Here is a 43101-nt window from a genome sequence, read left to right as displayed (position 1 = left end):
ATAGCCAAACCAGGCGTGCGCATCACCTACCGCACGCAAGGCCCTAACACCCTTTCCATTACCGATGACGCCACCACGATTGCCAACATGCGCGGCGTCTTAGAATCCACCAACACCGACCTGCTTCAAGCAGCCAACGACGTCTTCTTCAAAGAAGGCACCGGTTCCAAACCCGCGGTGCGCACCCAAGTCATCGTCACCCTGAACGAGCTCGACCAGATCATAAACGGCGACGGGGACGAAATAGAGCTCAACTTGACTAACGGTGGGCGCATGACCGGGGCGGAATTCCTCACCCACAAATTCGCCGAAATAGGCTATGCCACCATCGTCCACCCCATTGAAGGACCCATCAACACCTGGCGGCTAGAGCGTGGAGCAAACTTCAAACAACGCCTTACCCTGCACGCTGAATTCCACACATGTGCAAGACCAGGCTGTAACAAGCCCGCTGATTACTGCCAAGTCCATCACCTCATCCCCTGGCAGGCAGGCGGCTACACCAACATCAAGAACCTGACCTTCCTGTGCGCCTACCACAACGGTATTAACGATGATGACCCGCAAAGGCCTACCGGCCGCGGCTACATGTACCGGCTCAACACCGGGGTCAGCTTCATCCCACCCTGGGGCACACCAATCACCGCAATGCCCGAATACCAAGAAGCACTAGCCAGACTCAACGCCGAACAAGCAGGACAACCACCAGAGGAACCACCCGACTGCAGCTAACACCCACAACCACCACACGCAGCAACAGCAGAAAGGACACCGCCAGCCACCGATCCCGCCAACCCAAAGATGGTTGACGGGCAGATCGGTGATCCTTGATAACACTTCAAATACCGGCAGGAACAACGTGCATTTAAGCCCTTAAAGAACGAGACCCACCAACCGGATGAGGGTTGACGGGCCACTTGGGGTGGGTGAAGCGTCGTCAAGCGCGTGCGGCGCCGAAGATAGCTAGGCATTCACCGACGAACCACCCAGAGCCGAGTCAAGGATTCCCGCACCCACGAGATAGTTGGCCAAATCATTCAAGTCCGCTTCGTCCCCGTTGGAATCATAGCCGTCCATGACGTACTCGATAACCGCATTGCCATCCTCAAGCACTTCAGCAATCACGTACTCATCTTCCTCACTAAAAGCGCCAATCTGGGAGCCGCGGGCCGAGGTGAAGTCCTCGACGGTGCCGGCGAGCCCAACGCTTTCAGTATCGCGTATAGCATCCTTGTTCTCTGTGTACTGAGCCACGAATTCTCTGTCCGGACCATAGATGCAAGAAATCGTCGGAACCCACTGAACATCTAGGCCCAGATAGTCCGCCTGCCCGAAGAATGACGTGTCCTCATAGCACTCGTCCGAAAGGTCAATGAGCGGAGCGGGCACCGGGGCAGAAACCTCGGAGGCGCGGATCCTGTCAACCTCATCGGAGTCATATGTGCTGTTCCAATAGGCATTGTCGGAAGCACTTACGTCTTGTGGCGCATCATCAAAATCGGCAGCAACATCTTTGAAGAAAGAAACTGCAGCAAAAATAGCGACGCCTGCGATGATGGCGAATACAAGAACTACCGCCAGAACGATCCACAATGCTGTCTTCGAGCTGGGCCTCTTTTCGGGCGGCTGTGGCATCGCCGGGCCACCGACGTGAGATCCTTGATTTTGATTGATAAAGCCAGGCGGTGCTTGGTTGTGCTGCGGGTTCTGGCCAAATCCACGGGGCGGCTGTTGCGGGCTACCGAAAGGGTTCGTCATGCCGATCAATTTAGCAGAGACCTACATCACATTACTGCCAACAGTGCAGGATGCTAGGCCCATTCCCCGCACTGGCTTTTCTATCTGGCAGCGAAGCAAACTAGACTTCCACCCGATGAATACTTTCGCCGAACTCGGCCTCCCCCGCGATGTTGTCCGCGTCCTTGACAAACAGGGCATCACGACCCCCTTCCCTATCCAAGAAGCCGCGATTCCCGACGCCCTCGCCGGCAAGGACGTCCTCGGTCGCGGCCCCACGGGCTCGGGGAAAACCTTCACGTTCGGCCTTCCCATGCTCACTCGACTTGCCGAATCCGGTGTCTCGCGCCCTGCGCACCCACGCGGTCTCGTGTTGGCGCCAACGCGTGAGCTGGCAACGCAGATCCAACAACGCTTGGAAGAACCCGCAGCCGCGCTGGGGCTGCGGGTGTTGGCGGTTGTCGGTGGTGTCAACATCAACAACCACATTCGCTCATTAGCACGCCCGGTTGACCTACTTGTTGCTACGCCGGGCCGCGCACAGGATCTCATCAACCAAGGCAAGCTTTTCTTCGACCAGATCACCATCACTGCGCTCGACGAGGCCGACCAGATGGCGGACATGGGCTTCCTTCCCCAGGTACGCAAACTGCTCAAACTCACCCCACCAGACGGCCAACGCTTACTCTTCTCCGCCACCCTCGACGGTGAGGTCAACAAGTTGGTTGAGCAGTTCATGCACGACCCCGTAACCCACTCCACAGCCCCCGTCGAGGCCGCCGTGGACACGATGGAGCACCACCTCATTTTCATCGGCACGCGCGAGGCACGCAACGACGTCGTCCTGCGGCTCGGTGCGCGCAAGGGAAAGACCATCATGTTCATGCGGACCAAGCACGGAGTCGACAGGCAGGCGAAGAAGCTGCGCAGAGTCGGTATTAACGCACTGCCGCTTCACGGCGATAAGGGCCAAGGTTCACGTACCAAGGCAATTGAGGGCTTCGCCGACGGAAGCGTACCCGTGCTCGTCGCCACGGACATCGCCGCACGCGGTATCGACATTGCGGATGTCTCCCTCGTCGTCCACGTAGATCCACCCGCCGAGCACAAGGCTTACCTACACCGTTCCGGCCGCACCGCCCGCGGCGGTGAGTCAGGCACCGTCGTCACACTCGTTACCGACGAGCAGCGCGGAGAGGTGGCCAAGCTCATTGCAAAGGCCGGAGTGGACCACACCGACCTCGACATCAGTGACCGCGCCAACCCCGCCAGCAGCCCCGAACTTGCCCAGATGACCGGTGCGCGCAAGCCGAAGGGCGAGCCGCTCGGGCCACCGAACCAACAGCAGCCTAAGCAGGAAGCACCGGGGCACCGCCGCCGCGGCCGTAACAACCGCCGCCGTCGAGGCAGTGCTGGACAACGATGATTCTCGCGCCCAAGGATTGGCAAGCCCGGATGCGACAGCACGAGGAGGAAGCAAATGAGTTCCTCGCTCGCTATCGCCACCCAGGCTCGTATCACCCTGTCTACGACTTCCTTTTCGAGTACTACCCCGTCCGCCCCTCTCATCTGCGCCGTTGGCACCCAGGCGTAGGGGTCACCCTGGAAGGGAACGCTCCGCACAGCGAATGGCGCTACTACCGCCGCACTGCCGAGGGCATCACGATGGACACCGAGGCCTTCCTCGAACGCCGCGGCGGAACCGTGCGCTACATCCTGGAACTTCTGGAAAAGACGGCGCACAATCCCACCCAATTTGATTGTTTTGGCCTGCATGAATGGGCCATTGTGTACCACACCGATTCCCCTCGCCATGACCTGCCGTTGCGGTTGGGAGCGGAAGGGACGAACGCAGTCGTCGACAAGCACCGCATCAAATGCACGCACTACGATGCCTTCCGTTTCTTTACTGAGCCCGCCCGCCCGCTTAACCTCACGGTGCTGACCCGTGAGGACCAACCGGACAACGACCAGGCTGGCTGCGTCCATGCGACTATGGATTTATATAAATGGGCGTGGAAATTGGGCCCGTTGGTGCCAGGTGACTTGTTCCTCGATACCTTCCGGTTGGCGGTGGCCGCGCGCACGCTCGACATGGAGGCCTCGCCATATGACTGCCGCGAGTGGGGCTTTGGGGTCGTCCCCATCGAAACGCCAGAGGGAAAGTCGGAGTATGTGCGGCGCCAACGCGCGCTTGCCGACGCCTCCGAGCCACTCCGCGCGCGGCTTGTCTCCCAAATTAGAGCAGCACTGAGCGCTACAATGAGAGACCATTGATGTGACCCGTCGGGGCGCCCTCTACTGCCCCGAGACCCCAGCGCGGAAGGAAAAAGATGGCCCGGCACTCGGATGGAAAGAATAACTATGCAATCGCACCGTGGGTCATCATCGTGGCCGTCCTCGCGGTTTTGGCGTTGGTTATCGGCGCATTCTTCCTCTTCCGCGGAGGGGAATCCGATTCGAGCGAGCCAGTAGCGGCGGATAAAACCACTGAGTCATCGGCCGTACAGAAACCAACAAGTGTAAGCGCTAGCACTACGTCTGCATCGACCACGCCCTCGAAGTCAGTACAGCCGTCCGAATCGGTATCAGCCACGCCCAGCACTGAAAACAAGGAAGATCAAGGGGTGGCGCCGAATACGTTGTTCCTTCTTGATACCTCCGACAACCTTGCGCCGTACTTCGATGAGGTAACCGAGGGCGTGGCGGAGGCGGCGTCGGCAGTCGGCGCGGAGGGAAGCCAGGTGGCTCTCTGGAACTATTCCTCACCCATTTCAGCCACGGCCACCGTGGGCTTCCGTCAGAATGTAGCCTATGGCGACGCCGAGAACGTGGCCTTCGCAGTACGGCAATTCGGCACTGGTGGCGTTCCTCAAACTCGCAGCGCCGTGGTCGCGGCACTGAATAACGCCACGGACCAAAAGGCAGAAACGGGCAAAGACGCCCGCGTCGTGCTCGTTACTACTGGGACCCAACAAGATATGGATGACGCAAGCTTTACAGAGGCAGTCAAAGCCGCGCGCGGTCAGGGCGTTAGCTTGAGCGTGGTGCATATCGGTGAAGGTGAAAAGGACGCCGAGCTCGAAAAGCTCGCTGACTCCTACAAGACCATCTCGGACCCTTCAAATGCCCAAGAGGACAAAAAGGCCATCGCCAACGCCGCCGGGGCACGATAACCGGGACACTTCAGGCGCATCGACGCCGCACATCAAAAAAGCCGCCGCTTCCTCTAGAGCACTGACGTGAGCTGCAGTGACTAAGAGGAGCGGCGGCGGATGGCTTCCTTAGGAGGTTTTGAGCTTGCGCCGAGCAGCCAGTTCGTCGAGGCCAAATACAACGTCGACTTCTTCGTCCTCCACAACGCGCTCGGCCGGGAAGGAAGTGATGGTTCCGGAAAGCTCCTTCAGGATGCCTGGGACAGCGATGCCAAACACGCCCTGTCCACCGGCAAGAAGGTCGATGACTTCGTCGTTCGAGCGGCACTCATAAACCGTGGTGCCGTCGGAGACGAGGGTGAGCTCAGCAAGATCATTAACTCCGCGATCCCTCAGGGATTCCACCGCGAGGCGAATATTCTGCAAAGAAATGCCGGTGTCCAAAAGGCGCTTGACAATCTTGAGAACCAGCACGTCCTTAAAGGAGTACAGGCGCTGGGAACCAGAGCCGCGAGCAGTGCGAATCGAGGGCTTCACCAGGTCCGTGCGCGCCCAGTAGTCCAACTGGCGGTAGGTAATGCCGGCTACCTGACAAGCGATGGGCACGCGGTAGCCCAGCTCCTCGTCGGGCCCGACATCAAAAAGGGATTCCTGAACGTAGTCGTTGGCTGCGAAATCTTCGAGCGGCAGTGCGCTGGACTCGGGACGGTTATTCTTACTGCTCACGTAATTACTCCAGTGATACTTGAGGGGAGTTCTATTTTTCTATTAAAGGGCACGTCAGCGACCGCGTCAAGAGTCGTCCTCCGTGAACCTCTAGTAGAACTTTAGACTTTTTGAGTCACTTTGTCATCATTAGTCACACGCGTGTCATTAAAAAATTCAGTGGTAGCACGACTAAAGCGACGCCACAGAGGGCGCCGCTTCTAATGTCTAGCTGGGATCAGGGCTTAGGGCTGAATTATGTGGAAGGGAGCTTAAACTCCCCTTTTACTCCTCTTCACCATCTTTGCCGCCGAGCAAATCTTCCTCGGAGATTCCGGAATCACGCATCATCTGCTCGAAGTCATCGTCCTCCAGCGCGCTTTGCTGGGAATGGCGCTCCTTAAACTCGCGCATGCGCTTCTCCGGGAACGTCTCCAGGGATTCTGCCTCGCGTTCTAGGCCGTAATATTCTTTAAGGTCCTCATCGCTAATGTAAATGGCTACCTCGTCGAGCACATCCTTCTCAAAATGAATGGGCAACCCATAGTGATCTGCGAGGACAAGAGCGTCGCACAAGCGGGCATCGTGCTCTTCGCCGGTACCATCCAGGAGATCAACCATGAAAACGCCCTTACGGTACTCGGACACGCAAATATGCTCGATGCCATCTAGCTGATCCGCAAAGGCGATGAGCAGTTCATACGTGCTTGGGCGCGCATTAAAGTGCCGCTCAAGTACTTGGAGGACACGCGCGCCGTCGATGGGTGAGACCCAGACCGGCACGTGCCGGTCCGCCTCCGCCCAATAGAAAAGAGCACATAGGTTATTTTCGGGGCCAACGGGGTGGATACCTAGAAATTTCAATACTTCAGTGTTCATGGAATCCACTTTTACACACATTCCTTGCACATGGTTGTCGGGCCGGTTAAGTGGCGTAGAAAAGTCGGCGCCAAACTTACGGAAATAAAAGCCCGTATGGTTTAAGGGCGGAATTCGTCACGAAGCTCGGTCTTGACCAACGTCCCGTGAAGCGACAGAACAAGGGCCGCCATCTGCTGAGAAAGCTCCTCGGCCTGTTGCGGGGCAGTATCAGACTTCGAATGCGCCACCGGCGTTGCCACCTGCGAAATCATGTCCGCCTGGCGGCGGGCAGCATTGCGCAGCGACTTCAACTGTCGCGCCTCAAACCCGAAGGATTCCAGCGCCACGGCCGCGGCCACGATGGACACGTCATCCGTATCAAAGAAGCCCGCCGGATCCGGCTTAATCAGTCCCACAGAAACCAGCTTGGCGATGTTTTCCTGCGTAGTGCCTGCTTGGTCGGCCACATCGGCGTCGGTAAGCCGAGTGACCACCGGCGCGCGCAGCTGCTCGGCGCTGATGAGGGCCTCGGCCTGGGAGGACACGATGGCGGTAACTTGCCCCGAATCCATCGCGTCTAGCTGTTCCCGAATAACCTTGAGCGGCGTATAGTGATCGCGCTGCGCGGTCAGAATATAGCGAAGACGATCAAGGTCCTTCTGGTAGTAGCGGCGGTAGCCCTTCGCGGTGCGCTCTGGAGTAATCAGCCCCTCAGATTCCAAGAAGCGAATCTTCGACACCGTCACATCCGGAAATTGCTTCTGCACGTGCTTCAGCGTTACGCCAATAGACATGGGCTTCTGCTTAGCAGGCTTGGTCTTCTTGACCACGGAAGACGCTGCTGCGGCAGCGGCGGTGGACTTCTGTGCGCTCACGATAGGACTACTACTGCTTTCTTCACGATTTCACTATGACAAAAGGGGAGCTCAGGTGGAAGCTTCCCCCGGCCTTCTCCCCTAGTTCTTTAGGACAGGCACTGCCTTATTTCGGGGCAATGAATACCAAGCGGAATTTACCAATCTGGATTTCATCGCCCACTTCGAGTACCTGAGCATTGCGCGGCTCGCGGTTCACGTAGGTTCCGTTGAGCGATCCGACATCGACTACCTCAAACTGACCGTCCTTCGCGCGGAACTCCGCGTGGCGACGAGACACGGTGACGTCATCGAGGAAGATATCAGCCTCTGGATGGCGGCCGGCGGTGGTGGTCGGCTGATCAAGCAGGAAGCGAGCGCCTGCATTGGGACCGCGCTTGACGACGAGCAGTGCCTGGCCCTCAGCCAAGTTCTCAGCTCCAGCAACGGAGGCGTCAGAACCCGCCGCGGTGCCGTTTTCCATCTCCTTGAGAAGATCTGCGCGGAAGACAGAAGTAGTTTCTGCCTGCGGTTCCGGCGTTCCGGTATTCTCGCTCATTTTTACCTCCGAAGGGTCGGATCAATGTTGACTCATTCCATATTAGCGACTCCGCCGCCCGCGCGAGTCGCCTCTCCGCAATTTACATCAACGGAAAATGTTTCCTATGCCCTTGAGCACGGAGTTTCCGCCCCCTGATAGTGGGTTATCGGAGACCATATAAGTCCACGTTGCGCTCGGGCGGGACAGGCCGTGATCCTCTAGATGGGCGCCATCTGAATCGATAAGCACGGTTTTAAAAGTATCAACGGCGTCATTAACCGCGCGCTGCGCTAGGTCTTTAAACTCGCGCACCGCGATGCGGTGGTATTCGTCGATTGGCGTCTCGCGGGCGATGGCACGTAGGTGGATAGATTCCCGCACATCATCCATCAACTCCAAGTGGTCGGCCCACGCCTGGTCGAGGTGGAAGAGCATAATCTCACGGGCCGCCCGCTCGCGCGCTTCAGCGGGGACGTCACGAAGCTCAGCAGCACGCTCCGGTGCCCGCTCAGCCAGCTCCTGCCAGGCTTGGTCGGTATCGAGCAGCTTAGCTCGCCGCTCATCAATGATGATGCGCTGATCTGCGAGCAGGTGGTTGTACTTCCAGGTCTGCGCGTGAATCTCTAGAAGCTGCCCCTCGGTCACGCGCTGACAGTGTGCAATGAAATCACGAACCCTTTTGGATTCGATGAGCCCGTCGGCATCGGGGCGGGCGGACAAGGATTCATCTTCCCCACCCTGTTTAACCACGTCATCTTCTAAGGAAACGAAGAAGATGGACTTGCCCGGATCTCCCTGGCGGCCAGCGCGACCGCGCAACTGGTTATCCAGACGCGAGGAACGGTGCCGCGAGGTGCCGAGCACCGCCAGACCACCCCTCTCGACGACGGCATCGCGGTCAGACTCATCAGCGCCGCCCAGCTTAATATCCGTGCCGCGGCCCGCCATCTGGGTGGAAACGGTGACACGGCCGACGTCGCCAGCCTCCGCCACAATGCGCGCCTCGTCCTCGTCATTCTTCGCATTAAGGACGTTTACCTCGATCCCCCGTTCGCGTAACGCAGCGGCGAGATCTTCGGATTCGGCGACGTCGTGGGTGCCCACCAAAACTGGTTGGCCGGTGCTGTTGATCGCGACGATTTCGTTCACGATGGCGCGGGACTTCTCATCCACCGAGGCATAGATGCGATCCGCCTCATCGAAGCGCTGCAGTTCCTTGTTTCTATCGATGACCGATACGTGGAGGTTATAGAACTGCCGTAGCTGATCGGTCGCCTCCACAGCGGTACCGGTCATCCCGCACACCAACGGGTAACGGCGCATGAGTTCCTGGAGCGTAATGGTGTCGAGGATGCGCCCTCCTTCCGATACCTCCAAGCCTTCCTTGGCCTCCACAGCGGCCTGCAGGCCGTCGGGCCAGCGCTGCAGTTCGGCTACGCGGCCGCGGGAGGCGTCGATAAGCTGCAGCTTTCCGTCCGTGATGATGTAGTGAATGTCACGAATGAGCAGCGCCTTCGCGTGCAGCGCCAAGTTCACTTTGACTAGTACGGAGCCGATATTCTCCTCGGAGTAGAGCGAATCAATGCCCAACTCGCGCTCGACTCGCGCCGCTCCATCGTCGGTCAGCGCTACCGTGCGCCCGTCCTCCGCAATAACGTAGTCCTGTTCCTCGCGCAGGCGCGAAACCACGTTGGTGATGTGGCCTGTGGACTCCTCACCCGGGCGGTTTCCGGCGAGGACGAGGGGGACGAGGGCTTCGTCGACAAGCACGGAGTCCGCTTCATCCACCAACGCAACATCTGCGCGCGCCTGCACCGTCTGCTCACGGGAGGTGATCTGGTTATCCCGTAGCACGTCGAAACCGAGCTCGTTGACTGGCGCATAGATGATGTCAGATAGGTAAGCCGCGCGGCGCTCCTCCGGGCCGAGCTTCTCGGTGACCGAGGCCACCGTGAGGCCGAAGAACTCCACGAGCGGGCGCATCCACTCGGCATCGCGCGCCGCTAGATAGTTATTGACCGTCACCAGGTGGACGCGTTTTCCGGTCAGCGCAAAACCAGTCGCGGCCATTGCGCCCACCAGGGTCTTTCCCTCACCGGTGGCCATCTGGATGACATCACCCTCAAGCAAGCGGAGAACGGCTTGGGACTGGACATTAAATGGGCGCATGCCGAGCTTGCGTTCGCTGGCCACGGCCAGAGCAGCGAGGAAACGCGACTTATCCGCAATCGTGCCATCCTTCACACATTCCCGTGCGGTGGTGGCAACCTCTGCATCCGATAGGTTGGCAATTTCTTCCACCGCGGAATCCGCAGCCGTGACGACGGCTTTCGACTTTTTATTGTTGCGCTCGGACTGCGCGCCCATTGCCTTCCAGAACCAATCGAATGCGCCCATGAGCACTCCTCCATCCTTGTGCGTCATACAGGTCTTCTATCGACTTTAGTCAACCCCGGTTCGCAGGCGTGCAGTTGCCCTTATATCCTTGTGGGCATGCAATCCGTGAACGTGTCGCTCCCCTCCAGCACCGGTACCACGATGGCCGGAACCATCGATTTCCCAGACTCCCCTCCGCAAGCCTTCGCCATCTTTGCGCACTGCTTTGCCGGCTCGCGCCATACCCCCGGCGCCGCCCGCGTGAGCAAGCAGCTGACAAACTTTGGCATCGCCACCCTGCGCTTCGACTTCCCAGGCTTGGGACAGTCCGAGGGAAATTTCGCTGATACCTGTTTCAGCCAAAACGTTGCAGACATCCAGGCCGCCGCCGAGTGGCTGGCCCAGAACTACTCCGCACCGCAGCTCCTCATGGGGCACTCGCTGGGCGGCGCCGCTGCCCTCGCGGCGGCCAACGGCATTCGTTCCCTTAAGGCCGTCGCCACCATCGGCGCTCCTTTCGATCCCGCGCACTCTGTACTGCACTACGCCGACAAGATTGGCGAGGTCGACGCCAATGGCGAGGTAGAGGTCACCTTGGGCGGCCGCGCGCTAACCATTTCGCGCCTTTTCCTCGAAGACCTTGCTGAGACCAACCCGGAGGAGTACCTTCCGCGCCTACGCAAGCCCCTGATGGTGCTGCACTCCCCCATTGATCAGACCGTTGGCATCGACAATGCGCAGAACATTTTCCGCACCACGCGCTACCCCAAGTCCTTGGTCGCCTTGGATAAGGCTGATCACCTCGTCACCAAGCAAGGCGCCGCCGCACGCGCTGCGGACCTGATTGGCGCGTGGGCGGAGCAGTTCATCGTTCCGGAGAATCTTCCCGCGCCGGTCGCAGATGACTCCGCGGTGGCAATCCCTGCGGTGGGCACGAGGATGGGCGTCGTAGTACGCCACAACGACCGTTCTGTGACCGCTGACCGCACGAAGAAAAGCGGCGGCAAGGGCCAAGGTTTTACCGCTGAAGGCCTCCTCATGTCCGCACTGGCTGTGGCAAGCACCCAGGCCATCAAGGCGGCGGGCAAGGCACAGAAGATCGGCGCGAAGGCTCTCGAAGCTGTGTCCGTCAGCATTACCCAAGAGTCCGAATCCCGATTCACACGTACGGTGACACTTCCTGCCTCCCTTAGCGCGGATCAACAACGCGCGCTTGGCGACGCCTCCACGTCCACCACCATCGACTCCCTCCTCACCGTCGAGGTGACCACCACCGTGACAACCGCGGCACAATAGATTCACATGATTGTTCTCAACCCTCTTGATCCGGCTGCCCGCTGTCCCTGCGGAACCGGCTTGACGTTTAGCGAGTGCTGCTCGCGCTACCACGCCGGCACGCCCGCACCCTCGGCGGAGGCACTCATGCGCTCGCGGTTCAGTGCTTTCGTGACCGGCGATGAGGACTATTTGCTCCGTACCTGGGACCCAGAGACCCGCCCTGAGCGCCTCAACCTCGCAGATAACGGCATCCGCTTTTACCGCCTCGATATTATCGATACCGTCGCCGGCGGCCCCTTGGACGATACCGGCGTCGTTGAGTTCGAGGCCTTCTATAAGGGCGCCGCACAAGGCTCTCAGCGGGAACGCTCCTTTTTCCGCAGACAAGACGGGCAGTGGGTCTACTCCACCGGCGAGTTCTAGAGCCTTCAAAACACGCGTCAACCTGGGATTTGTCGAAGCGAATACCGCTGGTGTAATCTGTAGCAGTTGCACCAAATGGTGCGGCGGCGGACTATGGCGCAGTTTGGTAGCGCACTACACTGGGGGTGTAGGGGTCGCAGGTTCAAATCCTGTTAGTCCGACAGCATCCAGGCTGGTCAGAGCTTTTCTGACCAGCCTTTCTTTTTCGCCCAGTTTATTGGCGGCCCTGTTTAGCGGATCTACTTCTCTTGGCTAAGGACGTGGCCCAGGGCGTCGATAAGCGTGCGGCGAGAATCCGGAGATTGTTCATTGAGAAAGGCCTGCCATTCCCCGCTCGGCGCTAATGCTGCAAGCAGCAAACACAACTGAGCGCCGGCCTCATATGGCAATCGATTGCGCAGAAAGTCATTGTCGATCTGCCCGGACTCTAGGAACGGAACAACGTCCGTAAAACGCGCTTCCTTAGTATTGTCGAAGTACATGGGGCCAAAGTCATACCCCACCACACGTGAGGCCATTATCCCGAGGTAGGTAGCCGTGCCTTCCACGGTTTCCATCCAGTGTTCTTGGCTGACGTAGTCAGGATCTGCAGCTAGGCGTTCCTTTTCCAGAGCGAGCAATTCTGTGGCCAGTTCTCTCAGCCGAGCTTGGTCTGCACCCGCGTCGCGGACTGAATCGAGCAGCCGCATTCTCTCGTCGAGCAGCTCCACCCCATGCGGGGAGAGCTCGCCAAAGACACGCGAGTCCAAAGCCCACCGAGCTTGACCGTAGAAGTGGAAGGACTCATGCGCGAAGAAGGTAATGAAATGCTCTGAGGAGAATTGCTTGTCGAAATGATCCTCGCCGAATTTGAGGTAGTAGACATCGCTCCCCTGGACCGTCGTGGTCTCGCCCACCGTGTTGAAGTTGCCGCCGGCAATCTTAATCGGCCACAGCCTCGGGTAGATCCGGTCCAACCGATAGACCTCGAGGCCGGCGGGGTTATCGCCCATGTCTACAGGAGCAGCGAAGGGCGAAGAGACTTCTTGGGAGGGGTTGATCAGGTACGAAAAGTGGGTCTTCCTGCTGATTAGCAGCGTGGGGTGCTCGGTCGCAGCCGCATTGAGCCAGGCCGCAGAATCTGGAGCATCCTCTACGGCAGCGGCGTATTCCGAGTACTCCTCTAAGGCGCACCGATCAATCGGGTCCAGCTCTCCCGCGGATATCCCTGCGGTATTACGCGCCACGTGTACGCTGCCGGCGATGATCACGACGACGAGCAGGATTACGCCGATTGCCCACCACCGGCGCGGCCGCCTCCGCGAGTGCTTCATAGTTGCGAGCTGAGCTGATTTGCCCACCTACTTCACCTCCAATGGGTCGGCGGCACCGCGAACGGCGTGGCGCATGAAAGAGAAATTAGTGCTTAAAGAACTGTTCCAGTCACACTTGCCACTCTATAGTCCGGTGTTAACGACCTTCTCAGCTCCTAGAACCGCCACAGAAATGGTGCGCTTATTGCGAGAAGCCATCTGGTCAACACCGCTGTGTTCATTGTGCCATCCCGACGGGAGGGTAAACGCCATCACGGGCAGCTCTGAAATGCGCACTCACGCTGCTATAAACAGCGAGCTTTGACCCAATACTGCGCTTGCCTACCCTTCAATCGCTCATGCAAACAGCCCCACTGCGGATGCAATGGGGCTGTTCTGTAGTGCTCTGCCTGAGATTTCTCTGCTCAGGCTGGAACTACGAGTTGGTCTTAGCGGTTAGCGCGCCACGGAATGCCTTCCTTGGGCAGGTAGCCCAGCAGGTAGAGGTAATCAACAGCGCCGAAGATGGAAACGATTAGACCGCCACCGAGAATCGCTCCAAGGAATGAGTAACCAACAGCGGAGGACATATCAGCGTCTTCGCCATCTTTACCATCTTTGCCGTCGACGCCATCGCGGCCGTTGATGCCATCCTTGCCGTCACGCCCATCGCGGCCGTCGCGACCATCCTTGCCGTCGGCGCCGTCCTTGCCGTCACGCCCATCGCGGCCGTCGCGACCGTCACGGCCATCCTTGCCGTCGGCGCCGTCCTTGCCCTCGCGGCCAGGCTCCCCGTCTTCACCGCTATTATCCTCATCATCGGAATCTACAGGGGCCGAGGTAGTGGAAGCAGGCTCGGATTCCTGCGTCGGATCCTCAGGTTCGGCCGCCTCGGACTCAGTAGATTCAGGCGCAGTCGACTCTGCGGACTCAGAAGCCTCATCTGATGCGGAGGGTTCACTCGACTCGGAAGGCTCAGTGGACTCGGAGGGCTTCTCGGAATCAGAAGGCTCGGCGGACTCAGAAGGCTCAGAGGACTCGGTTGTCGAGGTGGAATCCGGCGCTTCGTCGCTGACCTGCTTGCCATTGAGCATGTCCGCACACTTCTGTCCAGCCGGTGCGTTAACCTCGGCCAACGCAGAAGCCGCGGTCGAGATACCAGACAGGGTGGACTCAATTTCCTTGCGCTGAGTATCGCTCAGCTTCAAGTCCTTAGCGGCACTAGCGCCCGGGAAAAGGCCAGCAATCGTAACGGCGGCATTAAAAACCTTCAATACGGTAGCCACTCCAGTACCGAAAGCACCATCAGCAAACTTGATGAGCCCAGAGACGGTCTTCTTCGCCGCATCCGGGTTCTTCAAATCGACATCAGCATCGGAGTTCTCGATCTTTGCGATAGCCATGCCCTGCGCACGTGCGAGGTCCCACGTGACATCCTTGTCTTTCTCGCCTTCACGGACCATTTCAGCGATCCGCTCCCACGAGCTTGCGCCAATCTTCTTGATGAAGTCCGACGGGACGAGATCGCCGACAACAGGAATAACTTCCCATACGGTCTGCAGCAGCTTGTTGCCGCCATCATAGAATGCACGAGCTAGGTCGAGCTTGCGCTCAAGAATCTCGCCTTCCTTACCAGGAGCATCAGAAATCTCACAGACCAGCTTGCCGTCCTTCTCGACGACCTTGATCGAAGCGTCAGCCGTCGATGCTTCAGTGCTCTTCAGCTCATCAAGCGTCGTCGGTTTGCTGTTTTCCGCGTCATAAAAGCTGATGTCGTTGTTGCGAGAGTCGCGGTCAAGCTCTTCAATCGCGTTATCACCAGCGTTGTCTTCATCAACCAGGTTGCCGTCTTCGTCGAAGGCAGTGCCGTTGACATCAAGAGTGCCAGTGCCATTCTCCTCGTGAACGAAGGAAGATTCTGCCGGTTCCTCTACCGCAATTGCCTGAGGAGCAACGATAACGGAAGAAAAGGTAGCCACTGCCGCTACAGTGGCGACAATGCGAGAGCGAGTAGGGCGCATAGTTAGTCTTTCTTAAACTGAAGTGAAAACCCGCTTAGCCTTATAAGGCTTGCGATTAAAGTTCGGACGTGGCCACCATACAACCTGCAGAGTATATTTTCTACACTTGAGCAACTACTTGCTACCCCCATTCAGAGACACCGGCCATCGACATCTTTGCAGTTCACGCCGTAAACATTAGTCGCTCCAGACCGATTTCTACCCCCTTCACGCAATGAATGCGCCCAGCCAAAGCCCACGTCCACACCACCCCGACAAGGTGCAGCCACCCTCAGATATTGACAAAAGAATCCCCACTTTCACTCTAAGAAAGTGGGGAGGAATATGATGCGAATCACTCTCAGTTGAGCATCCCGCACGCTCATTTCACTGAACTAGCCTGCCATGCCATTGAGGCTTCGCATGATGCCGCCGAGTTCGATATCCATATACTGAGTCAGAATTCCAAAAATAAAATCGGAATTATACCCACGCAATGGCCCGTTGGTGCTCAGCATGGCAAGACCGTGGGCGCCAGCCCACACTGAAATCACTAATGTAAAAAGAACCCATGGAGTGCGCGGCCCGTCCACCTCATCGATAGCCTCGCGTACGAGAGACATAATGAACCCAAAGGCTCGGCCGAACTCGCTGAAATCACGTTGAAGCTCGACCGCTTTATTCGCGTTTGGCAGGAAGTCATCCTCAAACGACATGGGCACGATCGGGCCGGATGCGATCTTAATGAGCGCCTCAAATCCTTGCGGGTCATGCAAAGCATGCGAGACATATCCATAGCCCGTAGCTTTAATCTTCGACACTGCGCTAGCGTCCTGCGGCAACGCGGCTACCTGACGGTAAATGAACTCATAGTTGATTTTGTCCAAATAGCGCTCCAAGAAACTCGCCAGCTCTTGGTCGCTTTCAATAAGGTGTTCAGCCTCTTGGACGCTAAGTCCTGCTCGTTTTGCGGCGCCACCGATATGCAAGCCAGTCACGCCGTGGTCTAGAGCCTCCTCAACGGCACCTCGGAGCAGAGCTCTCCGCTGCTCTTCTTCAGTCCCCCGCGGAAAGTTTTCTGCACTGATTAGGAGTGTTTCAGGCTGCTCCCCTGCCAGGCCGCAAGGTTCGGCGCGCTTGATACGCTCGCCCCTAAAAAAGGGATAAAGACCAACGCTCAGCGTATCCATGACAGCACTAAAGGTTTGCTTTTTCGCCGCTGGCGAGAGGTAGCGCAGAATCCCTTCGGCTGCAAGCTGTGTAACGCCGTGTAGGTGGGAGAATATCGACAGAGCGGAGAGCAGCGTCCCATAGGCATCGAGCTCCGTGCCGCCGGATTCTTTAATAGCGTCTTTAGTCAGGTCAAAAAGAATACGCATAATGGGGCAGGTGTCAGCCTCTCCATCACGGCTAGCAAAGTCCTCAGCCGTCAATCCCGTGCGGGGAGAAGCGTAGACAGCAGTAAAAGCCGCAAAAGAGGATGGGTCCTCGACCGCAAAAGAAAAGTAGGACAGCGCGGTAGCACGAAGCTTATCTACCGCGGTCGCATTTTCGGGCAATCCTTGTAGGTGCACATCAATAGTTGACGTCAGTGCATCATTGAGAGAGTGCTTAGTTGCCTCGACGAGTTCCGCTTCGGAAGCAAAAAGTGCCTGAGCTTCCGCAAGAGGCACATCAACCTGGTCAGCAACCTCCCGAAGGCGCACTTCATCGATGCCCGCCTTAGCAATGACCCGGCCAGCTTGCTCAATCAGAAGCTGCTTAAAGGGCTGGCTACTTTGTTCCACACCTACTGAAGTATTCACAGTGTTCAGCCTACCTAGGAAATGACCGATTTTATATTCATAAACACAACATAGGAGGATTTAAAGGTTTCTCTCAGATTCCTTTTCTCTATCAACTCGCCCATATTATGTCCCAGCCGAAACCAACATATACATTGCTACAAAACTTATACAGTCCTGCCCACATCGTGGACAGGACTTATAGAGCGAGCCTAGCGTGGCATTTCAGAGGCAGTGGGTTCTTACTCCTGCGACGTCAGGGTACCAGGCACACTGCCTCCGCCCTCAATTTTTAGGACTTAAGCGCCCTCGTTACCGATACGATCATCGAGCTGGTCGCGAGCAGAGTCAATCTTATCGGCCTTATCTTCGCCGAGCTTACCCTTAGCAAGATCAGCGCCCTTGTCCAGTGCGCTGTCCGAAACCTGCTCGCCCTTATCGGAGTTCAGCGCGTCCTTTGCCTTGTCAAAAATACCCATTCCTACAATCCTTTCGTTGCTTTTACTGTTTCTAACCGTGCTAGCTACCAACGTGTCAATACGCCTGCGGCTACAACCGATCAGTAGGCGTGAACCCCATCGATCGGCTCCGCACACTACGAACAAGTGCACTATCGACCGCGGCATTCACGTTGCGAGCCATCACGAGACTCCACCGTACCGACGCACCAGAGTCTTCGCCACACGAGTTATTAATCACCCTAGTTATGAGACGTACCGTTCCCACCCAAAGCAGCACTCTAAGAATTCTCAGGGTCGGCGCATCCGTTTACCCCCTCCACCTACCCCTTTTCGTTCAACAACTTGGTAAAAGCAGGCGCGCTTTCGTTAGCATTGCTGTGCACTCTAGGACACACTTCTTTGGCTGCGCTCCGCGCTCAGTTCTTTGCGCAATAATTAACGCACATACCCTCGTCCGTAGATCAATCGCCAAAGTACAAACCTGCCCACAATGCCTTCCCCTCATTCTGAGCCAACTCCCCGACCCGCTACACAACCTGATTCTTCGACGCCCTCTCATGGGCTAGAAATACCCACAAACGATGACTCAGCCTTTGGCTTAGTGTGGCCCGGAAAGAATGCTGCCGCTGCGCTTGCTGCCTCTCAAGCTGCGGGGAGGCAAACGTTGATAAGCGGCTCGGATTCCACCACCAATTCAGTCACCGTCGCCGATAATCTATCCGCGCTCAAGAGCTTTGTTGCCCGCGGTATGAAGGCCGACGTCATCTATATCGACCCGCCGTATAACACCGGCAAGGATTTTGTTTATCGCGACAACTTCCGCCAACGGCGAGAAATGCGCTCAGAGCACTTTGGTCAATGGCATGCCGAATGGCTTTCTATGATGCTTCCGCGACTGATCCTTGCGCGTGAAGTACTCGCAGACACAGGATTCATCGTGGTTTCGATCGGCGAATCAGAATGTGCCCATGTACGCCTACTCCTCAACGAGGTTTTCGGCGAGGATTGCTTTGCAAGCCAGCTCATTTGGAAAAAAGGCGGTACTGGAAAGAATGATTCAAGATATGCCGTCCAAGAGCACGAATATGTCCTTTGCTACGCTAAATCTCCGGAAAACTCCGGGTTCAATGTTGATCTAGGGGCGCAGACATCGACCCGCTACAACCATCGCGATGAGAAGGGTAACTATTCCCTCGTTCGCCTAGATTCCAAGACCTTGGGTTATCTACCAAGCCTCGACTTTCCCATCGTCGGTCCGAATGGTGATAAATACTGGCCTCATCAACCCGACGGGAAGTCGAAGGTCGCGCGCTGGCGTTGGGGGCGGGACAAAGTTGATAAGCACTATGACGACCTGGTTTTCAGACGCGGCTTTGTCTATACCAAAAACTATGAAAAGAAGGGTGCGCGCCCACGCTCCATACTGGACGGGGAACGATTCGGTGTAACCCGTACAGGCCGTCGTGACGCTGAAGAGGCACTCGGTGTTAAAGGCGTATTCGATTTTCCCAAACCAGTGCGGCTTATCAAGCACCTCATCGCAATCGCCGGCGGCCCCAACGCGGTAGTCCTCGACTTTTTTGCTGGCTCTGGCACCACCGCGCAGGCCGTCGTCGAGCTCAATCGCGAGGATGGCGGCCAACGCTCCTTTCACCTCGTACAGATTCCGGCCCCCACGGAAACCACCAGTGCCGCGCACCAAGCTGGTTATAAAACGGTGGCAGATATCTGCTTAGCGCGGGTTCGCTCCCTCGGCATCCCCTTTAATCACTACACGCTGAGCGAGTAGTCCACGAAGGAATCAATCCTAGGCCACTCCGTGTTCCTCGGTGTCTGCAGGCCGGCCGGGGATACCGAAGAAGTCTAGTACCGCGTCGGTGGCAAAACCTTTACCCACCTCAGTTTTCGTAGCGTTGTTTCCACCAGGCCACACGTGGGATCCGCCTTCGATGCGAATGTGCTGCAGCGGTGCTTGGCAGGCAGTCCATGTCTCTCTGGTGGCACCGTTTGTGAGACGTACGGACTCAACGTCGCCACGACACTTGTTACGACGCTGATGCTGCCCGAGCACTTCTGCGACCGAAGCATAAGCAGTCTCGTGCCGCACGCCGCCCTCATAGTTGACAACGGGGTCTTTTGTACCGTGAATATCCAAACGGCCAACAGGCTTGTCTGAGCAATCCGTATGGATGCCTTCGTAATAAGCCGCCGATACAGTAGCTACCGAACGAAACGTCCCCGGCATACGGCAGGCTAAGAATGCCGCGAATCCTCCTCCATTGGACAGGCCCGCAGCGAAGATAGCGTTATCGTCTACCTCATAAGTCGCGCGCAGGCTGTCCACGATTGCTCGCACGAATTCTAGGTCTTCTTCCGCGCTGGTAGCAGCATAAGGTGCCGGAGCCCACGCCGCATTTTCCCCTGCAGGGTAGGCGACTATGGCGTCAGCCGCATCAAACTGGCTGTATTGCTCCATGTTTTCCGGAGAATCTGTATAACCGTGGAAGGACAACAGGACCGGCCAGGATCGATCTGCAGTGTAGTTTTCGGGCACGTGGAGGAGAAAACTACGTCCGGAGGCCAACTTCATTTTTTTCGTGTGCCCGGGGTCGGGGCCAACGAGCATAGGGGCGACGGGAAAACCGAGGTCACTTCTCCACTCTGCTGTTGATGGAGAAGTAGTCGTGTCTTCTTCAGGCGAGCTGCACGAGACCAGCGCCATGACGCAAGCTGCGGTTGAGATGATCCCAGCCAGCGTGCGCGAACACCGCAGCCATGCTGCAGAATCTTCACTCATCATTTGCCTCGCCACGCTCGCCCTCGGGAAAATATCCTCGTCCACCTTAAAACATCCCACCGACATCCACGAACCTGCAGCACCGCGGTAGATTTAGGAGCATCATGAGCCCAACTCCTTCCGAATCAACTGATTCCCCCAGCGCCTCATCCCCTTTCCCGGTTCCCGAGCATTACCCCAGCTATCGCCCGGCTTCGGGGAAAGAGGCACCGAGCTTCAACACAGTTCAGCAGCGTCTTCGTTCTGCCCAATCATTCAGTCACGGCGCCGACGCCTATCATGACGTGCGTCCTGGTTACCCGCAGGAGGTATCACGGCTCATTGCCTCCGCGCGGACTGTCCTCGATGTTGGCGCAGGCACCGGAAAGCTCACTGAATCACTAAGCAACCCCGTTGTCTACGCCAGCGATCCATCCCCTGACATGACCCGAGTCCTAAACCGCCTCGGGGTGCCGTGCTGGCGTGCAACTGCCGAGAACACTGCGCTTGCCGACGCCTCCCTCGACGCCCTCACCTGCGCGCAGACCTGGCATTGGGTTGACGTCCAACGAGCCTGTGCAGAATTTGACCGGGTTCTCCGCCCCAACGGAAAAGTCCTCTTGGTGTGGAACACTCTGGACGTCAATGCGGACCCGTGGGTCCTGCGTCTTTCCCGCATCATGCATTCCGGAGATGTCCACCGTCCCGGGTTCTATCCCGCTTTTTGTGAACCATGGACGCTTCGCCAAGAGCTCCGCTTGACGTGGGAACACGAGCTGAGCCCCGAAGGCCTTCATGCTCTTATGCATACTCGCTCATATTGGCTTCGCAATGGCCAAAAGATCCATGAACGCATGACACATAACCTCAACTGGTACCTCTTCGAACACATGGGCTTTCGCCCCGGCCAAGTCCTTCGCATTCCTTATCGGACGGATGCGTTCTTATTGGCCCGCGCTGGCGAGTAGCCAGCCCGCCCCAACCATGACAACTGTCACGTCTAATTGGTGACACCACGTCTACGCTGCACATATCTGCCCACCATAGCGTGAAGATATGAGCACAACACGCACTCTCCTACCAGTCATTGACGTCAATGGCGTCAGCAAGGTTTTTAATGCGGCCTCGCCCAATCCTGTACAAGCGCTTCACGACGTCTCCCTTTCCATTCATCGGGGCGAAATCGTTGGCCTGCTGGGAACGAACGGCGCCGGAAAAACGACGCTTATTGATCTCATCCTGGGCCTGACAACACCGACATCCGGCACTATCCAGGTGCTCGGAGAAAGCCCACAGACCGCTATTAAAAGCGGACGCATAGGAGCCGTCATGCAATCCGGCGGCCTTCTTCCTAACATCACCGTCAAGGAAACCCTCGAGCTCCTCGGCGCGGCCTTCCCATCTCACCGTGCGTTTGACGACATCATCGAGCGCGCAAATCTAGGAGATATCCTGTCGCGCCGCGTGAGCAAATGTTCCGGTGGTGAGCAACAACGCCTTCGCTTCGGACTGGCTCTCTTAGGAGATCCGCAAGTGCTGCTTCTCGACGAGCCAACTACGGGGATGGACGCCGGTGCCCGACACCACTTCTGGGAAACTATGCGCGAAGAGGCAGATGCCGGCCGCACCATCGTGCTCACCACCCATTACCTAGAAGAAGCCGAGACCTTTGCCCAGCGCATCATCATGCTCAACAAGGGCCACATTCAAGCCGATGGCTCGACAGAAGAGATCCGCAACTCCAACTCCACCCGCATCGTCCGGGCCACCTTTCCCGGCGAGGTACCACATGTGCTGACGGCCAACCTACTTCCCGGAGCTATCCACCAAGAGCAAACAGACACGGGGCTGGTCATCACTGCTCGAGACTCTGATGCGGTGGCACGCTACCTGCTTAACGAAACCACTGCTCGCGACATCACTATCACAGGACACAGCTTGGAGGATTCCTTCCTCGAGCTCTACAACGCTACATCCAGTAACACCACGCGATAAGGAGATTTCACATGAGCCCCCACACCGCTGCGCACCCTACTCTTCGCACCACCCTCAACTACGCTGCCCACGACTTAAAGCGGCTACGTCGCGACCTGCCTACGCTCTTTTTCAGCGTTGGCCTTCCAATCATCTTCTATATTCTCTTCGGCGCCATGCAAGAATACGGCCAAGTCGAGTTTAACGGCGGAAATGTTGCTGCCCTGGTGATGATCGGCATGGCGCTCTATGCCGGTGCTACAGGTGCTGTTGGCGCCGCCGGCTCCATGGTTGCAGAAAACCGTGCAGGATGGGGCCGGCAATTGGCGCTCACTCCCCTGCGCTCTTCCCAGCTAGGGATTTCCAATTTCCTCAATATCGCGGTCCGCGCGATCTTACCGATCGCCGCTGTCTTCATTACCGGTGCACTCACCGCAGCAAGCATGCAACCGACCCAGTGGGCATTAGCATTTCTTGCTACCGTCGCCTGCGCTATCCCCTTCGGCTTCTACGGCATGGCCTGTGCCATGCTCTTTCCCTCAGAAAACACCGTCTCTATCACGACATCCACTATTGTCATTCTCGCCTTCGCCGGAAATGTTTTCATGCCGCTAAAAGAATCGCTACTCGTGGTCGGACGATTCACTCCGATGTACGGCGCACAGGCTCTTTCGCGTGGGCCTTTGTCTGAAGGCGCCCAAATGATCAATAGCGAGCAGCTCTTTATTGAAGACCCGCTATGGTACGCATGGGTTAATATCGCTGTATGGACAATGGTTTTCGTCGGGTTGTGCCTGATTCTTCACAAGCGCGACAAGAACCGAGCATGATGAGTAGCTTCAAGGTTCGCAATGCCGCTTTCGCAGCTATTTGGTTGATCTTTCTCCTGCTTGTCCTTCTCCAGGTCTTGTTCCTTCCCACTTATACGCCTGCTCAGCGGACCTGGGCTGTGGCCATCACTGTGCTTTTCTGTGTGGCCTATTTTCTCTCCTTTGGTTCTGTCGACTTCTTTCCGCGCGGCTGGACCTTGGATCAACGCGTCACCCTTCGGTGGGTTATCCTCGCGCTACTCGCCCTAGCATCTATTCCGGGATATGGTGCCTGGGCTGTCGCCTTCGTCCCATATCTCGGAGCGCTCGTAGCATATACACAACCGTTCAGGACTGCCGCGACGGTTATTATGCTCACCGGCATACTTGCTGGTATCCCCGCATGGATCTACGAGAATCCTCGCTTTATGGACCTCGCGATCATCCTCTTCGGCTGGCCGCTGCTCATCTTGGTCCTCGGAGCGTTGTCCCAGCGCGAGGACACTGAGACAGCTCTTCGCCATGATTTGGATCTGGCGCATCAACGCGAAGATATTGCCTCCGATATCCATGACCTTCTCGGCCACTCGCTTACTGCTATCAACCTCAAATCCGAAGTAGCCCGTCGGCTCATCGAACACGACCCCGCCAAGGCAGCTGCCGAGCTCGAGGAGATCAGCGCCCTGTCAAGGATGTCACTCGCCGAAGTCCGCTCGACTGTTACTCGTATGAAGAACCCCACCTTTGCCGGCGAGATTCACGCTGCGCGCCGAATCCTCGAAACCGCCGGAATACAAACTCACCTTCCGGATACCCTCACGCACCCACAGTCTCATGAAGATCTGTTCTCCTGGGCGTTACGGGAGCTTAGCACCAACGTCGTGCGACATTCTGGGGCTACCGAATGCTGGGTACTACTCACGGAGAACTCCCTCAAGGTTATGGACAACGGCTGTGGCTTCACAGAAGACGCTACGCGTGCACTTGCTTCCGGTCTCACGGGCCTCGCAGGTCTTCGCCGCCGGGCAGAAGCCGCCGGCGGTGAGGTCACAATCGAGCGCGCCGGCGGTTTGACCACAGTCCGCGTGACGCTCAAAGGACCTGATACGCAGGAGGTTAAGCAGTTTTGACGAACGCCATCCGGGTGCTCATTGCCGAGGACCAGTCTCTAGTTCGCGGCGCGCTGACCGCGCTCCTTAATACCGAGCCGGACATTGAAGTCGTTGCAGGCTGTGGCTCTGGGACAGAGGTCGCGGAGCTCGTCGCTAAGCACAGCGTTGACGTGGCTTTACTCGACATTGAGATGCCTGGTATGAACGGCATCGATGCTGCCAAGAGTATCGCCAGCACCGACTGCCGGAGCCTTATCGTCACCACATTTGGACGGTCCGGTTACGTCAAACGCGCTCTCGAAGCAGGTATAGATGGCTTTCTCGTCAAAGACACCCCTCCCGATGAACTCGCTGATGCCATCCGCCGTGTCCATTCGGGTTTGCGCGTTATCGATCCGCAGCTTGCTCAGGACATTCTCTTCGCCCCCGACAACCCACTGAGCGAACGAGAAATCGAGGTATGCCGCCTGTTAGTCCGTGGACTCGGCTCCGCTGATATCGCTTCGCAACTTCACCTCAGCGGCGGGACCGTGCGCAACCACGTCTCCGCCATCATGGCGAAGACGCGGGCTGGAAATCGCTTCGAGGCTGCTCGGCGGGCCGAAGCAAACGGGTGGATTTGAGGCCTCTTCGTGGTTCCGCCTTCAGCCCGCTAGCGGAGCTATCGGCGTTGGCGGCGCTCGCGCACGCGCACCGCGATGCGCACGGGCGAGCCGTGGAAACCGAAACGCTCACGGAATTTACGCTCTAGGTAGCGACGATAGCCAGCGTCCAAGAAGCCGGTTGTAAACAGCACGATGGTCGGTGGTTGCGTCGACGCCTGAGTGGCAAAGAGCACTCGCGGCAGGCGGTTATTATTCATCGGCGGTGGATTCGCGGCAATCGCGTCACGCATCCAATTGTTGAGCTGACCGGTGGACACGCGCTGATCCCAGCTTTCTAGGGCCTCGATCATGGCGGGCTCAAGCTTTTGCAGGGCGCGCCCGGTCTCAGCAGAGATATTCACACGGGTCACCCACGGCAGGTGGCGCAGGTTCTCATCAATTTCGCGCTCTAGGTAGTAGCGGCGATCCTCATCCACAAGGTCCCACTTGTTAAAGGCAATAACCAAGGCTTTTCCGGCCTCGAGAATCATGTTGAGGACGCGTTGGTCTTGCTCCGAGACTTCTTGGGAAGCGTCGATAAGCATGACGCACACCTCGGCCGCATCAATCACGCCGCGCGTGCGCAAGGAGGCGTAGTACTCGTGGCCCTGCGCGTTTTTAACCTTCTTGCGCAGACCTGCGGTATCAATGAACTTCCACAAACGTTGGTCTAGCTGCACCAGGGAATCAACTGGGTCGACCGTGGTGCCTGCAGCATTGTCTACCACGGAGCGCTCCTCCGCCGTCAGCTTGTTCAGCAAGGAGGACTTGCCCACGTTCGGCTTGCCCACCAACGCCACGCGGCGAGGACCGGAGGTAATCGAGGAATGACGCGGTTCTGCAGGGAACAAACGGAGAATCTCATCGAGGACGTCGGCACCGCCCCGACCATGCTGAGCGGATACTGGCCACGGATCGCCCAAACCAAGCGCGTAGAACTCGGCCATGTCTGCATACATGGTTTCCGAATCAAACTTGTTGGATACCAGGATGACTGGGACCTCGGAGCGCTGCAATTTCCGAGCCATAACCGCATCGGTCTCAGTGATGCCCACCTTGGTGTCCACCACGAATACGATGACGTCGGCAGTTTCCATCGCCTGCTCTGCCTGGCGGGCGATGGCGGCATGGATTCCCTTGACGTTCGGGTCCCAACCTCCGGTGTCCTGAACAAAGAAGCGCTGGCCATTCCACTCCGCTACATAAGACACGCGGTCACGGGTGACGCCCGGGTGGTCCTCTACAACAGCTTCACGGCGCCCAAGGAAGCGATTCACCAGAGAAGACTTGCCCACGTTCGGGCGGCCCACTACGGCCACCGTGCACAGGTTTTCCTCCGTATGGCCTTCACCGACACCAAAGGCGTGGGATAGGGCTTCCCATTCTTCCTCGCTCAGCGGAGCCTCATCGTCGAATTCGGTCTCATCCTCACCAAAATCGGCCTCGCTGAATTCAGACTCGTCGAATTCATAGTCAAAGTCTTCAGAGTCGAAATCCTTCGGAGCCCAGCCGCCGTGCGGATCGCGTACGACCTCTTCTTCAAGTTTTCCGGCCGGATAGTGAAATTCCGTCTCAAAGTCTTCCGGCTGCTGCGCCGGATCTACATCCGGATTCTGCGGTTCATTAGTCATGTCAGGCCTCCTGTGCAGCCGATTCTTTGACGACGGCAATGAGAGCGTCAAGGACCTCATCTCGGGTCATCTCGGACGTATCAACGAGTACCGCGTCCTCCGCCGGGCGCAGCGGCGATGTAGCGCGGGAAGAGTCGGCGGCGTCGCGCCGTTCGACGGCGGCAAGCACGGAGTCAAAATCCGAATCAATGCCGGCAGCCAGGTTTTGGTCATGACGGCGCTGTGCTCGGACCTCGGCGCTAGCCGTCATGAAAGCCTTCGCGGGGGCATCGGCAAGAACAACCGTGCCGATATCGCGCCCTTCAACTATCGCGCGGTGAGCCTGGGCGGCAAGCTTACGTTGCAGTTCAACGAGGTTTTGGCGTACTTCCGGAATGGCGGAAACTGCCGAGACATTGCGGGTGACCTCATCTTCTCGGATGACGCGGGAGACATCCTCGCCATCAAAGACGACCATGGTGGAATCTGGATCATCAGACACCTCGAGAGGCAGGTCAGCAGTCGTGGAAATCACCGCCTCAGTATCCGCTGGGTCCACACCCGCGCGCAGCACAGCAAGCGTTGCCACGCGGTACATTGCACCGGTATCGACGTACTTGGCGTCAAGCTTCTTGGCCAGTGCTCGGCACGTCGTGGACTTACCGGTTCCGGAGGGACCGTCAACAGCCAGAATGAGGCCTTGATTGGGCATATTTGAAATCATTACATCCCCACCGCCTTGTACAGGCTGGTCAGTTCGTTGGAGTTCAGTGCACGCAAGGAGCCGGGCTTCATATCACCCAACTGCACCGTGTGGAGTTTGGTGCGCACGAGACGCTGGACCGGATACCCGGCTTCTTTAAGCATGCGGCGCACGATGTGCTTCCGGCCTTCGTGCAACTCGACGCGCACCAGCGAATAGCCCTGGTTCTTGTCCACAATCTGCACATAGTCCGCCTGCGCAAGACCATCGTCCAATTCGATGCCTTCGCGCAGCTGACGAACGAGCTTCTTATCTGCTTCACCAAGGACAGTCGCGAGGTATGTTTTGGTCACCTCATACTTGGGATGCATGAGACGGTTGGCAAGTTCGCCGTCGTTAGTCAATAAGAGAAGGCCCTCGGTATCCGCATCGAGGCGTCCGACATGGAACAAGCGCTGGCCTGCTACCACGCGATCAGCCACGACATCTCCCACGCAAGGACGGCCCATGTCATCCGACATCGTGGACTGCATACCGCGCGGTTTGTTGAGCACGAAGTATTGGGTCTCCTCGTTGACGTTGATGCGTGTGCCATCGACGCGAATCACGTCCGTGTTGGGGTTAACACGAGTGCCCTGCTTGATGATGACCTGGCCGTTGACCTCAACGCGGCCCTCATCGATGAGGATCTCTGCATGGCGGCGCGAAGCAACGCCGGCCTTTGCCAAGACCTTTTGCAGGCGCTCGCCTTGGTTCTGGGAGCCCTTCTTATTTTTACCGTCTCCCAGCCAGTCCGCGCCCAAGTCTCGGGCGATAGATTCTGCGGTGGCCTTCTTCTTTACATGCTGATGGCGGGCCGGCTTAGCGTTCGACACGATCATGTCGCTGTCACGCTTTTTCTTTTCCGGTGTGCCATCGCGGCGAGCGGGTGGAGTCACGGGAATGTGTCCTCTCAATAGTTCTTCAATTTGCGGCGCGCGGAAACGCGCCGATGTCCGGCCGCAATCCTACCGCAGACAGCGCCTTTATGAGTAGTCCTCGTCGATCTGCTCGATGTCTGGCAGCAGCGGAGCGAGATCCGGGAGGCGCTCGAGGGAATCAATACCGAGTAGCTCTAGGAAAAGCTCAGTAGTCTCATACTGATGTGCGTTGCCAGCTGAGGGCTCTGGGCTCTCTATCTCCCGGATGAGCCCCCGCAACATGAGCGTACGAACTACTCCGTCGACGTTGACGCCGCGTACGCCAGCGACTTGGGCTCGGGTGACCGGTTGGCGGTATGCGATAACTGCCAAGGTCTCCAATGCCGCGCGGGAAAGCTTGGTTTGGGTGCCATCGAGAACAAACTGCTCGACGGCATCTGCGTTCTCTTTACGCGTATAAAAGCGCCAGCCCTCCGGTGTCTCACGCAGATCGATGCCGGAGCCGCGCTCGCTCAGCTCGCGCTCTAGTGCACGCAGAGTATCACTGACGACGGTGACCTCCGCATCCAGTACACGGGCCAGCTCCTCCACGCTGGCTGGGGAATCAATAACGAGGAGGATGGACTCCAGGCGTGAGCGCAACTGTGAAATAAGAGGCAAAGCTCCCTGTCGGCTCGGGGCTACGAGGTCGCTGGGGGCCAAGGATGACGTATCGTCCATGACTCGGTAGCCTACCCTAATCCCAGTTTGCCGCCGCGACGACGGCCGGGTCCACGTCGAGCCCGGTCCAGGACAATTCAAGTGGCCCCAAAGACTCTGGTTGGGAAGCATCAACCGCTTTGGCCTTGTAGAGCTCCAGCAACGCCAGGAAACGTCCGACGACCTCCATAGAGATGGTGCAGTCCCTGGTTAAGGCTTCGAAACTCATCCATTGCCCTGTGCCCAGCATCTTGAGCGTCGTGAGGATCTTTCCGGCTTGCTCCGGCACGGAGACAGCAACCTGGTGAATATGGCCTGTGGCAACCTCTTCCGGGGGTTTGGGCCGGAAGACACCAGCTGCGAGTTCGGCGAACGTGGCTGGAGTATGCCCAATCTTGACTGGCGGAAGAAGGTTGCTAAAGCGCTCCTCCATCGCCACCGCACGCGGATAACGCCGCTGGGCCGCGCGCTGCCATTGCGCGAACTGGTCGGCAACCTGCTTATAAGCCTTGTACTGCAGAAGGCGTGCAAAGAGGAGATCGCGAGTCTCCAGGAGCTCAAGATCTTCAAAGTCATCGACTTCGCCACGCGGCAATAATCGAGCGGCCTTCAAATCCAGAAGTGTTGCGGCGATAAGAAGGAACTCCGTGGTTTCATCCAAATCCGCGGTTGCCCCTAAAGCACGCGTATAGGCCACGAACTCATCGGTAACTTCAGACAGCGCCACCTCCGTAACGTCCAGCTTCTTCGCCTGAATCAGCTGCAGCAGCAAGTCGAAAGGGCCCTCAAAATTGCCCAGGGCGATGCGAAAGCCGGTAATCTCCGGTTGGGTCATAATGAGCGACTAGCCGTTAGCTCGCTCGATGACCTCTTTAGCCAGGTCGCGGTACTGCTTGGCTGCCTGGGAGCTGGGAGCCCAGGTAGTAATGGGCTCGCCGGCTACCGACGTCTCTGGGAAACGAACAGTACGTGTAATCACCGTGTCAAAGACCTTGTCCCCGAAATACTCCACCACGCGGTCCATGACCTCCCGGGCGTGGCGGGTGCGGCGATCAAACATGGTAACCAGAATTCCCATGACCTCGAGATCGAAGTTAATGCGGTCCGCTACTTTCTCCACGGTATCGGTCAACAGCGCGAGGCCGCGCAGGGAAAAGAACTCGCACTCCATGGGGATGATAACTCCCTGCGAGCAGGCCAAAGCATTGACCGTGAGCAAGCCCAGTGAAGGCTGGCAGTCAATGATGATGAAGTCATAGTCCTTGCGTACCGGGCGAAGGGCACGAGCCAGGGTATGTTCGCGGCCAACTTCATTGACCATCTGGATCTCAGCGGCGGAGAGGTCGATGTTGGCGGGGACGAGGTCGAGCCCGGCCACACCGGTGTGCACGATAGCGGAATGCACTGAGACTTCGCTATCAAGCATGACGTCATAAATGGTGTCCTGGATCTGGTCGTGGGTCAGGCCTAGGCCGGCCGAAAGAGCACCCTGCGGGTCCAAGTCAACGAGGAGGACTTTACGCCCCAGCTCCGCCAAACACGCGCCCATGTTAATGGTGGACGTGGTTTTTCCGACGCCACCCTTCTGGTTACACATGGAAATAATCGTGGCGGGACCATGCTTTTCCAATGGCTCCGGTTCCGGAAGCTCCCGCAGTGGGCGGCCGGTTAACCCGACCTGTGCTTCCGAGGCCTCAAACAGTCCCTCGTCGCTCACAGTCACACCTGCTTCCTTGACCTGTACGGCCCCTTTGCGGTCTTTCCGCTTCGGCTTTGCAGCAACACGCGGCGCCGCATTCTTACATCCTTGTGATTATAGGGTACCCCGTGGGTGCCTGCGCCGCGATTATAGCTAAGGAAAACCGGTGAATAAAGTCCATGGCCTAGATTAGGCGTCCTCCTGTGCTCCCTTCGACCGGCGTCCCTTAAGCGCGAGCCACACGATGAGCGCGATAACTCCGAGGCCCGCGATACCTGCTGCAAGTGCGCCAACTCCAAGCCCCGAGTCTCCTTGTTCCTCTCCCCCGGCCTTGTCAGCTGCATCAGAATCCAGCTGCTGCTCCGCAGGCACCTCACTCGCGCTCTCACGGGTTGGATCGGTAAGCGTCACTACCAGCTCAGCGGACTGAGTGTCCTTGTTCACGAATTGCATGATGAAAGGATTGTCCGGCTCCGCCCCCTCTGGGTAGGTCAGGGTCATGGTGCGCGAGCCTTTGTCGATCTCCCGTTTGACCCCCTCTACGAACTCGCCTTCCGCGTTGAGGTAGCGCAGCGTGACTCCGTCATCCTCAAGGTGCTTGAAGCGGTTGTACAGGTCGAGAGCCTGTTTGAGCCCAAGCTTGGCAGTGATTGTTTGGCCGTCAATCGTGGATTCCAGGTTCACATAGGAAGTATTCGAATCATCAATTCCTTCCCACCCGCGGCCTGTTCGCGGAGGAGGCACGTGGCCTTGAGCAGAGCCATCCGCAGCGGACGCCGAGCCATCGGCGGGATGCTGTCCTCCGTTCTGCTCACCACCACCTGCGCTGTCATCGGAGTTCTCGCTCCCCGCCGGTCCCCCGTTGCCCCCGGGATTGTCCGGGTTCTCGTGGTCCTGCTGCTCACCGCCGAGCTGGCCCGGATCCCCGTTCTCAGCTGCGTCGTTGAGATCATCGGCAGTAACGTCGGCGTCGGCCACGAGCACGATGGTCATGGTCACGCCTTGGTAGGTCACCGGCACACTGATTTGTCCTCCCGCGGGTGGTGCGGTCACCGTAGCGCTGCCGCCAGAAGCAGTGACGTTCCAACCATCGGAGGCCACGTTGACGTCGACAGGAACTGGCAGCGAAACGGTCGTCGTCTGACCAGCCGGCACCGGAATGGTGGCGTCTTGTGCAGAGGCGGCGGCCGTACCGAACCCTGGCAGCACCCCAGTTGCGCTCACGATGTCCGACGCGACGCCGGAAAGGGAACCTACGGAGAGCACGGAAGCTAGCGCAACCGCTCGATAGGTTTGGGACAAAGAAGTGGTTGAAGCCATAAATATCCTTTTCATTAGGTTGAAGTCGTGACGATTCTAGGCGCTCTTAAGCGCGTGGATGGGCAGTGCGCCACACTTCGCGGAGTGAATCCGCAGTGACGTGGGTATAAATCTGTGTCGTCGTCACGGAAGAATGCCCCAAGAGCTCCTGTACGGTACGCACATCAGCCCCGCCCTCGAGCAGATGGGTGGCAAATGAGTGACGCAGTGTATGCGGAGAGATTTTAGTACTTAGGTGGGCGCGCTGCGCTGCGGTCTTGATCACGGCCCAGGCGCTTTGCCGCGATAAAGACTTGCCCCGAGTATTGAGGAACAGGGCGTGAGAGACTCCCGTAGCCAGCACAGGGCGGGCACGCACGAGGTAGTTCTCCACCGCTGTCACCGCATGTGAACCCAGCGGAACTAGCCGTTGCTTATCGCCCTTGCCGCTCAACAACACAATGTCACGAACTGAAGCACTCCCCTCACCCGTCACATCGTCCACATTTAGCGCGATGATTTCGGAGATACGTGCGCCCGTACCATACAGCATCTCCAATAGAGCGCGATCTCGGATATCAATGGGCGTTGCAGTATCTCCGCTAGGGATGGCATCGAGGAGTGCCTCCACATCCTCCACGCTGAGAGTCTCCGGCAGCGGTTGCGCCCGCTTGGGTGGGGAAACCTCCGCCGCGACGTCTTCCTCAATCATCCCCTCGGCCAGGGCAAACTTATGCAACCCTCGAGCGACAACCAAAGCGCGACTAGCAGAGGACTGCGCAAGATTCTTACGCAAGTAAACGAGGTAGTTCTCCACGTGCGAGCGGGTTACGTGGCGCAAATCCGTGATCCCAGATTCCGCAAGCCAATTAACGTAACGGTTAATGTCTCGACGGTAATTACTTACCGTATTCTTCGAGGCACCTTTTTCCACCATGAGGTGCATCAACCAAGCTTGTCCGGCGGCTGCGGCGGGGTTAGAGGGCGTCACAGCTGCTTAAGATCCGGACCCGGGCGCCGGTGCGCGATCGATTCCGGGCGCAGCTCGAAAGGAGAGTCAACTGAGCGCGGGGTGGCATCCCCACGCACGCAGACAAATGCCGCAAGGATTCCTGCCACCGCAATGGAGTTCACAATCTCCCCCACCAGGATGCGCTCGACAGCCTCCGCAAGGGGAACCCATGCAAAGCCCATGTCAGCTTCCTCGTCGCCTTCGGCGTTGAGTTTGGGCACGCTCGACAGGCCTCGCGCCAAGAACACGCGCACGGCTTCCTCGCAGAATCCCGGGGAGGTCACCAGATCAGTCAACACTGCCCATTCCTCGGCGACCAGGCCGGCCTCTTCCTGGAGCTCGCGTTGCGCGCCGCCTAGCTCGTCTTCGCCCTTCACATCGAGCAAGCCGGCCGGCAGCTCCCACAGACGCTTACCGACGCTATGCCGGTACTGCTCCACCATGGCGATACGGTTGTTCTCATCCAACGCCACAACGGCCACAGCACCAAGGTGCTCGACAACTTCTCGCTGAGCAATAACCTCCCCCGGCATGACGACATCATCGCGGCGGACGGCGATGATGGGGGCGTCGACAAGCAGCTCGGTTCCCACCGTACGAAAATGGTGTGACATCTAGAGATCCTTCGGCAGCGCCGGCGCTGCGCTGTCAGCATTCGCCGCAGAACCATACACACCGTGGCCACCATCGAGTTGTTCCTTCACGGCTAAAACACTGGCCATCTGGGACACCGGGTGATCAATGGAGTCCACGGTGCTGATCTTCGTCTTGTCGGCTCGGAGTTTATCCAAGACGCCGTCGTCACCGGCGGATTCCACGCGCCCGGCATAAACCATCGCGGTATCCACCGAATCAAAACCTTCTAGGAAGTTGACCGTCGTATCAATGGCGTACTTCGCAGCAGCACTGTCGTCTTCCTCTCCCGGGGTCATGCCTCCGCCCACGACGACCACGGCCTGAGCAGGAAGAATAGTGCCATCCTTGTAGTCGATGTAGCCGGCATCGCGCAGAGCCCGCAAAAGGGTCGCGCGATCATCAACTGATGCAAGCGGCTCGGTGGTCTCAGCATCCATCATCAACCCCGCCGCAAGTGCCTGACCAGCATGTGTGCCGGCATCAATCTTCTTTTTATCGAGCTTCGCTCCCGCCGGCAACGTGGTGGTAACGAGGGACAAAAGCTTGTCCGCGGATTCTTGGGCTACAAACTTCTCAGTCAGCTTGATGCTTCCTGCATCGGTGGAATCTGCAGAACCCAGCAAATCCTTGACGGCCTTGACGTCGGCGTCGTCGGCATCGGGCATACTCACAACCATGACCGGGCGCTGCGCCAAGGAACCATCCACCACGTATCGGCCGAGATCTCCCATAACGGAATCAGCAGAGTCTAGCTGGGCCTCCGCGATGTTGTTGTCAAGAACCAGCTTTCCGTATTTCTCGCGCACCTCACTGGTCGATTCACCCCCGGGACCCGATCCGGAATCCATGTTTGGAGCAATCACCAGCGTGCCCAACGCAATGCCAAGGGCTGCGCCGAAACCGAGGCCGGTGATAATGAGGGACTTAGGCGACATCATTACTTAAACCACTCCTGCACGCTTAACGCGAAGTTATTCCAGGTATCGATCAGGTTCTGGAGGAAGGATTCATCGCCGCCCAAGCCGACGATCAAAATAACGACGGCAAGTGCTACGAGGATGCCAAGCAGCGCCCACAGCCATCCCATAGCTCCGGAATTTGGCGCGGAATAAAGGTTGATAACAGCGTCCGCATCCACCAGGCGCGTGCCCGCCTTCATGTGGCACAGCAAAGCCGCGGGCGTAGCATTCGGCTCGTTAGCAAAGATGTCGTCGAGGTCGAGGGATCCGCCAACCTGAACAATCATCTGAGCCTCGTGGTAGTCCGCAAGCAACAGCGCGAGATCGGTAGCTGAATCCGTAGCGGCAGGGAAGGTCATCGCACCAATCCCCAAATCCTGAATGCGCTCGAGCCCGTCAGCAGTACCGTCCGGTTCGGCGGGGAGAATAACCTGGGCACCGCTGCGCAGGGTTTCCGAGCTCACCTCGGAGGGGTTACCCACGATGAAGTGAGGCTGGTACCCCAGCTCGACCAGGGTGTCCGCGGCAGCATCCACGCCGATAATGATGGGTTCATACTCGCGGATAAAGTTGCGCAGGAGCGTCAGCTTCTTGCGGTGTTCCTCAGTGGGCGAGACCACGAGAACTTTGCGCCCGGCCATGACGGACCCTGCATCGGGAACACCCAGGCCATCGATGAGCAGCGGACCTTCAGAATGAATGAACTCAATGGAGTTACCGAAATATGCCTCCATATGATCGATGAGTTCCTGCTGGGCAGAAGCAAAATTCTTCTCCGCCCGGTCGCGGGTAACCACCGTTCCCGAAGAAAGCTGGGTATCGCCCGCAAAAATGGCGCCGTCTTCGGTCAGACGCGCCTTCTTTCCATCCTTGAAATTGTCCACAAAATCTTGGCCTACGCCCTCGATGAGGGTGACATCGGCGTCGAGAAGCATGTGGGGTCCATAATTCGGGATAGAACCAGTGGAGAACTCCGCGACGTTGATCACGGCGGCCGGCTTCATATCCACGAGGGTCTGGGCCTCTTGGCGGGAGATATTGGCGGCGTTGATGACTGCGAAGTCACCAGCGCTAAACTTCTTCATGCCCTTGCCACCCGGGGTGCAATCACGCAGCGCGCCGTGTTCTCCAGGCAGATCGGTATTACGGGAAAACAGACTCATGTCTGACAGTTTCCCCTGTTAGGGGCTCAAGGTGTGGAAGGCGCGCGGAAAGTCTCGACTTCTGCTTGAGCCCTATCGAAGAGCTCTTGTGCATGCGCGCGGCCCGTCTCGGTGTCATCGAGGCCAGCGAGCATACGCGCGAGCTCCTCAACGCGCTCCTCGGCGGCCAGATCCGCAACACCCGACGTGAATTTCTCCTTCGACACGTGCAAGTGTGAGTCCGCATAGGCGGCCACTTGCGGCAGGTGGGTGACACAAATGACCTGGTTGGTGGTGGACAGCCGCGCTAGACGACGCCCAATCTCCACCGCCGCGCGGCCACCGACGCCGGCATCCACCTCGTCGAAGACCAAGGTGGTCCCGTCGCCGCTGGCCAAAACTACCTCCATGGCCAGCATGACGCGCGAGAGCTCACCGCCCGAGGCCGCAGAAGCCAAGGGCTTACCGTTGAGTTGAAATTCGACCTCATCCGCGCCGGACTTGGAGTACTTCGTTTTCTTGACGACGGCCGTCAAGATGGAGTTCGGCATGGCCAGACCATGAATTTCCTCGGTAACCTGAGCCCCGAGCTTCTTCGCGGCCTTGGTGCGAGCGGCAGTGAGCTTTTCGGCTTTGGACACCATCGTCTTTTCGGCCTCCATTACCTCCTTCTTTAAGGCCTCGAGGGCCTCGGTAGAGGTATCCAACGTAGCGAGTTTGGCCTCAGCGGCATCCCGCCAGGCCAAGACTCCATCGATATCAGCAGCATATTTGCGGGTAAGCCGCTTGAGCTCCTGTTGGCGCTGTAGGGATTCCTCGAGGAGGTTGGGATCGGCGGGTAGATCGCTCAAATACGTCGTGAGCTCGGCAGCGATATCGGTCAATTGCGCGGTGACTTCGCTAACGCGCTCCCCTAGGCGAGCGAGCTCGGTATCACTTGCCCCAGCGAGTGCTGATTCGGCGGCGCCGACAAGATTGACGGCGGTGTCCTCATCCCCAAATCCTTCGCCCCCATCCAGAGCGCTGAGAGCGGTGGCTGCGCCCTCACGCAAAGCATCAACATCTTGCAAGCGCTTAATAAGGGTCACGAGTTCGGCATCTTCGCCTGGTTGCGGATCGAGCTCGGAAATTTCCTTAATAGCGAACTGCAACCTGTCAACTTCCTGCGCCATCTCGCGCCGTGATTCCGTACGACGCTGATAGTCCTTAGCCAACGCGCGCCAGTGGCTAAACGCATCGGTATATGCGGTGCGAACCTTGTCAATCGCAGGTTCAAAGCGATCGATCGCTGCCAATTGTTGATCGGCAGATAGCAAACGCAGCTGGTCGTTCTGACCGTGCACAGTAATCAGGTGGGAGGCGAACTCCCCCAATGTCGCCGCTGGCACTGAACGCCCACCCAAGTAGGCGCGTGAGCGTCCCGCCGCCGACACCGTGCGGGAGGCAATGAACTCGCCGTTTTCATCTGGCTCACCGCCTGATTCTTCGACTACCTTCGCTACGGCAAGAGAACTGGAAGAAAAATGCCCTTCTACGGCTGCTTTCGCGGCGCCATCGCGCACACGTGATGCATCCGCGCGACCGCCGGCGAGAAGGCGTAGGCCGGTTACCACCATGGTCTTACCAGCGCCGGTTTCGCCGGTGAGCACGGTGAGTCCTGGCGATAGTTCCGCTGCGGAGCTTTCAATCACGCCGAGGTCAGAGATGCTGATATCAACGAGCACGGTGAGCTATCTTCCTTCCTGAATACGCACTAAACAACCTAGTGACGCGGCCCGCGCCAACCTTCCACGGGGAGGCGCAGCTTGGACACCAGACGATCAGTGAATGGCTGCTGATCTAGACGTACCCAGCGCACCGGCCTTTCACCACGAACGACCTCCGCGCGCGAACCTGGAGGCATCGAGACTTCCCGGAAGCCGTCAAGGATAACCACAGCCGGAGTCGTCGCCGACGCCGATTCCACCGCGACTTGCGAATCCGGAGACACCACGAGCGGTTTGGTAAACAAGGCATGCGCGTTGTTTGGCACAACCAGGATGGCATCAAGAGAAGGCCACAGAACTGGCCCGCCGGCGGAGAAGGCATAGGCCGTGGATCCAGTCGGAGTGGAGATGAGCACGCCATCGCAACCAAAAGCAGATACCGGGCGCCCATCCACCTCGAGGATGGCGTCCAGCACCCCCGAGCGGTTGAGATTCTCAATCGACGCCTCATTGAGCGCCCAGCTACGCTCACGCAGTTTCCCGTCAGCATCGAACACGGTGACGTCGATAGTAAGCCGATCTTCGACCTCATAGGATTGCTCGATAACTCGCACCAACGCGCGGTCGAGCGACTCCGCTTCCCACTCGGCCAGGAAGCCGACGTGGCCCAGGTTTATTCCAAGCACGGGAACATCGACGGCGCGCGCCATATCTGCCGCGCGCAAAAATGTGCCATCGCCACCAAGAACCAGCACCAATTCACAACCTTCGGCAGCAGCTGGCGTATGCCGAACATGCTGCAGGCCCGGAAGGACGGTATCCGCTGCGCACACGCGCACCTTGATGCCTGCCTCCTGGAGCAGCTCCGCCGCGCGATGCGTAGCGGCAAGATTATCCGCGCGGCTCGCGTGCGGAACAAGAAGAATTTCGCGGCGGTTGGTGCCCTCCGCGGCGACACTACTGCTCACTGGGGTCCTTCCTTGATAGCCGTCTCGATCATTGCATCAAGCCTATCTTCCGGGGTGGACAATCCATCCTTGACCAACCAAAGGAAGTACTCAACATTGCCGCTTGGTCCAGGTAACGGCGATGCTGCCACGCCTTTCACGCTGAGCCCGAGCCCCTGAGCGAAGATAGCGACATCCTTGGTTACTTCCGCCCGTAGCTCAGGAGAGCGCACCACACCACCGGACCCTATCCGGTCTTTGCCCACCTCAAACTGTGGTTTGACCATGGGCAATAGCCACGCGCCATCAGCCATGCACGATGCAATCGCTGGCAGTACAAGCTTCAGGGAAATAAACGATAGGTCACCAACCATGGCGTCGCAGGGACCATTCGTGTGCTCAAGTGTCAGGTGGCGAATGTTAGTGCGGTCGAGCACCGTAACCCGTTCGTCATTCTGCAAACGCCACAACAACTGCCCGTAGCCCACATCGACAGATAGCACCTCCGCGGCACCGCGGCGCAGGCACACATCGGTAAAGCCGCCAGTCGACGCCCCCGCGTCCAACACACGCTTTCCCCTAAGATCGACGTCGAAAGCCTCGAGAGCGCCAAGGAGCTTGTGCGCGCCACGCGAAGCCCAATCATCCCCCTCGCTGGCCTCAACCTTGATAGATACCTCGGGCTCAACCACCGTCGCGGGCTTCATCGCCTTGAAGCCCCCGACGGTCACGCGGCCGGCCTTGATCATCTCAACGGCTTGTTCCCGTGAGCGCGCAATCTTTCGGCGCACTAGCTCCGCGTCGAGACGGCGGCGTTGCGGTGGCATGAAAAGCTCCTCTTCCCTTAGAATCCTCGACGGTCAGCGCTAATTGTCTTGGAGCGCATCCCGCAGCACAGTATGAGCGCGATCCAGCTGAACAAGTTCTTGTTCAAGGCTCTCAGCTGGTTCATTGAGAATCTCCGCGAGCGACGCATCCAGCTTCTCGGGAGCCAAAACCGCGCGCGGGTCATGAGGCTTTACCGCCATGTAGACACAACCCTCTCCGCGGCTTCACTCCGTGGCTGAATGTAGCGAGGCGGCTCAGCACCGGCCCAGGCAACTTCGAGGACAGTGCGCAGCGCCTCGATCGACGTCGATTTCTCGTTCCCGCCTTGAAGAACAATGTCGTAGCCGTCAAACCGTGCCCGGAAGCCTCCCTGGGAACCTGGGCGCGCCTGTGCGGCCGATAAGGAGAGCTCGTGGAATCCTGCACCTATGAAATCAGGGCGTTCCTCCGCAGTAGCTTCAATCAGAGCAAGCTCCCGGGACACTCCTGTAAGGACGTGGAAGGTATCCATTGCAGCGTTGTTGCCGCCAACAATGTCCGTGTCAAGGCGGTCCCCTACAGCTAGAGGCTTCGTCGAGCCCACGAGCTTAGCTGCTTGAGTGAACATAGCGGGTTCCGGCTTACCTGCCGAAATGGGTTCTACGCCGGTAGTTGAAACGATAGCTGCGACTAGCGAGCCGTTGCCCACAGCCATTCCGCGCTCCGTCGGAAGAGACGTATCCAGGTTGGAGGCAAAGAACTTTGCGCCGTGATTAATTGCCAACGCGCCTTCGGAGAGCTGCTCCCAGCCCACCGACTTGTCCATACCTTGCAGGACCGCGGCGGGCTTATCGTCGGCACTGTGTACAACATCGAAACCCGCCTCACGCGCCAGTGAACGGAATGAGTCCGCGCCGATGACGAGGACTTTCGCGCCTGCCGGAAGTTCCTCACGAGCGATCTTGACTACGGCTTGCGCAGAGGTAACAACGTGTTGCGCATCCGTTTCCAAGCCGATCTCGCCGAGCATACCGGCTACGGTTTGGGGGCTTCGGGATGCATTGTTCGTGACATAAACTGCAGGAATACCGCAGGAATTCACCACGTCGACGACACACTGGAGAGCCTGTCCGCCCTCCCATACTGTTCCGTCGAGATCGAGGAGCAATGAATCATGGGTTTTGAGAATACTCATTATTTGCACTCGGCCAGACGCTCTGCAGCGTCGGTCCAGTCTCCTTCATCGATGTCAATCGCGTGCTGGAACCACTCCCGGGCCTCTTCCTTGCGGCCAGCCTCCAACAAAGCATTGGCATAGGCGTAGGAAAGGCGGCATGCCGAGAATCCCGTGGAATCCTTAGAAGGCTTTGCGCGTTGGATGGTAACTACGGCGGAATCTGCCTGCCCCATGTCCAATCGCGCCCCTGCAGCAACGATAGCCAACTCGATCGCGTCCTCCGCCGCGAGTTCCTTGGCCTCCTCGCCGCGCCACAAATCAACAGCCTTTTCTGGGCGCCCGAGGCCTCGCTCGCAATCAGCCATGACGGCGAGCAGCCCAGGGCCACCGGAAATGCGGCGCGCTGCACGCAGCTCCGCAAGGGCTTCCTTCCACTCTCCAGCCCTATATGCAGCGATTCCGTTCATTTCACGGACGACTGATACACGTCCGGCACGGTCTTTGGCAGCACGTGCATGGCGTAGCGATAGTTGGGGGTCGTCCTCAAGCCACGTTGCCGCCATGATGAGGTGTTTAGCAACGGCTTCGGAGTTTTCCTTGGAGAGCGACGAAAGATCCTGAAGTACCGAAGAATCAAGATCCGTAATGTCGATATCAGATGGCAGGTCTGGATCTGTCATACGACGATTGATGCGCTCCTCACGGTAGCCTGAACGCTGTGGGTGCGAGACCTTGTTTTTGCCGCTGCCATGGCCATTGCGGTCGTTGCGGCGAGGTTTAGCGCCTGCGCGGCCACCTCGGCGGTCGTCTCGGCGATCACCGCGACGCTCTTCTCGACGCCCCGCTGCGCCGCCGTGCTTCTCAAACTTGCGGCCCCCAGAGCCGTAGTGCCCACGGTTACCTTCTGCGGAACCTTCGCGGCCACGGCCGTGGTTACGGGAGTTGGATTCAGACATTAAAGCCATGCACTTTCTGCGGTAGACGTGTCCGTATGTACCGAACCAGTCTACAGGTCACGGCCCCAGAAACGGCAATACGAACCATCTGCTAGTGAAGTGCCCCACAACCTACGGCCCCAGTTTGGCGACTACACACTATTCGGCGGCCAGGCAACCTCATCCAAACGCCACTCATCACGCACGCACTCTAATCCCGCAGCCACCTGCGAAGAGCTAAGTCCATGCTCTACGCTTCCGTGCTCCAATGGCATACCACGGACGACTGCCCAAAAGGTCCAACCGTTGTTGCGCATGGCGTTAAGACGAATCCTTTCGGCATCCCGGGCCAGGGCTACGCCCTGCATACCCCATCCGGTTTGGGCTAACTCCTTCGACGCACACTTCAATGCAACGGGAATCGCCATTTGGAGCGAGAACAAGACCCTTCGTCGCATACAGGTAGTGCTTCTTTCCTGTTCGGGGGTGCCCTTCACTACAGAAGAAACTGCCCAAGAACACAGGGTAGAAGTCAATCCAACCATTGTTCCAGGCGAGGCGAATTAGACACGTGAACGGGCCTGACCCCCGGAAAGTAGACACGTCGGGGGTTAGCTATGCTGCTTGGGTTGGTGTAGCTGATGTGAGTGCTTCGAAGTCATTGGCGGTTAGAAGGCCGCACCAGGAGTGCCGTCTGTGCCACTTTCCGATCATTTAGTACGTCGTTAATTCATCCAGTTGAGCCGGGCTCGCAAAGCCTGTTTATCCGTAGCTGTGAACCCACTCCTCGAATGTCTTGAAGGGGCCTTCAACGTAGTCCTTTTCTTGAAAATCGTACATTCCACATATAACCGACCCATTGGGCTTCTGTTCGAAGACGCCCCAGACAAAACCGTCATCATAGGCTACTGGGAAGAAGCGTTTTGAATCGACAAGATCGACTGACCGGAAATCTTCTAGAAACCCTTCGAAGGCGTTTTCATAGACTCCGTATGGGGCAGGTGTGAAGAAAACTAACGATGGCGGAGAAAAGGCCGTGTAATGCTTCCAGAATTGGAAGTATTGTTCGGGAATCCAAGATGGAGCCACCGACTTCAGCTGAGACAGTTCACTTTTACTTAGTCCGTGGCCGTACAAGTATGAGAGTAGCTTATCTGAGAGTTTTTTCTGACCGGTCATAGGTAGTCCAATGCCTTTTCTTTCCAGTATGTGTGTCTCCACTCCCTAAAGGATGCGCGGGCGTCAAGGGTTACATCTGTTGGAAACCCGCTCCCATTCATTCTGTGGAATAAAGGGAGAACTTTAGCGTTTTCTGTGTGCATCTGTTTTGTAATTTCTACTACAGCTGTTCGATCATCTTGGCCGATATGGTGCAAATTCACCGGGTTTCGATCTATCCCCATAGGGGCGCGCCATGCCTCATTAAATCGACATTGTTGCCAATTCCACCACCAACTTCCCGGGGAAGGCACACCTCCTTGTGCGGATTGAATACCTGTCTACCAGTCTGTTGATACACAACACCCACTGACGCGCGACAACACATAAGTGACAACACAACAACGCGCCAAGAAAGAACGCAAGCAGCCACGAGATATCAAAGCCATTTAGCAGAAGAGCGAAGAGGAAAATGCAGGCCGAGGCCACGACCATAATGACTAAGAACAGCAAACCGCCGAGCCCATCACGTACCTGCGGTATAGGCCCCTTCGACAAAATGCATCGAGAAACCTGGGAGAGGAAGGATTGCCATTCTGTGTGCTGAAGCGCACGGACTTCAGGTCCTTGACGAAGGCCGCGTTGTAGGAATGAGAGAACGTAGCTGACGTTTGGCTGAACCGCATCGCGTACTCCTTACTTTCCCGCCAAGGCACTGATATGAAGGATTCTAATAAGCCGATGCGCTCAAGGCGCGGTGCAAGAAGCATCTTCTCTGCTGCATGAGCCTTTGGTCGAACGTCTCACTCCTCCATCTGAATGGATATATGCTCCGGAATCTTGAAGCTGGGCTGGTGTGTTTATGTGTGGGCATTAGTGGCCCTTCCGGTTTTGGAGTGCGTTGATTTTG

General features: G+C 57.8%; 43 protein-coding genes and 1 tRNA gene. 14 read left to right on the top strand and 30 right to left on the bottom strand.

From position 1 onward, the window contains the following. On the top strand, window positions 1-732 hold a 732-nt coding region (locus HMPREF2808_RS10425; RefSeq protein ID WP_141752605.1), incomplete at its 5' end, for an HNH endonuclease signature motif containing protein. Window positions 733-963: 231 nt separating this feature from the next. On the opposite strand, the gene HMPREF2808_RS10420 is transcribed toward HMPREF2808_RS10425, so the two are convergent. Continuing rightward, a complete protein-coding gene (locus HMPREF2808_RS10420) occupies window positions 964-1758 on the bottom strand; it encodes a hypothetical protein (protein ID WP_232755706.1) in 795 nt (264 codons plus the stop codon). Between the two features lie 115 nt (window positions 1759-1873). On the opposite strand from HMPREF2808_RS10420, the gene HMPREF2808_RS10415 reads away from it, so the two are divergent. The 3 genes from HMPREF2808_RS10415 to HMPREF2808_RS10405 are packed head-to-tail and all read left to right on the top strand — an operon-like array spanning window position 1874 to window position 4913. After that, the gene (locus HMPREF2808_RS10415) at window positions 1874-3163 is read left to right on the top strand and encodes a DEAD/DEAH box helicase (RefSeq protein WP_070524840.1); all 1290 of its coding nucleotides are present in this window, start codon (window positions 1874-1876) and stop codon (window positions 3161-3163) included. Continuing rightward, window positions 3160-4014: a 3-methyladenine DNA glycosylase gene (locus HMPREF2808_RS10410; protein ID WP_070524839.1), complete on the top strand. Its 855-nt coding sequence runs from the start codon at window positions 3160-3162 to the stop codon at window positions 4012-4014. Before HMPREF2808_RS10415 ends, HMPREF2808_RS10410 begins: the two co-directional genes overlap by 4 nt. 56 nt (window positions 4015-4070) lie before the next feature. Further along, entirely contained in the window at window positions 4071-4913 is an 843-nt protein-coding gene (locus tag HMPREF2808_RS10405) for a vWA domain-containing protein (protein ID WP_070524836.1), read from the top strand. A 108-nt stretch (window positions 4914-5021) separates the two neighbouring features. Here the strand turns inward: HMPREF2808_RS10405 and HMPREF2808_RS10400 are convergent, their stop codons facing one another. From HMPREF2808_RS10400 to secA2, 5 genes are all read right to left on the bottom strand, one after another. Next, window positions 5022-5582, bottom strand: coding sequence for a MerR family transcriptional regulator (locus HMPREF2808_RS10400; protein ID WP_198530989.1), 561 nt, complete (start codon window positions 5580-5582; stop codon window positions 5022-5024). A gap of 300 nt (window positions 5583-5882) precedes the next feature. Then, window positions 5883-6476, bottom strand: coding sequence for a bifunctional nuclease family protein (locus HMPREF2808_RS10395; RefSeq protein ID WP_070524859.1), 594 nt, complete (start codon window positions 6474-6476; stop codon window positions 5883-5885). Between the two features lie 101 nt (window positions 6477-6577). Beyond that, entirely contained in the window at window positions 6578-7333 is a 756-nt protein-coding gene (locus HMPREF2808_RS10390) for a transcriptional regulator FtsR (RefSeq protein WP_070524832.1), read from the bottom strand. Between the two features lie 106 nt (window positions 7334-7439). Further along, on the bottom strand, window positions 7440-7871 hold the full coding sequence (gene odhI, locus HMPREF2808_RS10385; RefSeq protein WP_010186533.1) for an oxoglutarate dehydrogenase inhibitor Odhl: 432 nt from the start codon (window positions 7869-7871) through the stop codon (window positions 7440-7442). An 87-nt stretch (window positions 7872-7958) separates the two neighbouring features. Further along, window positions 7959-10250, bottom strand: coding sequence for an accessory Sec system translocase SecA2 (gene secA2 / locus HMPREF2808_RS10380; RefSeq protein WP_070596385.1), 2292 nt, complete (start codon window positions 10248-10250; stop codon window positions 7959-7961). Between the two features lie 96 nt (window positions 10251-10346). Between secA2 and HMPREF2808_RS10375 the strand changes: the two genes are divergently transcribed. The 3 genes from HMPREF2808_RS10375 to HMPREF2808_RS10365 all read left to right on the top strand — a co-directional run bounded on the left by HMPREF2808_RS10375 (window position 10347) and on the right by HMPREF2808_RS10365 (window position 12091). Beyond that, window positions 10347-11525, top strand: coding sequence for a bifunctional alpha/beta hydrolase/OsmC family protein (locus HMPREF2808_RS10375; protein WP_154737139.1), 1179 nt, complete (start codon window positions 10347-10349; stop codon window positions 11523-11525). 6 nt (window positions 11526-11531) lie between these two features. Further along, window positions 11532-11930: a YchJ family protein gene (locus HMPREF2808_RS10370; protein ID WP_070624605.1), complete on the top strand. Its 399-nt coding sequence runs from the start codon at window positions 11532-11534 to the stop codon at window positions 11928-11930. 87 nt (window positions 11931-12017) lie between these two features. Beyond that, window positions 12018-12091: transfer RNA gene (locus HMPREF2808_RS10365), tRNA-Pro, on the top strand. Window positions 12092-12169: 78 nt separating this feature from the next. Here the strand turns inward: HMPREF2808_RS10365 and HMPREF2808_RS10360 are convergent. The 4 genes from HMPREF2808_RS10360 to HMPREF2808_RS10345 all read right to left on the bottom strand — a co-directional run bounded on the left by HMPREF2808_RS10360 (window position 12170) and on the right by HMPREF2808_RS10345 (window position 17485). Further along, a complete protein-coding gene (locus tag HMPREF2808_RS10360) occupies window positions 12170-13270 on the bottom strand; it encodes a hypothetical protein (protein ID WP_070624604.1) in 1101 nt (366 codons plus the stop codon). A 401-nt stretch (window positions 13271-13671) separates the two neighbouring features. After that, complete coding sequence (locus HMPREF2808_RS10355; protein WP_246818568.1) at window positions 13672-15201, bottom strand: prolipoprotein diacylglyceryl transferase; 1530 nt, start codon at window positions 15199-15201, stop codon at window positions 13672-13674. A 416-nt stretch (window positions 15202-15617) separates the two neighbouring features. Further along, window positions 15618-17027 (bottom strand): TetR/AcrR family transcriptional regulator, encoded by a 1410-nt coding sequence (locus HMPREF2808_RS10350; protein ID WP_070524822.1) that lies wholly within the window; start codon window positions 17025-17027, stop codon window positions 15618-15620. Window positions 17028-17305: 278 nt separating this feature from the next. After that, on the bottom strand, window positions 17306-17485 hold the full coding sequence (locus tag HMPREF2808_RS10345) for an antitoxin (protein ID WP_070524820.1): 180 nt from the start codon (window positions 17483-17485) through the stop codon (window positions 17306-17308). Between the two features lie 472 nt (window positions 17486-17957). Between HMPREF2808_RS10345 and HMPREF2808_RS10340 the strand changes: the two genes are divergently transcribed. After that, window positions 17958-19256, top strand: coding sequence for a site-specific DNA-methyltransferase (locus HMPREF2808_RS10340; protein ID WP_083304458.1), 1299 nt, complete (start codon window positions 17958-17960; stop codon window positions 19254-19256). 18 nt (window positions 19257-19274) lie between these two features. On the opposite strand, the gene HMPREF2808_RS10335 is transcribed toward HMPREF2808_RS10340, so the two are convergent. Further along, window positions 19275-20057: a CE1 family esterase gene (locus HMPREF2808_RS10335; RefSeq protein ID WP_227486307.1), complete on the bottom strand. Its 783-nt coding sequence runs from the start codon at window positions 20055-20057 to the stop codon at window positions 19275-19277. Window positions 20058-20151: 94 nt separating this feature from the next. Here HMPREF2808_RS10335 and HMPREF2808_RS13835 point away from each other — a divergent pair, with 94 nt between their 5' ends. The 6 genes from HMPREF2808_RS13835 (at window position 20152) to HMPREF2808_RS10310 (ending at window position 24761) form a co-directional block, all read left to right on the top strand. After that, complete coding sequence (locus HMPREF2808_RS13835; RefSeq protein ID WP_154737134.1) at window positions 20152-20355, top strand: hypothetical protein; 204 nt, start codon at window positions 20152-20154, stop codon at window positions 20353-20355. A gap of 13 nt (window positions 20356-20368) precedes the next feature. Next, entirely contained in the window at window positions 20369-21211 is an 843-nt protein-coding gene (locus HMPREF2808_RS13150; protein ID WP_070708408.1) for a class I SAM-dependent methyltransferase, read from the top strand. 88 nt (window positions 21212-21299) lie between these two features. After that, window positions 21300-22238, top strand: a complete 939-nt coding sequence (locus HMPREF2808_RS10325; protein ID WP_070524816.1) for an ABC transporter ATP-binding protein — start codon at window positions 21300-21302, stop codon at window positions 22236-22238. Between the two features lie 11 nt (window positions 22239-22249). After that, a complete protein-coding gene (locus HMPREF2808_RS10320; protein WP_070596378.1) occupies window positions 22250-23047 on the top strand; it encodes an ABC-2 transporter permease in 798 nt (265 codons plus the stop codon). After that, window positions 23044-24156, top strand: a complete 1113-nt coding sequence (locus tag HMPREF2808_RS10315) for a sensor histidine kinase (RefSeq protein ID WP_070524812.1) — start codon at window positions 23044-23046, stop codon at window positions 24154-24156. Before HMPREF2808_RS10320 ends, HMPREF2808_RS10315 begins: the two co-directional genes overlap by 4 nt. Next, complete coding sequence (locus HMPREF2808_RS10310; RefSeq protein ID WP_070596375.1) at window positions 24153-24761, top strand: response regulator transcription factor; 609 nt, start codon at window positions 24153-24155, stop codon at window positions 24759-24761. The genes HMPREF2808_RS10315 and HMPREF2808_RS10310 overlap by 4 nt, the downstream gene beginning before the upstream one ends. Window positions 24762-24799: 38 nt before the next feature. Here HMPREF2808_RS10310 and der read toward each other — a convergent pair whose 3' ends face one another. The 19 genes from der to HMPREF2808_RS14000 all read right to left on the bottom strand — a co-directional run bounded on the left by der (window position 24800) and on the right by HMPREF2808_RS14000 (window position 42436). Beyond that, window positions 24800-26413, bottom strand: a complete 1614-nt coding sequence (gene der / locus HMPREF2808_RS10305) for a ribosome biogenesis GTPase Der (RefSeq protein WP_070596372.1) — start codon at window positions 26411-26413, stop codon at window positions 24800-24802. Between the two features lies 1 nt (window position 26414). Continuing rightward, the gene (gene cmk / locus HMPREF2808_RS10300) at window positions 26415-27116 is read right to left on the bottom strand and encodes a (d)CMP kinase (RefSeq protein WP_070524805.1); all 702 of its coding nucleotides are present in this window, start codon (window positions 27114-27116) and stop codon (window positions 26415-26417) included. Next, window positions 27116-28033, bottom strand: a complete 918-nt coding sequence (locus HMPREF2808_RS10295) for a pseudouridine synthase (protein WP_070624602.1) — start codon at window positions 28031-28033, stop codon at window positions 27116-27118. Before HMPREF2808_RS10295 ends, cmk begins: the two co-directional genes overlap by 1 nt. Window positions 28034-28120: 87 nt before the next feature. Beyond that, window positions 28121-28735, bottom strand: coding sequence for an SMC-Scp complex subunit ScpB (scpB, locus tag HMPREF2808_RS10290; protein ID WP_070624601.1), 615 nt, complete (start codon window positions 28733-28735; stop codon window positions 28121-28123). Between the two features lie 16 nt (window positions 28736-28751). Continuing rightward, complete coding sequence (locus HMPREF2808_RS10285) at window positions 28752-29549, bottom strand: segregation and condensation protein A (protein WP_070532543.1); 798 nt, start codon at window positions 29547-29549, stop codon at window positions 28752-28754. Between the two features lie 9 nt (window positions 29550-29558). Next, window positions 29559-30437: a ParA family protein gene (locus tag HMPREF2808_RS10280; RefSeq protein ID WP_180952111.1), complete on the bottom strand. Its 879-nt coding sequence runs from the start codon at window positions 30435-30437 to the stop codon at window positions 29559-29561. A gap of 165 nt (window positions 30438-30602) precedes the next feature. Further along, window positions 30603-31733, bottom strand: coding sequence for a hypothetical protein (locus HMPREF2808_RS10275; RefSeq protein ID WP_070524795.1), 1131 nt, complete (start codon window positions 31731-31733; stop codon window positions 30603-30605). Between the two features lie 46 nt (window positions 31734-31779). Then, window positions 31780-32658, bottom strand: a complete 879-nt coding sequence (gene xerD, locus HMPREF2808_RS10270; protein WP_070624607.1) for a site-specific tyrosine recombinase XerD — start codon at window positions 32656-32658, stop codon at window positions 31780-31782. Window positions 32659-32699: 41 nt separating this feature from the next. After that, a complete protein-coding gene (locus tag HMPREF2808_RS10265; protein ID WP_070524793.1) occupies window positions 32700-33338 on the bottom strand; it encodes an NUDIX domain-containing protein in 639 nt (212 codons plus the stop codon). Further along, entirely contained in the window at window positions 33339-34298 is a 960-nt protein-coding gene (locus tag HMPREF2808_RS10260; protein ID WP_070524790.1) for a copper transporter, read from the bottom strand. Next, complete coding sequence (gene steA / locus HMPREF2808_RS10255) at window positions 34298-35482, bottom strand: putative cytokinetic ring protein SteA (RefSeq protein ID WP_070524788.1); 1185 nt, start codon at window positions 35480-35482, stop codon at window positions 34298-34300. Before steA ends, HMPREF2808_RS10260 begins: the two co-directional genes overlap by 1 nt. A gap of 26 nt (window positions 35483-35508) precedes the next feature. Continuing rightward, window positions 35509-37185, bottom strand: coding sequence for a DNA repair protein RecN (gene recN, locus HMPREF2808_RS10250; RefSeq protein ID WP_070524786.1), 1677 nt, complete (start codon window positions 37183-37185; stop codon window positions 35509-35511). Between the two features lie 38 nt (window positions 37186-37223). Continuing rightward, on the bottom strand, window positions 37224-38135 hold the full coding sequence (locus HMPREF2808_RS10245) for an NAD kinase (protein ID WP_070524783.1): 912 nt from the start codon (window positions 38133-38135) through the stop codon (window positions 37224-37226). Further along, complete coding sequence (locus HMPREF2808_RS10240) at window positions 38132-38941, bottom strand: TlyA family RNA methyltransferase (RefSeq protein WP_070524781.1); 810 nt, start codon at window positions 38939-38941, stop codon at window positions 38132-38134. Before HMPREF2808_RS10240 ends, HMPREF2808_RS10245 begins: the two co-directional genes overlap by 4 nt. Before the next feature lie 191 nt (window positions 38942-39132). After that, window positions 39133-40116: an HAD-IIA family hydrolase gene (locus HMPREF2808_RS10235; RefSeq protein WP_070524845.1), complete on the bottom strand. Its 984-nt coding sequence runs from the start codon at window positions 40114-40116 to the stop codon at window positions 39133-39135. After that, entirely contained in the window at window positions 40116-41054 is a 939-nt protein-coding gene (locus HMPREF2808_RS10230) for a tetratricopeptide repeat protein (RefSeq protein ID WP_070624600.1), read from the bottom strand. The genes HMPREF2808_RS10235 and HMPREF2808_RS10230 overlap by 1 nt, the downstream gene beginning before the upstream one ends. A 131-nt stretch (window positions 41055-41185) precedes the next feature. After that, window positions 41186-41461, bottom strand: a complete 276-nt coding sequence (locus HMPREF2808_RS10225) for a hypothetical protein (protein ID WP_141752604.1) — start codon at window positions 41459-41461, stop codon at window positions 41186-41188. A gap of 334 nt (window positions 41462-41795) precedes the next feature. After that, window positions 41796-42212 (bottom strand): hypothetical protein, encoded by a 417-nt coding sequence (locus tag HMPREF2808_RS10220; RefSeq protein WP_070524775.1) that lies wholly within the window; start codon window positions 42210-42212, stop codon window positions 41796-41798. After that, entirely contained in the window at window positions 42209-42436 is a 228-nt protein-coding gene (locus tag HMPREF2808_RS14000; protein WP_083304457.1) for an HNH/ENDO VII family nuclease, read from the bottom strand. The genes HMPREF2808_RS10220 and HMPREF2808_RS14000 overlap by 4 nt, the downstream gene beginning before the upstream one ends. Between the last annotated feature and the right edge of the window lie 665 nt (window positions 42437-43101).

The organism is Corynebacterium sp. HMSC078A10 (assembly GCF_001811565.1).
Taxonomy (GTDB): Bacteria; Actinomycetota; Actinomycetes; order Mycobacteriales; family Mycobacteriaceae; genus Corynebacterium; species Corynebacterium hesseae.
Note: the sequence above shows the minus strand (reverse complement) of the source record. Positions and strands in the feature narration are given on the sequence as shown.

Bases quoted from the DNA above. Each gene is read 5' to 3' on its own strand.
- HMPREF2808_RS10420 (WP_232755706.1), bottom strand. From the start codon at position 1,758: ATGACGAACCCTTTCGGTAGCCCGCAACAGCCGCCCCGTGGATTTGGC.
- HMPREF2808_RS10415 (WP_070524840.1), top strand. From the start codon at position 1,874: ATGAATACTTTCGCCGAACTCGGCCTCCCCCGCGATGTTGTCCGCGTC.
- HMPREF2808_RS10410 (WP_070524839.1), top strand. From the start codon at position 3,160: ATGATTCTCGCGCCCAAGGATTGGCAAGCCCGGATGCGACAGCACGAG.
- HMPREF2808_RS10405 (WP_070524836.1), top strand. From the start codon at position 4,071: ATGGCCCGGCACTCGGATGGAAAGAATAACTATGCAATCGCACCGTGG.
- HMPREF2808_RS10395 (WP_070524859.1), bottom strand. From the start codon at position 6,476: ATGAACACTGAAGTATTGAAATTTCTAGGTATCCACCCCGTTGGCCCC.
- odhI (WP_010186533.1), bottom strand. From the start codon at position 7,871: ATGAGCGAGAATACCGGAACGCCGGAACCGCAGGCAGAAACTACTTCT.
- secA2 (WP_070596385.1), bottom strand. From the start codon at position 10,250: ATGGGCGCATTCGATTGGTTCTGGAAGGCAATGGGCGCGCAGTCCGAG.
- HMPREF2808_RS10375 (WP_154737139.1), top strand. From the start codon at position 10,347: ATGCAATCCGTGAACGTGTCGCTCCCCTCCAGCACCGGTACCACGATG.
- HMPREF2808_RS10370 (WP_070624605.1), top strand. From the start codon at position 11,532: ATGATTGTTCTCAACCCTCTTGATCCGGCTGCCCGCTGTCCCTGCGGA.
- HMPREF2808_RS10345 (WP_070524820.1), bottom strand. From the start codon at position 17,485: ATGGGTATTTTTGACAAGGCAAAGGACGCGCTGAACTCCGATAAGGGC.
- HMPREF2808_RS10340 (WP_083304458.1), top strand. From the start codon at position 17,958: ATGCCTTCCCCTCATTCTGAGCCAACTCCCCGACCCGCTACACAACCT.
- HMPREF2808_RS10335 (WP_227486307.1), bottom strand. From the start codon at position 20,057: ATGAAGTTGGCCTCCGGACGTAGTTTTCTCCTCCACGTGCCCGAAAAC.
- HMPREF2808_RS13150 (WP_070708408.1), top strand. From the start codon at position 20,369: ATGAGCCCAACTCCTTCCGAATCAACTGATTCCCCCAGCGCCTCATCC.
- HMPREF2808_RS10325 (WP_070524816.1), top strand. From the start codon at position 21,300: ATGAGCACAACACGCACTCTCCTACCAGTCATTGACGTCAATGGCGTC.
- HMPREF2808_RS10320 (WP_070596378.1), top strand. From the start codon at position 22,250: ATGAGCCCCCACACCGCTGCGCACCCTACTCTTCGCACCACCCTCAAC.
- HMPREF2808_RS10315 (WP_070524812.1), top strand. From the start codon at position 23,044: ATGATGAGTAGCTTCAAGGTTCGCAATGCCGCTTTCGCAGCTATTTGG.
- der (WP_070596372.1), bottom strand. From the start codon at position 26,413: ATGACTAATGAACCGCAGAATCCGGATGTAGATCCGGCGCAGCAGCCG.
- cmk (WP_070524805.1), bottom strand. From the start codon at position 27,116: ATGATTTCAAATATGCCCAATCAAGGCCTCATTCTGGCTGTTGACGGT.
- scpB (WP_070624601.1), bottom strand. From the start codon at position 28,735: ATGGACGATACGTCATCCTTGGCCCCCAGCGACCTCGTAGCCCCGAGC.
- HMPREF2808_RS10285 (WP_070532543.1), bottom strand. From the start codon at position 29,549: ATGACCCAACCGGAGATTACCGGCTTTCGCATCGCCCTGGGCAATTTT.
- HMPREF2808_RS10275 (WP_070524795.1), bottom strand. From the start codon at position 31,733: ATGGCTTCAACCACTTCTTTGTCCCAAACCTATCGAGCGGTTGCGCTA.
- xerD (WP_070624607.1), bottom strand. From the start codon at position 32,658: ATGCACCTCATGGTGGAAAAAGGTGCCTCGAAGAATACGGTAAGTAAT.
- HMPREF2808_RS10265 (WP_070524793.1), bottom strand. From the start codon at position 33,338: ATGTCACACCATTTTCGTACGGTGGGAACCGAGCTGCTTGTCGACGCC.
- HMPREF2808_RS10260 (WP_070524790.1), bottom strand. From the start codon at position 34,298: ATGATGTCGCCTAAGTCCCTCATTATCACCGGCCTCGGTTTCGGCGCA.
- steA (WP_070524788.1), bottom strand. From the start codon at position 35,482: ATGAGTCTGTTTTCCCGTAATACCGATCTGCCTGGAGAACACGGCGCG.
- HMPREF2808_RS10240 (WP_070524781.1), bottom strand. From the start codon at position 38,941: ATGCCACCGCAACGCCGCCGTCTCGACGCGGAGCTAGTGCGCCGAAAG.
- HMPREF2808_RS10235 (WP_070524845.1), bottom strand. From the start codon at position 40,116: ATGAGTATTCTCAAAACCCATGATTCATTGCTCCTCGATCTCGACGGA.
- HMPREF2808_RS10230 (WP_070624600.1), bottom strand. From the start codon at position 41,054: ATGTCTGAATCCAACTCCCGTAACCACGGCCGTGGCCGCGAAGGTTCC.
- HMPREF2808_RS10225 (WP_141752604.1), bottom strand. From the start codon at position 41,461: ATGGCGATTCCCGTTGCATTGAAGTGTGCGTCGAAGGAGTTAGCCCAA.
- HMPREF2808_RS10220 (WP_070524775.1), bottom strand. From the start codon at position 42,212: ATGACCGGTCAGAAAAAACTCTCAGATAAGCTACTCTCATACTTGTAC.
- HMPREF2808_RS14000 (WP_083304457.1), bottom strand. From the start codon at position 42,436: ATGGGGATAGATCGAAACCCGGTGAATTTGCACCATATCGGCCAAGAT.